The 56,805-nt window shown below is 54.5% G+C and carries 55 protein-coding genes (1 of these 55 only partly in view); 22 read left to right on the top strand and 33 right to left on the bottom strand.

What is annotated here, in order from left to right; translation table 11 throughout:
- The 7 genes from C8N36_RS02610 to C8N36_RS02580 all read right to left on the bottom strand — a co-directional run.
- Window positions 1–125 carry the 5' portion of a mannitol dehydrogenase family protein gene (locus C8N36_RS02610; protein WP_097803074.1) on the bottom strand. The gene continues 1,312 nt to the left of window position 1, outside the view, so the window shows 125 of its 1,437 coding nt (coding positions 1–125); the start codon lies at window positions 123–125; the stop codon falls past the left edge of the window.
- 51 nt (window positions 126–176) lie between these two features.
- Window positions 177–1,583 (bottom strand): glucuronate isomerase, encoded by a 1,407-nt coding sequence (gene uxaC / locus C8N36_RS02605; RefSeq protein WP_097803073.1) that lies wholly within the window; start codon window positions 1,581–1,583, stop codon window positions 177–179.
- Between the two features lie 90 nt (window positions 1,584–1,673).
- Window positions 1,674–1,973 carry a DUF4387 family protein gene (locus C8N36_RS02600; protein ID WP_097803072.1) on the bottom strand — a complete coding sequence of 100 codons (300 nt, stop codon included), beginning with the start codon at window positions 1,971–1,973 and terminating at the stop codon, window positions 1,674–1,676.
- Window positions 1,970–3,319 carry an acyclic terpene utilization AtuA family protein gene (locus C8N36_RS02595; RefSeq protein WP_097803071.1) on the bottom strand — a complete coding sequence of 450 codons (1,350 nt, stop codon included), beginning with the start codon at window positions 3,317–3,319 and terminating at the stop codon, window positions 1,970–1,972. The genes C8N36_RS02600 and C8N36_RS02595 overlap by 4 nt, the downstream gene beginning before the upstream one ends.
- The gene (locus C8N36_RS02590) at window positions 3,319–4,824 is read right to left on the bottom strand and encodes a tripartite tricarboxylate transporter permease (RefSeq protein ID WP_097803070.1); all 1,506 of its coding nucleotides are present in this window, start codon (window positions 4,822–4,824) and stop codon (window positions 3,319–3,321) included. Before C8N36_RS02590 ends, C8N36_RS02595 begins: the two co-directional genes overlap by 1 nt.
- An 11-nt stretch (window positions 4,825–4,835) precedes the next feature.
- Window positions 4,836–5,276: a tripartite tricarboxylate transporter TctB family protein gene (locus C8N36_RS02585; RefSeq protein ID WP_097803069.1), complete on the bottom strand. Its 441-nt coding sequence runs from the start codon at window positions 5,274–5,276 to the stop codon at window positions 4,836–4,838.
- Window positions 5,276–6,241 (bottom strand): Bug family tripartite tricarboxylate transporter substrate binding protein, encoded by a 966-nt coding sequence (locus C8N36_RS02580; RefSeq protein ID WP_097803390.1) that lies wholly within the window; start codon window positions 6,239–6,241, stop codon window positions 5,276–5,278. Before C8N36_RS02580 ends, C8N36_RS02585 begins: the two co-directional genes overlap by 1 nt.
- Window positions 6,242–6,340: 99 nt before the next feature.
- Here C8N36_RS02580 and C8N36_RS02575 point away from each other — a divergent pair, with 99 nt between their 5' ends.
- Genes C8N36_RS02575 through C8N36_RS02565 form a run of 3 tightly spaced genes read left to right on the top strand, consistent with a single transcriptional unit; the run spans window position 6,341 to window position 9,368 of the window.
- Complete coding sequence (locus C8N36_RS02575) at window positions 6,341–7,006, top strand: response regulator transcription factor (protein ID WP_097803068.1); 666 nt, start codon at window positions 6,341–6,343, stop codon at window positions 7,004–7,006.
- Window positions 7,003–8,367 carry a sensor histidine kinase gene (locus tag C8N36_RS02570; protein WP_097803067.1) on the top strand — a complete coding sequence of 455 codons (1,365 nt, stop codon included), beginning with the start codon at window positions 7,003–7,005 and terminating at the stop codon, window positions 8,365–8,367. Before C8N36_RS02575 ends, C8N36_RS02570 begins: the two co-directional genes overlap by 4 nt.
- On the top strand, window positions 8,346–9,368 hold the full coding sequence (locus C8N36_RS02565; RefSeq protein ID WP_097803066.1) for an ABC transporter substrate-binding protein: 1,023 nt from the start codon (window positions 8,346–8,348) through the stop codon (window positions 9,366–9,368). Before C8N36_RS02570 ends, C8N36_RS02565 begins: the two co-directional genes overlap by 22 nt.
- Here C8N36_RS02565 and speD read toward each other — a convergent pair.
- The 3 genes from speD to C8N36_RS02550 form a co-directional block, all read right to left on the bottom strand.
- Window positions 9,365–9,745 carry an adenosylmethionine decarboxylase gene (gene speD, locus C8N36_RS02560; protein WP_097803065.1) on the bottom strand — a complete coding sequence of 127 codons (381 nt, stop codon included), beginning with the start codon at window positions 9,743–9,745 and terminating at the stop codon, window positions 9,365–9,367. The two genes, C8N36_RS02565 and speD, sit on opposite strands and share 4 nt — an antisense overlap.
- An 86-nt stretch (window positions 9,746–9,831) precedes the next feature.
- Window positions 9,832–10,767 carry a pirin family protein gene (locus C8N36_RS02555; protein WP_097803064.1) on the bottom strand — a complete coding sequence of 312 codons (936 nt, stop codon included), beginning with the start codon at window positions 10,765–10,767 and terminating at the stop codon, window positions 9,832–9,834.
- 9 nt (window positions 10,768–10,776) lie between these two features.
- Window positions 10,777–11,472, bottom strand: a complete 696-nt coding sequence (locus C8N36_RS02550) for a pirin family protein (protein ID WP_097803063.1) — start codon at window positions 11,470–11,472, stop codon at window positions 10,777–10,779.
- A 120-nt stretch (window positions 11,473–11,592) separates the two neighbouring features.
- Between C8N36_RS02550 and C8N36_RS02545 the strand changes: the two genes are divergently transcribed.
- From C8N36_RS02545 to C8N36_RS02520, 6 genes are all read left to right on the top strand, one after another.
- Window positions 11,593–12,036: a MarR family winged helix-turn-helix transcriptional regulator gene (locus tag C8N36_RS02545; protein ID WP_097803062.1), complete on the top strand. Its 444-nt coding sequence runs from the start codon at window positions 11,593–11,595 to the stop codon at window positions 12,034–12,036.
- A gap of 39 nt (window positions 12,037–12,075) precedes the next feature.
- Complete coding sequence (locus C8N36_RS02540) at window positions 12,076–12,660, top strand: 3'-5' exonuclease (protein WP_245910705.1); 585 nt, start codon at window positions 12,076–12,078, stop codon at window positions 12,658–12,660.
- Window positions 12,661–12,858: 198 nt separating this feature from the next.
- On the top strand, window positions 12,859–13,911 hold the full coding sequence (locus C8N36_RS02535) for an extracellular solute-binding protein (protein WP_245910720.1): 1,053 nt from the start codon (window positions 12,859–12,861) through the stop codon (window positions 13,909–13,911).
- A 67-nt stretch (window positions 13,912–13,978) separates the two neighbouring features.
- A complete protein-coding gene (locus tag C8N36_RS02530) occupies window positions 13,979–15,076 on the top strand; it encodes an ABC transporter ATP-binding protein (RefSeq protein WP_097803060.1) in 1,098 nt (365 codons plus the stop codon).
- Entirely contained in the window at window positions 15,077–15,934 is an 858-nt protein-coding gene (locus C8N36_RS02525; protein ID WP_097803059.1) for an ABC transporter permease, read from the top strand.
- Window positions 15,935–15,945: 11 nt separating this feature from the next.
- On the top strand, window positions 15,946–16,794 hold the full coding sequence (locus C8N36_RS02520; RefSeq protein WP_097803058.1) for an ABC transporter permease: 849 nt from the start codon (window positions 15,946–15,948) through the stop codon (window positions 16,792–16,794).
- Between the two features lie 69 nt (window positions 16,795–16,863).
- On the opposite strand, the gene C8N36_RS02515 is transcribed toward C8N36_RS02520, so the two are convergent.
- From C8N36_RS02515 to C8N36_RS02485, 7 genes are read right to left on the bottom strand one after another with little or no spacing between them, the layout of a single operon-like run.
- The gene (locus C8N36_RS02515; RefSeq protein WP_097803057.1) at window positions 16,864–17,736 is read right to left on the bottom strand and encodes a dioxygenase family protein; all 873 of its coding nucleotides are present in this window, start codon (window positions 17,734–17,736) and stop codon (window positions 16,864–16,866) included.
- Window positions 17,737–17,747: 11 nt separating this feature from the next.
- A complete protein-coding gene (locus C8N36_RS02510; protein WP_097803056.1) occupies window positions 17,748–19,055 on the bottom strand; it encodes a TRAP transporter large permease in 1,308 nt (435 codons plus the stop codon).
- Window positions 19,052–19,603 carry a TRAP transporter small permease subunit gene (locus C8N36_RS02505; RefSeq protein WP_097803055.1) on the bottom strand — a complete coding sequence of 184 codons (552 nt, stop codon included), beginning with the start codon at window positions 19,601–19,603 and terminating at the stop codon, window positions 19,052–19,054. Before C8N36_RS02505 ends, C8N36_RS02510 begins: the two co-directional genes overlap by 4 nt.
- A 25-nt stretch (window positions 19,604–19,628) precedes the next feature.
- A complete protein-coding gene (locus tag C8N36_RS02500; protein ID WP_097803054.1) occupies window positions 19,629–20,699 on the bottom strand; it encodes a C4-dicarboxylate TRAP transporter substrate-binding protein in 1,071 nt (356 codons plus the stop codon).
- A 40-nt stretch (window positions 20,700–20,739) separates the two neighbouring features.
- Window positions 20,740–21,198 (bottom strand): OsmC family protein, encoded by a 459-nt coding sequence (locus tag C8N36_RS02495; RefSeq protein ID WP_097803053.1) that lies wholly within the window; start codon window positions 21,196–21,198, stop codon window positions 20,740–20,742.
- A 10-nt stretch (window positions 21,199–21,208) separates the two neighbouring features.
- Window positions 21,209–21,874, bottom strand: coding sequence for a malonic semialdehyde reductase (locus C8N36_RS02490; RefSeq protein WP_097803052.1), 666 nt, complete (start codon window positions 21,872–21,874; stop codon window positions 21,209–21,211).
- Complete coding sequence (locus C8N36_RS02485; RefSeq protein ID WP_097803051.1) at window positions 21,871–22,752, bottom strand: fumarylacetoacetate hydrolase family protein; 882 nt, start codon at window positions 22,750–22,752, stop codon at window positions 21,871–21,873. Before C8N36_RS02485 ends, C8N36_RS02490 begins: the two co-directional genes overlap by 4 nt.
- A gap of 93 nt (window positions 22,753–22,845) precedes the next feature.
- On the opposite strand from C8N36_RS02485, the gene C8N36_RS02480 reads away from it, so the two are divergent.
- The 6 genes from C8N36_RS02480 (at window position 22,846) to C8N36_RS02455 (ending at window position 27,718) form a co-directional block, all read left to right on the top strand.
- Entirely contained in the window at window positions 22,846–23,232 is a 387-nt protein-coding gene (locus tag C8N36_RS02480; RefSeq protein ID WP_097803050.1) for a YciI family protein, read from the top strand.
- A gap of 18 nt (window positions 23,233–23,250) precedes the next feature.
- Window positions 23,251–23,919 carry a GntR family transcriptional regulator gene (locus C8N36_RS02475; RefSeq protein ID WP_097803049.1) on the top strand — a complete coding sequence of 223 codons (669 nt, stop codon included), beginning with the start codon at window positions 23,251–23,253 and terminating at the stop codon, window positions 23,917–23,919.
- Between the two features lie 178 nt (window positions 23,920–24,097).
- Window positions 24,098–25,138, top strand: coding sequence for a type 2 periplasmic-binding domain-containing protein (locus C8N36_RS02470; RefSeq protein ID WP_097803048.1), 1,041 nt, complete (start codon window positions 24,098–24,100; stop codon window positions 25,136–25,138).
- 90 nt (window positions 25,139–25,228) lie between these two features.
- Entirely contained in the window at window positions 25,229–25,855 is a 627-nt protein-coding gene (locus C8N36_RS02465; RefSeq protein ID WP_097803047.1) for a TRAP transporter small permease subunit, read from the top strand.
- Complete coding sequence (locus C8N36_RS02460; protein ID WP_176527062.1) at window positions 25,852–27,207, top strand: TRAP transporter large permease; 1,356 nt, start codon at window positions 25,852–25,854, stop codon at window positions 27,205–27,207. The genes C8N36_RS02465 and C8N36_RS02460 overlap by 4 nt, the downstream gene beginning before the upstream one ends.
- Window positions 27,208–27,220: 13 nt before the next feature.
- Entirely contained in the window at window positions 27,221–27,718 is a 498-nt protein-coding gene (locus C8N36_RS02455; RefSeq protein ID WP_097803046.1) for a GlcG/HbpS family heme-binding protein, read from the top strand.
- Here C8N36_RS02455 and C8N36_RS02450 read toward each other — a convergent pair.
- A complete protein-coding gene (locus C8N36_RS02450; RefSeq protein WP_097803045.1) occupies window positions 27,700–28,284 on the bottom strand; it encodes a cupin domain-containing protein in 585 nt (194 codons plus the stop codon). The two genes, C8N36_RS02455 and C8N36_RS02450, sit on opposite strands and share 19 nt — an antisense overlap.
- 68 nt (window positions 28,285–28,352) lie before the next feature.
- On the opposite strand from C8N36_RS02450, the gene C8N36_RS02445 reads away from it, so the two are divergent.
- Complete coding sequence (locus C8N36_RS02445) at window positions 28,353–29,747, top strand: hypothetical protein (protein WP_097803044.1); 1,395 nt, start codon at window positions 28,353–28,355, stop codon at window positions 29,745–29,747.
- Between the two features lie 24 nt (window positions 29,748–29,771).
- Here the strand turns inward: C8N36_RS02445 and C8N36_RS02440 are convergent, their stop codons facing one another.
- Entirely contained in the window at window positions 29,772–31,286 is a 1,515-nt protein-coding gene (locus C8N36_RS02440; RefSeq protein WP_097803387.1) for a malonate--CoA ligase, read from the bottom strand.
- Window positions 31,287–31,295: 9 nt separating this feature from the next.
- A complete protein-coding gene (locus C8N36_RS02435; RefSeq protein ID WP_097803043.1) occupies window positions 31,296–32,537 on the bottom strand; it encodes a malonyl-CoA decarboxylase in 1,242 nt (413 codons plus the stop codon).
- Between the two features lie 257 nt (window positions 32,538–32,794).
- Between C8N36_RS02435 and C8N36_RS02430 the strand changes: the two genes are divergently transcribed.
- Window positions 32,795–33,757: a zinc transporter ZntB gene (locus C8N36_RS02430; protein WP_097803042.1), complete on the top strand. Its 963-nt coding sequence runs from the start codon at window positions 32,795–32,797 to the stop codon at window positions 33,755–33,757.
- Window positions 33,758–34,130: 373 nt separating this feature from the next.
- Here the strand turns inward: C8N36_RS02430 and C8N36_RS02425 are convergent, their stop codons facing one another.
- Window positions 34,131–34,568, bottom strand: a complete 438-nt coding sequence (locus C8N36_RS02425; protein ID WP_097803041.1) for a YqaA family protein — start codon at window positions 34,566–34,568, stop codon at window positions 34,131–34,133.
- A gap of 8 nt (window positions 34,569–34,576) precedes the next feature.
- Window positions 34,577–34,702, bottom strand: a complete 126-nt coding sequence (locus C8N36_RS24655; RefSeq protein WP_255253599.1) for a hypothetical protein — start codon at window positions 34,700–34,702, stop codon at window positions 34,577–34,579.
- Window positions 34,703–34,736: 34 nt separating this feature from the next.
- Here C8N36_RS24655 and C8N36_RS02420 point away from each other — a divergent pair, with 34 nt between their 5' ends.
- A complete protein-coding gene (locus C8N36_RS02420; RefSeq protein ID WP_097803386.1) occupies window positions 34,737–35,519 on the top strand; it encodes a transglutaminase-like domain-containing protein in 783 nt (260 codons plus the stop codon).
- Between the two features lie 122 nt (window positions 35,520–35,641).
- Entirely contained in the window at window positions 35,642–36,376 is a 735-nt protein-coding gene (locus C8N36_RS02415; protein WP_097803385.1) for a proteasome-type protease, read from the top strand.
- A gap of 21 nt (window positions 36,377–36,397) precedes the next feature.
- On the opposite strand, the gene C8N36_RS02410 is transcribed toward C8N36_RS02415, so the two are convergent.
- From C8N36_RS02410 to C8N36_RS02400, 3 genes are read right to left on the bottom strand one after another with little or no spacing between them, the layout of a single operon-like run.
- Window positions 36,398–37,273: a transglutaminase family protein gene (locus tag C8N36_RS02410; protein ID WP_097803040.1), complete on the bottom strand. Its 876-nt coding sequence runs from the start codon at window positions 37,271–37,273 to the stop codon at window positions 36,398–36,400.
- A 3-nt stretch (window positions 37,274–37,276) separates the two neighbouring features.
- Complete coding sequence (locus tag C8N36_RS02405) at window positions 37,277–39,646, bottom strand: circularly permuted type 2 ATP-grasp protein (RefSeq protein ID WP_245910704.1); 2,370 nt, start codon at window positions 39,644–39,646, stop codon at window positions 37,277–37,279.
- Between the two features lie 58 nt (window positions 39,647–39,704).
- Window positions 39,705–43,028: a transglutaminase family protein gene (locus tag C8N36_RS02400; RefSeq protein ID WP_097803383.1), complete on the bottom strand. Its 3,324-nt coding sequence runs from the start codon at window positions 43,026–43,028 to the stop codon at window positions 39,705–39,707.
- Between the two features lie 310 nt (window positions 43,029–43,338).
- On the opposite strand from C8N36_RS02400, the gene C8N36_RS02395 reads away from it, so the two are divergent.
- From C8N36_RS02395 to C8N36_RS02385, 3 genes are read left to right on the top strand one after another with little or no spacing between them, the layout of a single operon-like run.
- Window positions 43,339–44,766, top strand: coding sequence for a circularly permuted type 2 ATP-grasp protein (locus C8N36_RS02395; protein WP_097803039.1), 1,428 nt, complete (start codon window positions 43,339–43,341; stop codon window positions 44,764–44,766).
- Between the two features lie 3 nt (window positions 44,767–44,769).
- Window positions 44,770–45,711 carry an alpha-E domain-containing protein gene (locus tag C8N36_RS02390; RefSeq protein ID WP_097803038.1) on the top strand — a complete coding sequence of 314 codons (942 nt, stop codon included), beginning with the start codon at window positions 44,770–44,772 and terminating at the stop codon, window positions 45,709–45,711.
- Between the two features lie 8 nt (window positions 45,712–45,719).
- Window positions 45,720–46,517, top strand: a complete 798-nt coding sequence (locus tag C8N36_RS02385; RefSeq protein WP_097803037.1) for a transglutaminase family protein — start codon at window positions 45,720–45,722, stop codon at window positions 46,515–46,517.
- 39 nt (window positions 46,518–46,556) lie between these two features.
- Here the strand turns inward: C8N36_RS02385 and C8N36_RS02380 are convergent, their stop codons facing one another.
- From C8N36_RS02380 to C8N36_RS02340, 8 genes are all read right to left on the bottom strand, one after another.
- Window positions 46,557–48,086, bottom strand: a complete 1,530-nt coding sequence (locus C8N36_RS02380; protein WP_097803036.1) for a trimethylamine methyltransferase family protein — start codon at window positions 48,084–48,086, stop codon at window positions 46,557–46,559.
- Window positions 48,087–48,182: 96 nt separating this feature from the next.
- A complete protein-coding gene (locus C8N36_RS02375; protein ID WP_097803382.1) occupies window positions 48,183–50,618 on the bottom strand; it encodes a GcvT family protein in 2,436 nt (811 codons plus the stop codon).
- A gap of 156 nt (window positions 50,619–50,774) precedes the next feature.
- Window positions 50,775–51,737 carry a LysR family transcriptional regulator gene (locus C8N36_RS02370; RefSeq protein WP_097803035.1) on the bottom strand — a complete coding sequence of 321 codons (963 nt, stop codon included), beginning with the start codon at window positions 51,735–51,737 and terminating at the stop codon, window positions 50,775–50,777.
- 278 nt (window positions 51,738–52,015) lie between these two features.
- Entirely contained in the window at window positions 52,016–52,366 is a 351-nt protein-coding gene (locus tag C8N36_RS02365; protein ID WP_110767768.1) for an efflux RND transporter permease subunit, read from the bottom strand.
- Between the two features lie 46 nt (window positions 52,367–52,412).
- Entirely contained in the window at window positions 52,413–52,622 is a 210-nt protein-coding gene (locus C8N36_RS02360) for a hypothetical protein (protein WP_110767766.1), read from the bottom strand.
- A 552-nt stretch (window positions 52,623–53,174) separates the two neighbouring features.
- On the bottom strand, window positions 53,175–53,504 hold the full coding sequence (locus C8N36_RS02350) for an efflux RND transporter permease subunit (protein ID WP_141467939.1): 330 nt from the start codon (window positions 53,502–53,504) through the stop codon (window positions 53,175–53,177).
- A gap of 462 nt (window positions 53,505–53,966) precedes the next feature.
- Window positions 53,967–54,983: a Stealth CR1 domain-containing protein gene (locus C8N36_RS02345; protein ID WP_097803381.1), complete on the bottom strand. Its 1,017-nt coding sequence runs from the start codon at window positions 54,981–54,983 to the stop codon at window positions 53,967–53,969.
- Between the two features lie 291 nt (window positions 54,984–55,274).
- A complete protein-coding gene (locus C8N36_RS02340; protein ID WP_097803030.1) occupies window positions 55,275–55,727 on the bottom strand; it encodes a hypothetical protein in 453 nt (150 codons plus the stop codon).
- Window positions 55,728–56,805 lie beyond the last annotated feature (1,078 nt).

Raw genomic sequence — 56,805 nt, 5'->3', positions numbered from 1 at the left:
GAATGGTCCATCGCGTCTTGGCTATAGATCGCATTGAACGCCCGGAAAAAAGCGCCCGGCCCAAGGTGAACAATCCCCGCCTTAGGAGCGGTGGTTTTGCGGGTCAAACGGGGGGCATTGGTCATTGATCAGTCCTGAAAGCGAATTCGTTCAGGCTTTGGTATACCAAATGACGATCAAAGCTTATAGGCGGATTTCACTAAATCGGTGGTCAAACTTTGTGCCACTTCAAAGGCGTCGTTTTCCTCCAACCTTCCGGTGGCAACCAATTCCGACAAATAGGCAGCATCCGTACGCCGCGCCACATCATGCCGCGCGGGGATCGAACAAAATGCCCGCGTGTCATCATTGAAACCGGCGGTATTATAGAAACCGCATGTTTCAGTTGTCAGCTGGCGGAAACGGCGCATGCCTTCGGGGCTGTCAAAGAACCACCATGCCGGGCCAAGTTTCAACGCCGGATAAGCACCGGCCAAAGGGGCCAGTTCGCGGCCATATGTTGTTTCATCCAGTGTAAACAACAAGATGTTCAGGTCACGCTCCATCCCAACGGCATCCAGCATCGGCTTGAGCGCATCCACAAAGTCAGTACGGCGCGGGATATCAAACCCTTTGTCGCGCCCATGGCTGGCAAATACCTGCGCCGAATGATTGCGGGTCGAACCTGCGTGGATTTGCATGGTCATGCCGTCTTCGACGCTCATCCGTGCCATTTCGGTCAACATTTGCCCGCGAAAGGCATCCGCCTCAGACGCGGTGATCTGACCCGAAATCGCTTTGGCATAGAGCGCGGCGGCCTCTGTGTGTGGCAAATCTTCGGTGCGCGCGGTCGGATGGCCGTGATCGGTGGCCGTGGCCCCGTGACTGCGGAAAAAAGCGCGGCGGGCGCGGTGCGCATTCAGATAGCCGTCATAGCTGGCAATATCTTCGCCAGTCAATTCCCCGAACTGCGCGATGTTTTGAACAAACCCTTCGAATTCAGGGTCAACGACGGCATCTGAGCGATAGGTGGTGATCACCCTGCCCTGCCAGTCGCTGTCATGGATCATTTTATGCCATTGCAGATTATCCAAGGCCCCTTCGGTGGTGGCCAGACAATCGATCTTGAAACGGTCAAACATTGCCCGTGGACGGAACTGATCCATCGCCAAAGTCTGGTCGATATGGTCGTAGTATTCGTCCGCATTATCCGGCGTCAGCGGTTCCAAAAACCCAAAGACATGCTCGAACGAATGGTTCAACCACAGGCCTGAAGGCGTCCCGCGAAACAGATTGAAATGCTTTGCAAACAAGTGCCAGATCTTGCGCGGGTCTTGTTCAACAGCCCCGCCATCAATACGTGGAATCCCCAGATCATCCATAGGCACGCCCTGACTGACCAACATGCGAAACACATAATGGTCGGGGATCACAAATAGCTCAGCCGGGTTGGGAAAGCGTTCATTCTTCGCAAACCATTGAGGATCACAATGCCCGTGCGGGCTTAGGATCGGCAGGTCTTTGATGGTGTCATAAATGGCGCGGGAAAGGCCGCGCAGCGCGTCATCTATTGGAAAGAGACGGTCGGGATCTGTCAAAGACATGGTCAGTTAGTCCTGTCGCGTTTAAGGGCGCAAAAGGACTGTTATGGCAGTCTGCCAGTATTGTCAAAGCGCAGCGGCAGGTTGATCAGATTAGACCACGAGTTCCGCTAAAAGGTTCGCAAATGACGCCCCGTGCATATCGCGATCCGCCCGAACGCCCTGTATCTGCGGACGCGGCAGGCTGAATTTCACCACATAGAGATCCGCAATATCAAACCGTTTGAGGTTTTCCGTTTGCATTTGAAACAGTTTGGCAACCTCGTCGCTTTTGAGCGCAGCGCTGACCCGATCGAATACCTCGGCCGATCCGCAAAAAATATCGACCGTCAGCCAAAAGGGGCCCGCGTTTTTGGATCTGATTTTGACGGCGACATCAACAAGGCGGGTCATGGTTTGATTTCCTCGACGCTGAGGCGGAAAGCCTGCATGGGATCATCCAGCTCCAGTACGTGATTGAGACAAAATTCGTAAATTGCACCGCGCGGCATTTCAGGCGGTGAAAAAGGAAAGGCAAAGGTCGGCATTTCCTCTTGTTCGGTCAGCGGATGGTGCAACAAATATGGATTGAGCATCTTGGCAACTTCGCGGCTCAGCGCCTCGGTTTCGGCAGTGACAATGCCCATAACGCCAAGTTCCGTGCCTGCAACCGCCTGAGAATCCAGCTCCCCCAGCGTCGCATTCTGACCAATGATCCGCAGTTCAATACCGAACTGGCCGTCCACGCGGGCCTGCGCTTTGGCGGCGCATTTCTCGACAATGTCCGCACACCACGCGTTGATGTGTTCGACATACCGCGCGTCGCGAACAAGTGCGAGCGAGACAGTTTGAAATCCGGCTTGGCGCGCACCTTCGAGCTTGACGGTATAGCGGTCCGAAACCACCCATTTGCTACCTTCGACGCGAACCGTGCGATCATCAAGGGCCGTATAAGTGGCCCCTCGCACATCCAAATGTCCGCCCGGTTCATACAAAATATAGGGATCAGAGTTTTCATACAGCATATGCGCCGAAACCGTATGCGGCGTCGCACGGGCATCGGCCCCCATCGGGGTCATGGTAAAGCCGGTTTCATCAAATTCGATCAAAATGGTGCCCGAATTGGGGCTGGTTGTCGCCAAAGCCCCACATTCCCCGATCTTGGCCCCATGCCAAACACCGCCCGCATGACAGCCACGTGCCAAGGGCAGCGCCGACAAGATCGCAGTATCCGTCGTGCGGCCCGCAATCACAATATCTGCTCCGGTGTCCAAAGCCGCTTGGATTTGCTCTGCCCCGGCAAGGGCCACAACATTGGTGCAATCGCGCAAAACGGAGGCACTGATTTCAGGCGCCGCTGGCAAATCAGTGATCCGCCCCGCGCCAAGCGCATGGACAAGCGCTTCGATGTCCTGACCGCTTTTCAACACCGCCAGCTTTAGGCTCTCGCCGCGCTCGGCAGCGATTTCACGGGTGATTTCGACCAGCCAATCCACGGCAGTATCTGCGCCGCAGGTGCCTGCGGTGCCAATGATCAACGGCACACCGGCCTGCGCACGCGCCTCCATCAATTCGGCCCATTCGGCCTTGGTTGAATTGCGGGAATACTTGGACGTACCTGTGCCGAGGTAGTGGGGTCCACTGTCTGTGGACCCCCCATCGATGGCGATAATGTCAGGCTTGGCTGCAATTCCGCGCGCCAACGCCGCCCTGTCATATCCGAGACCAAGCGCCCCGGACGGGATAAGAACCTTAACCATCAGTCAGTTATCCTTTGTGGTTTGGTCAAGTAGCGGCGCAGGAACATTGGCGCAACAAAGCCAAGCACAGCGACAGTCCACAACCCGATCGAAATGCCGGAGCTGAACAAATAGGTCCAATCCCCGTCCGACAACACCATGGCGCGGCGCAGCGCGTCTTCCATGTTGCCGCCCAGCAAAATGCCGAGAATGATCGGTACGGTCGGCACATCCAGTTTACGAAGCACCCAGCCCAGCATCCCGAAAGCAACCATCAGCACCAGATCGAAATAGCTGCCCGACAGGGAGTAAATCCCGACGAAGGACACCATTGTAACCCCCGGAAGCAAGATCCAAGGCGGGACCATCAAGATCTTTACAAAAACCTTGACCATGGGGACGTTCATCACCAGCAGCACAAAGTTGGCAATCAACAGTGAGGCAATCAGGCCCCAGACCACTTCGGGCCGGTCCGTGAAAAGTGTGGGACCAGGGGTGATGTTGAGCGTCATCAACAGCGCCAGCAAAACGGCAGTTGTGCCGGAACCGGGCACACCCAGCGTCAGCATCGGCACCAGCGCTCCGCCAGCGGCCGCGTTGTTGCCAGCCTCGGGCGCAGCGACGCCTTTGGCAACACCCGTTCCAAATCCGCCTTTTTTACCGGCGATGGATTTTTCGGTCATATAGGCCAAGAAAGACCCAAGCGAAGCCCCGGCACCCGGCAAAATACCTGCGACGAACCCAACCGCAGACGAGCGCACCATGGTCACCATTGATCCCATTATTTCTCTGACCGGGATGGTAACTTTATCAAGTTTGACCCCAATCGACGTGTCTTTGCCGTGGCTTTCAATAAAGAAGAACACTTCGGCAATCGCGAACAGGCCAACAATGGCAACAAGGAAGTCGATGCCGTCAAACAAGTGCATATTGCCGCCCGTCAGGCGCGGCAAACCGGAGTTATTGTCGACGCCAATCATTGCAATGCCAAGGCCGATGCAAGATGCAATCGCCGCTTTGGCCTGGTTGTTTGATCCGATTCCGCCCAGTGTGGCAAAAGCCAGCAAATAAAGCGCGAAATATTCCGCCGGACCAAACAAGAACGCAACACCGGCCAGCAACGGGGCCAGCAACATCAACCCAATGGTCGACAAAAACGCCCCCACAAAGGATGCAACACCCGAGATCACCAGCGCATCTCCTGCGCGGCCTTGCTTGGCCATTGGATAACCATCCAGCGTTGTCATCAGAGCAGGTTCATCACCGGGGATGTTCAACAAGATCGAGCTGATCCGCCCGCCATACATCGCGCCGTAATAAACCGCAGTCATAAGAACAAGCGCCGAGGTCGCATCGAGGCCCATCGAGAAGGTCAGCGGGATCAAAATGGCAACGCCGTTCGACGGGCCAAGACCCGGAAGCGCACCGATAATGGTGCCGATAAAACAGCCAAACACCGCCAACATCAGGGTGAACGGAGACAGGGCGATGTCGAACCCCATCGCCAGGTTAGATAGCAAATCCATGATTTTGGCCCCTAGCCAGTCACAAACTTGGGCAGCCCGAACAGGCTTAGTCCAAGTGCGAATTTAAAGATCACAAACAGGCCAATTGACAGGCCCACACCGGCAGCAGCCGCCTTGGCGGGTTGCGGGTTGATCTGGTAACTCAGGATTGCGGCGGTCACCGCAGTCGGAAGGATAAATCCAAGAGGTTTAAGCGCGTAGGCATAGCCCACCAGAACCACAACGGCGATCAACAGCGACCCCATCGTTTTGAGTTCGGGCCATTCGGGTTCTTCGTCGGGTTTGAGGGTCATGATGATCCCGCAAATCGCGGCCACAGCACCGATGATGATGGGAAATGTTTTCGGGCCAACCGGGTCGGCCATGAAGCTGGTCTGGATCTGTGTTGCACTGGCGATATACGCCAGTGCAATCAGAGTCACGACCGCGCCAAAGATGCGGTCAGATGCCATTACTGGATCACCCCGATCTCTTTTGACAACGTGCGAATTTCTTCGACAACACCGTCAACATAGGCTTGGAAATCACCGCCAACTTTGGTGAAGGGCGCAAGGCCGTTCGCTGTCATGGCTTCTTGCCACTCAGCAGAATCCGCAACCTTTTGCAGACGCTCGGCCCACATGTTGAAGTCGTCATCGCTGATGTCTTTGGGCACATAAAGACCGCGCCAGTTGACCGCGACCACATCCAGGCCTTGTTCTTTGGCTGTCGGAATGTCGTCAAAACCGGGAACACGCTCTTCGGTCAGAACCGCGATTGCGCGCACGTCACCGGACTTGAGGAAACCAACAACTTCAGACATGTCGCCTGTCATCGCTTGGGTAAATCCGCCAACGGTTTGGGTGATCGCATCCGCGCCGCCATCAACACCGATGTATTTGATCGCTTTGACATCCATGACGCCTGCACGCTGCAAGATCATCAAGGGCTTGATATGGTCAAAACCGCCAACGGCAGAACCGCCCGCAAAGGCCAGTTTGCCCGGCTCGGCCTTGATCGCGTCAACCAGATCGGTGAGGGACTGATAAGGGCTGTCAGCCGCCACAACAATCACGCCGGGATCAGCACCGATCGCACCAACGAAACGCACCTGATCAGCGGTCATGCCAGCATAGGCGTTTTGCGCCAGACGAGTCGAGGTGGCAGACGAAGCCGCAATGATCAGATCCGCGTCATCGCCGCGTTCCGAAACAACGTGGTTGAACGCAAGACCGCCACCGGCACCAGCCATATTGGTGACCTGCACGGGCTTATCGACAGCGCCGATATCATACATGATTTTGCCGATCTGGCGGCATGTGAAATCCCAGCCACCACCGGGGTTTGCGGGTGCGATGCACTCAGCGGCAAAAGCTGTGGTAGCGGTTACACTGAGAACGGCACTCGTCATCAGCGCCTTAAAAAGACGTTTTGTCATGGTTTCCTCCCATTTGACATGGCGGTTTGATCCGCCCATGCTTGCAAACAACCCGCTGAACCTGACAAGAACCTGTCACCCGACGAAAAAGGCTCCGCCATGCGGTTTTTGCTGATCGAAGACAACATGCAGCTGGCGGCCAATATCGTGGAGCGTTTGCAGCTCGATGGCCACGCGGTCGATCACGCCGACACGCTTGAAGCGGCGGACGACCTGATTGCTGTGGCTTCTTTTGATTTGATATTGCTGGATATTATGCTGCCAGACGGCGATGGTCGCAGCTTTTTGGAAAAACACCGTCAGGCCCGTGAACGCACGCCAGTTATCGTGGTCACAGCCCGTTCAGCCGTGTCGGATCGGGTTGGATTGCTCGACCTTGGCGCGGATGATTACATCACCAAGCCTTTCGATTTCTCCGAATTGGAGGCCCGATGCCGGGCGGTGCTGCGCCGCCAAGGCGGGGCTGCGGACAACCAAAAGAGCTTTGCAAACACCACCCTTGATTCGGCCAGTGCCGAGCTGCGTTTCGGGGGGCAGGCCATTGCACTACGCAACCGTGAATTGCGTGTCTTGGAGGTTTTCTTTAACGCCCCCGGTCAGGTTTTTTCCAAGTCGCACTTGATGGACCGGTTGTTTTCCCTCTCGGATGAGGCCAGCGAAAACGCCATCGAAGTCTATGTTGGACGCTTGCGTAAACGGCTGGAAGGTTCCGGAGCAAAAATCGAAACCGTGCGCGGTTTGGGATACCGGATGGTCGCCGTATGAAGCCGCACGGCTCGATCCGCAGACGGTTGTTTTTCCAGTTGGCGGGCGTCGCGGCGATTTTGTCGCTGGTCTTCATTCTGGTGGTGCGCGGTGTTGCCGAACGCGCCGCCGAAGGCACCCAAGATGACATTTTGACCGCGTCCGCCACAGCGATTGCCGACAGCCTGCGCAGTGAAGGCGGTGGCGTCACACTGGACCTACCCTATTCAGCCCTGTCCATGCTTGGCACCATAAACCAAGACAGGGTTTTCTATCACGTCTCCGTCGCAGGGCAGACCTTGACCGGCTATTCTGACCTGCCCTTGCCAACCGCAGTGCCCTTGGTTGGCGCACGCCAGCTGGAGACCTTGACCTATCGCGGCGAAGAAGTGCGCGCCGTGTCGGTGAGCCGTCGGGTTGGCCCCGCTATCAATGCCGCCACGGCTGTGATCACTGTCGCGCAAACGCGGCTGGGGCTAGAGGCGATTTCACGGCAAATCACGCTGACAGCCACCGGCGTCGGCTTGGCCTTTTTGCTTTTGGCGACCGCGCTCAGCCTTTGGGCCGCCAATTCAGCACTGGCACCGATCAGCCGCATGACCGGATCCATGACTCGGCGCGGTCCCGGTGACCTGCGCCCTGTACGGGCCCAAACACCCGAAGAACTGGTGCCTTTGGTCGAAGCATTGAATTCCTTTATGGGCCGCCTGCGTGCATCGCTTTCGCGCACCGAAGATTTCATCACCGAAGCCGCGCACCGCGTCCGCACGCCGCTTGCCACCGTGCGGGCCAAGGCCGAAATCACCCACCGCAAGCTAAACAAACCCGAGCACAAGCAAGCTATCCGCGAAATGATCCGCGCAATCGACGAAAGCTCTCGCTCAGCAGGGCAAATGCTGGATCATGCCATGGTGACCTTTCGGGCTGACAGTCTGGCGCGCGATGTGTTGGACCTGCGCGCCTTGGTGAACGAGACCTGCGACAGGCTGGATCCCACCGCAGAACTGAAGGATATTGCCGTGGACCGGCACCTGCCGGATCAGCCGGTTACCATTCAAGGCGACGGGATTTTGTTGCAAGCCGCCATGCAGAACATCCTTGATAACGCGATCAAATATTCCCCTGCCGAAAGCGATATAACCGTGCGTTTGACCGGCGGCGATACCATCCGCCTGAGCATCACAGACCAAGGACGCGGTTTTGGCGGGGCCGATCCCGCGTCAGTTACCAAGCGCTACACACGCGGCAGCAACGTCGGCGACGTGGTCGGATCAGGCCTTGGGCTGACCATCGCGGATGAAGTTGCCCGTGTGCACGGCGGACGCTTGGAAATCAGCGAAAACACGGACGGGGGCGGCGCATGCGTATCATTGGTTTTCTGATAGCGGTGCTGATGGCCGGCGCGGCCCACGGGTTCGAAGTCGAAGACCACCGGCACTATCCCGCGCAAGACGAACAAACTGTGCTACGGGTCATTTCGACAGCAGACCTCGGGGTGTTTGAGCCGGTTTTACTGGCTTTTCAAACCGCCCATCCCGACATCAGCATCGACTACACCGTTACCGGCACGTCGGATTTGATGGCTGCGATTTATGATGAAGGGGCATCCTTTGATGTGGCCATTTCTTCGGCCATGGATTTGCAAACAAAATTGGCGAATGACGGTTACGCCGTGCGCTATGAGCCCACCGCGATCGATCTGCCTGAATGGGCCAATTGGCGGGATCAGCTGTTTGCATTTACCCAAGAGCCTGCGGTTCTGGTTGTCTCGGACGCTTTTTTTGCGCTGGATGAAACACCTCGCAACCGCGATGAGTTGATTGCGCTGCTGCGCGAAAGCCCCCAGCGGTTTGATGGGAAAATTGGCACCTATGATGTGCGCCGGTCCGGATTTGGCTACCTGATGGCCACCCAAGACAGCCGAAACTCCGAAGCCTTCTGGCGGTTGATGGAGGTGATGGGGCGATTGAACGCGCGGCTGTATTGCTGCTCAAGCGATATGATCCGCGATGTGGCCGAGGGGCGTTTGGCACTGGCTTACAATGTACTGGGCAGCTACGCGGCAGCCCAGGCCGCAGACACACCGGGGTTTCAAATCGTTGAGATGAGCGATTTCACCAATGTTATGTCGCGCACTGCCCTAATCCCTGCCACCGTTCAAAACGAACAAGGCGCGCAGGCTATGATTGACTTTTTACTGGCCTACAATCAGCGGCCCGATCTCATCGACGCAACCGGATTGCCTGCAATCGACAGCGCTTTGTTTCAATCCAACACAGCCCTGCGGCCCATTCGCTTTGGACCGGGGTTACTTGTGTTTCTGGACCAGCTTAAACGGGCCAGCTTCTTGAAGAACTGGGAAAGCTCGCTGGAGCAACGTTAGGGTTTTGAAGTGATCAGGGTGCCGCGTTTCAATTCCTGAAGGTCTTCGTGTCGGGGGGCAAAATACCGGCGCAGCACATTGATACTGGCCATCGGATCGCAATCCCCGCACATAAAAACGTCAATCGCGGCATAGCCATGTTCGGGCCAAGTGTGGATTGAAATATGCGATTCCGCCAAAAGCGCCACACCGGTAAACCCCGCCCGATCGCCAAAATCATGCAACTTCACCTCTAGCACCACCGCGCCTGCGGATTGTGCCGCCTGCTCCAACACCGGCCTTAGCGGAGCCGGATCGACCAATTGACCCGCTTCCCAGAAATCGACAAGCAGATGACGGCCAAGTGCGGGCGGTGGTACTGAAAACGCTTTGTTCAAAACATGTCCCTACTAAAGGGCACCAAAGGCCCTCCTCACACTACAAAGCACGGCCGCTCAAAACAAGACTGGCACAACTGGCAACATCACTTGGGCAGCGGAATAAACTCTTGGTCATCACCGGGCGGTAAGTGAAAGCGGCCGTTTTCCCAATCCCCAGCCGCCCAGGATTCCTTGGCCGCGTCTATCCTCTCCTTAGAGGAGGCCACAAAGTTCCACCAGATGTGACGCGGACCGTTCAATGTCGCGCCGCCCAAAAGCATCAAACGAGCGCCAGCCTCTCCAGCCGCAACCGTGATTGCGTCACCGGGGCGAAACACCATCATTTGACCCGCCGCAAAGCTTTGCCCTGCGACCTCGATCGTCCCTTGCACGACATATATGCCGCGATCCTCATGGTCGTCAGGCAGCGGGATTTTTGCCCCCGCCGCAAGCACTGCATCGGCGTAGAACATCTCGGAATAGGTGTTCGCGGGGGCTTTTTCACCCCATGCGGTGCCAAGGATCAAACGCACCTCTTTGCCTTCCCCTTGCAAAAACGGTAGCGCGTCTTGACCGTGGTGTTCAAAGGCGGCTTCGGTTTCCTCATGCTCATCCGGCAAGGCAATCCATGTTTGCACGCCAAACAATGCGTTGCGTCCCGCGCGGGTTTTTTCACTGGTGCGTTCGGAATGGGTGACGCCCTGCCCTGCGGTCATCAGATTCACCTCACCCGGGTAGATCAGCTGATGCGCACCTGTGCTGTCACGATGTTCAAATTCACCTTGATACAGGTATGTCACCGTCGAGATGCCGATATGAGGATGCGGGCGTACGTCGATGCCCCCGTCAGTCAAAAACTCGGCCGGCCCCATTTGATCAAAGAAGATAAACGGCCCCACCATCTGCCGCTTGGCAGACGGTAAAGCGCGGCGCACTTCAAATCCACCCAAATCGCGGGCACGTGGAATGATCAATGTTTCAATGGCATCGACATCCGCAGTCTGCGGGCAATGCGGCTCAATCGCAGGGTTCCAACTCATCATGCTCTCCTATAGGGCCAAATCAAACAGTAGAAATTCAGCGTCCTGGGTGGCACTGATGGCGACGTGGGTTTCTTCGGCCAGGGCAAGGCCATCCCCCGGTTGCATTACCTGATCATTGACCACCAAAGCCCCTTTGACCAGCTGCACCCAAACCCCACGCCCTTCGCGAAGCGGTAGGTTGGCGGTCTCGTTTGCCTCCAGATGGCTGGCATAGAGGTCAATATCTTGATGCACGGTCAGGGACCCGCCCCGCCCCCCGCGCGAAGCCAGTAGGCGCAATTTCCCGCCCAAATCGTCAAAGTGCCTTTGATCGTAACTGGGCTTTAAACCCTGCGTTTCTGGCACCACCCAGATTTGCAGGAAATGCACCGGATCGGTTTGCGACGCATTGAATTCGCTATGACTAACCCCTGTGCCTGCGCTCATCACTTGCAGATCTCCGGGCTTGATGATTGATGCTTTGCCCATGGAATCGCGATGCTCTAGCGCACCTTTGGTCACATAAGTCATGATTTCCATATTGGCATGAGGGTGAGTGTCAAATCCCCGGCCTGCGGTAACTTGATCATCATTTATCACCCGCAAACTGCCGAACCCCATATGCGCCGGGTCATGGTATTGACCAAAGGAAAAGCTGTGTTTGCTATTGAGCCAACCAAAGTTGGCGTGGCCGCGGGATCGGGCTGATCTCAGGTATTTCATTGTGGGCTCCTTGGGCGGGACTAAACCACCCTAACAATCAGGTTGAACTGTGATGCCACTCAAAATACTGTCATTTGATATTATATCAATTAATCACATCCCAAGGGGAACGGTGCGCAAATGAAGACATCAAAAATCGCACAGCCCATGCCTTTGCCGATCGGCAGTTTGTTGCATCACCTTGCCCGCCGGATCGAGACCGAGACCAGCGAAGCACTTTGCGACATAAATCTGCCGCTGCGGGAATTTTCGTTGCTGATCCGCCTGTCCGTTCACCCGGGCTTGTGCCAGCGCGACTACGCCGAGCAACTGGCGGTGGATGTCAGCACCTTTGGCCGCATGGTGGACCGGCTGGTGCACCAAGGTTTATTGGAACGTCGCAATATGCCAGTCGACCGGCGCAGCAAATCCCTGCGCTTGTTACCAGCAGGGCAAGATCGCCTTGCAGCAGGATATGTGCACGTTGCAGCGGTCGAAAAGCGTGTTCTTGCACCACTGCCACCTGACCAGCAGCAAACCTTTCGCACCATGCTAGGGTTGCTGTCACCGCCCCAAGACGGGTAACAAAGACGCAACGCAAACCCACCCCAACCTATGAGATATATGCACCAACACCTGCCCAAAGGCCCTTTTCGCTTTATCGCGCTGGACGTTGAAACGGCCAGCGGATCCAGCGCAAGCATCTGCCAAATAGGCTTGGCCTGTGTTGATCACAGCAACTCCATCCACAGCTACACAACCTATGTGAACCCCGAAACAGCCTTTGCACCCTTCAACGTGCAACTGCATGGCATTGGGCCCGAAACCGTCGCACAGGCCCCGAGCTTCCCCGAAGTCTGGTCCGCGTTGTTGCCCTTTTTAACGCCTTACCATTTAGTCCAGCATAGCAATTTCGACAAAAACGCCATCGGCGCGGCTTGCAAGGCCTATCGCTTGCCCTCACCTGACCTGAGTTGGAGCGACAGCGTCAAAATCGCCCGGCAAGCTTGGCCAGAGTTTAAGGGCAATGGCGGCCACGGGCTTGGACATTTGAAAACGGCGTTAAACCTGAGCTTCAAACACCACGACGCCGGCGAAGATGCGCGCGCCTCGGCCCAAGTTGTGATGTTGGCTGAAGAGCGGCTCCGCCAAAGCTTTGAACAGATTGCCCAGACACGGATCAAGGCGCAGATGTCTTTACCGATATGAATTTTGGCTCTTAAATCACACGATGGCCAAAAATGCAGGCGTCCCGCAGGGTTTTCCCCGATAAGTCGGCGGTGAACCTTGAAACTTCTGTGACAGGGCCGGTTTTTATTTGACCAAATGATAAAAGGCATCCACACTTCGGCGATGCATCTTCCGATGTGCCTCAACAGGGACAAGATTATGAAAAAACAATCACTTATGCTTTCTAGCGCTGTTGCTTTTGCCGTTATTGCCGGTGCAACCGCTGCGTCTGCGGATACCCTTCGCTTGCTGACTTGGGGCGGATATGCGCCTGAAGATGTCGTTGCGAAATTCGAAGACATGACTGGCCACACCGTTGAAGTGACCAAATCCAACAACGAAGAAATGATTGCCAAGCTGCGCGCCACCGGCGGCGGCGGCTTTGATTTGGCCCAGCCCAGCCAAGACCGCATTGCCGGTCCACAGGCCGAATTCGGCATCTACAAGCCGATGGACATGTCCAAAATCGATACATCTTTGTTCATCCCGTCGATGCTTGAGGCCACCAAAGGCAACACCATGGTCGGTGACGCGGTTTATGGCGTCCCCCATGTTTGGGGCACCAGCGGTCTGGTTGTCGACACAGCGATGGCCGGTATGGTCAAAGACTACACCGATCTTTGCAGCCCCGACGTTGCGGGCAAAGTGTCCTATCGCCTGAAGCGCCCGACCCTGATCGGTTTCGCTTTCTCGATGGGTCTTGACCCGTTTGCAGCCTATGGCGACGAAGCGGCCTATACAGACATCATGGGTCAGGTTGAGGCAAAACTGATCGAATGTAAGCCCGGTGTGAAAACCTACTGGGGCGGCGGCGATGAGCTGATGGGCCTTCTGCGCTCTGGCGAAGTTGTGGCCTCGATGGCGTGGGATACTGGCGGCTGGAAGCTGAATGCAGACAAGCCTGACATCACCTTTGTGGCTCCTGCCGCTGGCGCTTTGGGCTGGGTCGATACATTTGTTCTGCCCGCCAAAGGCAAAGCAGATGATGCGGCCTATGCATGGATCAACTTTGTGATGCAGCCCGAAGTGGCCGCAATGATCACAGCCGCAGCGGGCAACTTCACCGCGTCCCAAGGTGCGGATGAATTTGCGTCTGCCGATCTTAAAGCACGCTATCAGGCCAGCTTCCCTGCCGAAGCGATCGACAACATCAAGTGGTATCCACCGGTTCCAGCCGGTCTTGAAGCCATCGAAGGCGGTGTTCTGGATCGTGTAAAAGCGGCCAAGTAAACCCTGTTTTGGTACAAAACGCGCCCGCCCCTCGTTGGCGGGCGCATCTTTATTTCAAGGACCCTGTATGACACCCGACCTGCATTGCACCGATTTGACCAAACGGTTTGACGATACCACCGCCGTTGACAATGTTTCCTTTTCGGTACCGCCGGGGTCTTTCTTTTCGATTTTGGGGCCGTCAGGCTGCGGTAAAACCACGATCATGCGGATGATTGCCGGATTCTTGGAACCCACAAGCGGCGACATCCAGATCAAAGGGAAATCGGTGCTGAATGTGCCGCCGAACAAACGCCCTGTGAACATGGTGTTCCAGCATCTGGCGCTGTTCCCGATGATGAATATCGAAGCGAACATTGGCTATGGGTTGCGCCGCGCTGGCCTGCCCAAAGAGGAGATCACCCGCAAAGTTGGCGAAGCCTTGGAGCGCATCGGCCTTCCGGGCATTGGGCACCGCAAAGTCGATGAACTGTCAGGCGGACAAAAACAGCGCGTGGCCATTGCCCGCTGTATGGTGTTGGAACCGGATGTTTTGCTGCTGGACGAACCGCTTGGCGCGCTGGATCTGAAACTGCGCGAACGGATGAAGGTTGAGCTGAAATCGCTGCAAGCCGCCTTTGACACCACCTTTGTGTATATCACCCATGACCAATCCGAGGCCTTGGTGATGTCCGACAATATTGCGGTAATGAATGAAGGCCGGTTTGAACAGATGGGCAGTGCCCGCGATTTGTATTACCGACCCGACACCGCTTTTGTGGCTGGCTTTGTGGGTGACAGCAATCGCTGGAACGGCCGCGTCACCAAGCAAAACGGAGACCATGTTGAGGTGCAAACCAGCAGCGGGTTGACCCTGCGCGGTGCCACGCATCAACGGGCCTTGAGCATTGGCGATCAAGCAGATGCCTTTGTACGCCCCGAAGCCATTCGCATCGCGCACAACGCGACCGAACTGGCCAGTTTCGACAACCGGATATCGGGTCATGTGACGTCCCTACTCTTCAACGGTGCCGCCAGCCGCGTGCTGGTTCAAGGTGCTGAGGGCGGTGAGGAAGTCGAGGTCAATCTGCCCCAGTCTGGCGAATTCGCCTCCCTGACCAAAGGGGCCGAAGTCCACATCGGCTGGTCCAGCGATCAGGCCAATTGCTTTGCGGGGGGCGTGTAAATGCGCCGCGATGCCAAGTTTGGATTGGCCCTACTTTTGACGCCGTTATTGTTGTGGCTTTCGCTATTGATTTTCATCCCCCATATCGATCTGTTTTTGGTGTCGTTGCGCGAACGGGTTGGGGTTGGAAAATATGACATCAGTCTGGCCAACTATCTGACGTTTATCAACGAACCGCTCTATATGTGGACCTTTTTGCGCACCGCCGTGATGTCTGTAGTGGCGACAGTTATTACACTGCTCATCGCGTTTCCCGTGTCCTATTACATCGCTAAAATGGTCAAAGGCCGCACACAATCCGCGTTGTTTTTGCTATGTCTTGTGCCCTTTTGGGTGTCAGAGCTGGTACGCACCTTCGGCTGGATGATCTTGCTGCGTGAAACCGGCATTATCTCGAACCTTTTGCAATCCGTCGGCCTTGCCTCAGGACCGGTTGAGATGCTGTACAACGATGCTGCAATCATGGTTGGGCTTGTCTATACGTCGATGCTGTTCATGGTGGTGCCACTGGTCACAACACTTGAAAGTCTTGCGGATGAGGTGGTCGAAGCAGGCTATGATCTGGGCGGCAACGGGCTAAGCGTTTTGCGCGAAATCATCATTCCACATGCCATGCCCGGTATCGTATCGGGTTGCATCGTGGTTTTCATGCTGTGCCTTGGCAACTACCTGACCCCGACCATGCTGGGCGGCAAAGAGAGCCTTTGGTTTACCGAACTGATCTATTCGCAATTCATCGTCCGGTTCAACTGGGAGCTGGGCGCGGCCTTTGGCTTCTTGTTGCTGATCCTTTCCTCTGTGATCGTCTGGGGCATGCTTCGGCTGACCGGACAATCGCTTGAAAAGACAATGGGGTAAGGAGAAGCACTATGATCCCTTCAATCCCTCAATCCAAATTTTTGACCGTCAGCTACGCAGCCTATGTCACTCTATTTTTTGTGTTTCTCGCGCTACCGCTGATCGTCGTCGCCGGTTTTGCCTTTAACGACAGCCAGTTCCCGTCCCTGCCTTGGGAAGGCTTTACATGGAACTGGTTTTTCGGGTCCGAACGTCCGATGATCGGTGTTTTTCACGAGCGTTCAATCCTGCGCGCAATTGGCACGTCAGTGTTTGTGGCGCTTTGTGTATCCGCCCTGTCGATCTGTGTCGGCTTGTCGAATGCATTCTTGTTCAACCGGTACAAATTCCGCGGTCAAAGCATTTTATATGTGCTGATGTTGCTGCCTTTGGTCATTCCCGGCATCGTATTGGGCATTTCTATCCTTGTCTCAACCAGCCGCGTTGCCAACGGCCTTTGGGATGGGTTTGGCTGGGATGTAGAGGCATTGCGCCCCGGTCTTTGGCTGGTTGTCTTGGGGCAGTTTTCTTTCATCACCACCATCGCAACATTGGTGATCGGGGCCCGTCTGCAAAAGTTTGACCGTACGCTAGAGGAAGCCGCGCTGAACCTTGGGGCAAGCCGTATGGCTGCTATCGGCACGATCACCCTGCCCTATTTGGCACCCGCGATGATCGGGGCCTTTGTTGTGGCCTTCCTTATGAGCTTTGAGAACTTCAACACCACGCTCATGCTGGTGGGATCAGATGCACCACTGACCATTGCCATGTTCGACCGCCTCAAAGAGGGGTCCACCCCTTTGTTGAATGCCGTGTCGCTTTTGCTGATGGTTGGATCGTCCTGTTTGGCACTGCTTATGATCGCCTTTCAGAAACGCTGATACGAAAACGGGCCCCCATCGCCTGAGATGGGGGCCCGCCGAATCTGAACCAAGTCCTGTGTGCGCCTATCAAAGGCTGCCTTTGGCTAAAATCAGATCAAATTTCACATACAAAAACGGATCGTTGACCGTGCCAGACAGCGCTAAACCGTCAGGAAATTCTTCTGGTTTGCGTGTCTCATAGGTCATGACCAGATCCTTGCGCACACCAAACACGGTGTCTTCGTCCAGATAGGGATCATCATCGGGGAACACCTCAGTCACCAAGCTGTTATAGCCCGGTGCGGTGACTATATAATGCAGATGCGACGGGCGCCAAGGATGGCGGCCAGCCGCGTCCAGCAATTCACCAACCGGACCATCAGACGGTACGGTGTAGCTGACCGGACGCACAGTGGTGAAAGAGAAATCGCCGTTTCCATCCGCCGTCATCAATCCGTGGAACGAATGAATGTCCTGACCGGGGTCTTGGCTGGAATACATGCCGTTGGGGGCCGTTTGCCAAATGTCGATCTGCGCGTTTGCAATCGGGGTTCCATCAACGTCGCGCACCTGACCTTCGACCAGCAAAACCGGTCCTTCGAAGTCACGCTTCATGTCGCCGCCAATCGCCAATGGCGGAGGGTTGGACACATGGAAAGGCCCAAGCACCGACGAACTGGTCGCTTCGGGATTGCTGTGAATCATATCGACCAGCGACGACAGGCCCAACACATCAGAGAACAGCACAAATTCGTTGCGTTCAGGCGTTGTGATCCGCCCCGCATGTTCCAGCATCGCCAGACCTTTGCGCCATTCATCATGGGTCAAGTTCACTTCGCGGGTGAAGTCATGCAAATGCTGGGCAAGCGAGATCATGATTTCACGGGTACGCGGATCGGTGTCTTCGCCAAAGTATCCGGTGAAGACTTCGGTGATGTTTTCGGCAGTTACATCGCGCATGGCAACGTCTCCTAGTTCAGTATTGCAAGGCTGAGTGACGGGAAGCGGATCAGGATGATCAGAACGATCAGCATGACAAAGGCAAAGGGCAGCGCCCCCATAAACACATCTTTGAGCGAGATCCGGTCATCGTTCAGGGTCGATTTGATCACAAAGCAAGATATTCCAAGCGGCGGTGTCAGTAGTCCGATTTCCGCGCCAACAACGGTGATGATGCCAAACCAGATTAGCGACAAATCCATCGCTTCGACCAAAGGCAGGAACAGCGGAACCACGATCAGAATGATCGATGCGGTGTCCAACAATGTGCCAAGGAACAGCATCATGACGACATAGATGACCATGATCATAAAGAAGGATGACTGATTGCCCGCCAACATGTCTTGTAGCTGGTTGGGCAGGCCAGCAAGGCCCAGCATCCGGCTATAGATCGAGGCTGCAGTGATCAGGAACAAGATCGCGGCCGTGATATGACCGGTCTCAAGCAGTGCCTCCCAGAACCCTTTGAGCGACATGGATCTCCGGACCAGTGCAATAACCAAGGCAACCAAGGCTCCGGTGGCACCGGCTTCAACCGCTGTGAGCCAGCCGGTATAGATCCCGCCAAGAACAACGGTGATCAATCCAAGGGTCGGCAAGGTTTTGGAGGCGATTTCACGGCCCGACATCAATTCATAGTCTTCGGCAGGACGCCCGCCGACAAAACCGGGGGTAAAGCGGCCCATGAACCAGATCGCGCCGACATAGGCAACGGCCAGCATCATGCCGGGAATGACACCAGCAAGGAACATATCCCCGACCGACTGTTCGGCGACAAAAGAGTAGATGATCAACATCGCCGAGGGCGGAATAATCATTCCCAGAACTGAGCTGCCTGCCACAACGCCAACCGCAAAGCGCGGGTTGTAATCTTGGGCGATCATCTGCGGAACCGACACTTTGGTAAAGACTGATGCCGAAGCGATCGACGATCCAGTCACAGCGGCGAACACTGCGTTGGCACCAACCGTGGCCATACCAATGCCGCCTTTGACCTTACGGAACCGCATGGTCATGACTTCGTAGATATCGCGCCCAAGTCCCGCCTTCGAGACTATGAGCCCCATAAAGGTAAATAACGGGATAGTGGCAAAGCTGTATTCCATGGCGCTGTCGCCCACGGCAACCTTGAGCAGGTTCAGGGCCAAGGTAAAATTGTCGCGCATCAACCAGATCGATATGAAGGACACTGTGCCCAACGCAATCGGGATATAGACACCCGCATAGATCAAAAAGACGATGGCAATGACCGAAATCAGGCCAATTTCAATGGGAGTCATGTCTTGGGCTCGTCATGTTCAGGGGCTCGGATAAGGTGCGGGCGGTCTTGGGCAGAGATGACTTTGAGAGCGAACATAAGGCTACACAAAGTAGCACTGGCCGCGATCACCAGCTTGATCGGCCACCAAGGCGCGGTAAAGATGCCCGGCACGCCAAAGTAGTCTTTGGTGTGATACATTTCGATGAACTCGGGCCAGACGATATAGGCAATGAGTGCCATAAAGATCGCCGAGATCGCATTGATGATCCGGCGTATACTGGCGGTTAATCCAGGACGGCGGTGATGCAGGACGTTGAGGAACCCGTCAGAGCGGGTCAAGCGATCAACGCGCACAACATCAGGAAGCTGCAAAAAGACGATCAACACGACCGAAAACTGCACCACTTCATAAGCACCGCGGAATGGGGCGCTGAACACGCCCCGCGCCACGACATCGTAATTTACAACCAGAACCAAGGCCAGAACAACAAGTGTTCCCAAGGCATTGGCGGCGATTGCCGCGGCGTTCGCGACCTTTGAAAGGCCAGCAACAGCGGTCTTGAACATGATACTGACCTCCCTTTAGGTGCGGTTACTCTTGTGTCCAGTCACGCACGCCAGTGTGGCCTGCAGCTTCTAGTTTGCCCAAGTATGCGGCCAGCATTTCTGTGCCTTGCTCACCTGCGTCATTCAGGGTTTTGGCCCATTCTTGCGCAATATTTGGCATGGCGTTGGCCCAAGCCGCGCGATCCTCGGCCGAGACTTCGACGATTGTTCCGCCAGCGGCGACATAGGCGTCGGCTGCAGCGGCAGCGCGGTCCATTGCCATTCCGGCAAGATGATCACGGTAGTCCAAAGCGACAGCCTGCAGGGTCTCTTTGACTTCGTCAGGCAACTTCTTCCAGTAGTCCGCATTCACGGTGATTGTCTTGGAGTTCACAGCGCCCAGATCGGCTCGCAACATGTAGGGAGCAACTTCAGAGATTTTGAACGTTGCAGCCGCTTCTGGCCAAAGTTGGGCCGCATCAACCAGTCCGGTTTGCAACATGTTGTAGAAGTCTGTCAGGCCGCCGCGCACGCCTGCAGCACCATCGATGCCTTCAAGATAGCGCAGGTTCATACCCGCACCAGCGATTTTGAAGCCTTCGAGATCAGATACGGAAGCGACTTCTTTGGTCGAGAAGACCTGATAAGTATCAAGCACCACGCCAGTGGCCAGATAGACCTGATTTTGCTTGGCAAATTCATTTTGCATGGCAGGGAATTCGCGGGCGATTTCGTCAACCGCTTTTGCGACAGCGCGCGCATCGGTGGACACGAAAGGTGTCACTGCCGCGATGCCCTGACTCGGAAGCTTGGACGAATGGAAGATCGTCGTCACAATGCCAATGTCGCCAAGTCCCAGTTGAACCCCTTCAAGAACGCCTTTGGGTTTGACGATAGATCCGCCATAGCTTTCTTGCCAATCCATGGCGTAGTTGCCGGTTTCGGCAAGGCGCTTGTCGACTTCGGGGATAAAGAAGTTTGTAAACTCTTTCACCCAAAGCGCACGCGCCGGATAACCATCAATCACCACCGCCGAGATCGTCTCGGTCGCCATGGCCGGAACCGCTGTGCAGGCCATAAGCGCGCTCAGGGCAAGTCCTTTTGTCCAATGTGTCATCTGTTTCCTCCCTTAGATGTCTATTTGTTGTCTGCTTGTATTATTCGACCTTGATCCAGTTGACCGTCAGATCGCTACCGGCGGCCTTGAACAGCTTTGCTATCGCGCAATATTTGGCGGTCTCCTCACCGACCAAAGCAATATCTTCAGCTGTTGCAGGCCCATCCGAACGCACCGTCAGCGTGATGCTTGGGAACGGTAGGTCGATTTCTTCTTCCATAAGCACGCCGCGGCGATCGAACTGTGCGGCAGTATCGATTGTCAGTGTTCCGACATCGATTCCCAAACGTTTCGCGCATTTGTGCCCGATAACGTTTGTGCATGCGATTAACGATGCAATCGCCGTTTCAGTCGGCGAAGCCCCTAAGTTGGTGCCGCCGCGTTCAACCGGTTCGTCAACGATGCAGGTCAGATCCCGAATGGCGACTTCTGTCCGCGCATGGCTCGGGCAGTCTGCCTTCATCCGATAGGTAACGACGGTTTTCATTTTGACTGCCATCAGAATGCCCTCACGCGAAACTGCAAACTTGGTCAAAGGCAAAACGTGGCAGCTTTTGGAACAAAGCTGTCTCGTCTGCATAACCGATGTTGCACAAGAAGTTGGATTTCAGGCTGGTGCCCGCGAAAAATTCCGCATCCGCGATTTCATTTGAAAAGCCGGAAATTGGACCGACGTCCAACCCCAAAGCACGGGCGGCAATCATGAAATAGCCCCCCTGCAAAGTGCCGTTCCGAAAGGCAGTAACCTCTGCATGTTCGGCTTTGCCTTCAAAATGCGGACGGCGGTCTTCGTGCGGGAACAAGAACGGCAGTTCTGTCCAAAAGTTCAGATCATGCGCAATGATCACGCTGACTGGTGCGCCCATAACTTTGGGAACATTGGCCGGTTTAAGCGATTTGGCCAGCCGTTCTTTGCCCTCTTGCGAGCGGACAAACACAAATCGCGCCGGGCAAGTGTTCATGCTGGTCGGTCCACCGGCGGTAATCTCATACAACTCGTGGATAATCTCGTCTGTGACGGGCTTGTCCGTCCACGCATAATGGGACCGCGCCTGACGCAAAATCAGATCAATGGCATCATTGTCCAAATGATCAACGCGTTTCCGAAGCGCCCGCACATCGGCCTGAGCCTTTGCGCGAACCTCTTCCAAAGCTTTGCCGGTTGGTGCGCTCATTGTGCGGCCACCTTGGCATCAAAATCCTTTTCATCAACGATCGGGCTGGAGCAGATGCCGATTCCTTCGACTTCGACATCAACAGTTTCGCCCGGACGCAGCCAACGTGGTGGCGTTTTCGCATGACCAACACCGGGGGGGGTTCCCATCGCGATGTAATCACCTGGCTCAAGTGTGGTGTAGACCGAAATCAATGCGATTGTTTTGGCAACCGACCACATCATGTCGTCTGTGTTTGCGCTTTGAAGAATCTCGTCGCCAACACGAGATTCGATTTTGAGGCCAACAGCACCAACCGGCAATTCGTCCGGTGTCACTGAGATCGGGCCAATCGCTCCGGTGTTGTCAAAGTTCTTGCCGGGGGTCCACTGGTGGGTTTTACGCTGATAATCCCGCACCGACCCGTCGTTCAAAACAGTGTAAGCGAACACGTGGTCCAAGGCGTCTTCTTCGGCAATATGGCGGCCCCCTTTGCCAACAATCACCATCAGTTCGACCTCGTAATCGAGCTTTTCCGAAACAGTGGGGCGCACCATTGGGGCACCGGCCGCCATAATCGACTTCTTGCTGCGCATGAACAACGCCGGATACTCTGGAACTTCGTAGCCGCCCTCTTTGATGTGATCGATATAATTAAGACCAAGACAAATAATCGTCCCGGGATTTGCAACAGGCAGGGCAGGCACGATGGAGGCAACCGGTACCGACGGAGCGCCCGCGATTGCATCAGACATCGACGCTGCAAGATCGGGTGTATTGATCAAACCCATCAAATCATTGCCGACACGGGCATCAAGGGCCGTCAAATTTACCGCCGCATCGCCATTGATCGCAAAGACCGCTGTGCCGGCTTCCGTCTCACCCACCAGATATTTCATTTTCACATTCCTTGTTCGTTTGACAAAAAAAATGACTACTATACCCTCTGGTGTCAAGAAATATCGATATTTTTAATTTTGAAGGGAAAATCCATGGTGGCTTGGACAGACTATAAGTCAGAGGCAAAATCCCGCGGGGCATTGGCGCTGGAACTGTATGTTGCGCACAGCACGCCTGCAAAAAAACCAGAAGACGTTAAGGATTCGCTGCCCGATCATCTGGCCTATCAGGCTGACCTCGAAAAGCGGGGCCAACTGGCGTTTGCAGGTCCAATGTCGGATGAAACCGGTGCGCACATGCAAGGCGTTGGAATGATCGTTTACCGTGCCGACAGTCTTGAGGATGCCCGCGCGCTCGCCGAATCAGACCCGATGCACGCTAGCGGAGCCCGGACTTATACGTTACGCCGCTGGATGATTAACGAAGGTTCTTTTTCGGTGTCTGTTGGGCTGTCCACAAAATCAGTGGACCTTAGATAATTTTGGGAAACTGGTTTTATGAACATTCAAAACGATAGGGGTCAAAAAGAAACGTCGGCCACACAAGGGGCCTACCTTTCTATTCGGGACATGATCTTGACCGGCCAACTTCCTGCCGGCGACAAGCTTAAGATCGAAAAACTGCGCATGATGTTGAACACCGGCGCATCCCCCGTACGCGAGGCGCTGAGCCTGCTGACCTCGGATATGCTGGTCGAACGTATTGATCAGCGCGGATTTCGCGCCGCGCCCGCAAGTCAGTCCAATTTCGAAGAAATCTTGATGCTGCGATGCTCGCTTGAGGACATGGCGGTTCGCATGTCCGTGGACAAGGCCGATTCCGATTGGGAAGATGCACTGGTCCTAAGCCACCATAGAATGAAGAAACTGGCTGCGAACGGCGATGCAACCTTTGAAGATGCTCATAAATCCTTTCACATGGCGCTTCTGGACAATTGCGGATCGCCTATGCTGCTTAAATATTGCAGCCAGCTGTATGATCTGAACATCCGCTACCGGTATTTGGCTGCGGGCAGCGAATCCTACCAATCGCGCAACATTCCTGCTGAACACGAAGAGATTCTCTCTGCCGCAGTTCAACGCGACAGCGCTCTGGCTGCGGACCGGCTGATCACTCATTACCGATTGACTGGCGAATACCTGACAGCACAACTGGCCGACATCTAAGATTTTCCCACATTCAAAAAGGGTTGCGTTTCGGCGCATCCTTTTTGCGCCCCACCTCCATAAAACCGATTTTGAGTGTCATAAATTATTTTTATCGATATTTCTTGAAATTTGTGCCAGTTTATCTAGGCTGAAGACATAAGCGCCCCAACACGCGCACATCATCTGGGAGGATGGGATGAAATTTTCGACGATCAAAAAGCAATCTATACTGGCAACGTTGCTCTTGGCCTCGACTGCGATCAACGCGGCCGAAGTGGACGGGCCCGAAGTAAACTGGAGCTTGTCGATGTGGGGCAACCCCCGCGCGCTTTCAGCTGGTATCGAAGCGATTTCTGACCGTGTCGAAGAGGCGACAGGCGGAAACTTCAAGATCAATGTATTCTACGGTGGTCAACTTTCCGGAGCCCGCGAAAATCTGGATGGTCTGCAACTGAACGCCTTTGAAGGCGCGGCCATTTGCAACTTTTACCACCCCGGCAAAAACCCGGCCTGGATGGTGTTCTCGCTTCCATTCCTGCCTCTTGGCGATCCGGCGATCGACAAAGTGGTCCGTTCGCGGATGTTCGAGCATCCTGCAATTGTTGCCGACATGGAACGCTGGAATGCTCTTCCCTACCTGTCCGGACTTTTGCCGCAGTATGAAATCCTAGGCAAAGGCGATGCGCCTACCGAACTGTCGGATTGGTCCGGCATGCGCGTTCGCGCCGGTGGCGGTCTTGGCAGCGCAATGGAAGTTCTGGGCGCTGTTAAACAAACCTTGCCCGCAGGCGAAACATCTACCGCGTTCCAACGCGGCGCAGTTGATGCAGCGGCCTTTCCGTTCACCTATGCGCATGTGTCCTTTGGCATCGCAGACGAAGCAGACTGGTTCACAGGCAACCTTGCACCGGGCACCTCTGAATGTGGCTGGGTCTTGAACAAAACCGCCTACGAAGCCCTGCCCGAGCAGTATCAAACCCTGCTGATGGATTTGCGCGACATGGGCATGGACGTCGAACAGGCGGCCTATGCAACGCAAGACGAAAAGAACATGCCGGTTTTCCGCGAAACAATGACCGAAATCACCTACTCCGACGAACAGCTTGCTGAATTCCGCAAGATTGCCGGCCAGCCGGTGTGGGATGCATGGATCGCTGCAAACGCCGACAAATTTGATGCACAAGGCGTGTTTGACGCGGTCTTCCAATATGCAGAAGACGCGAAAGCAAGCCAGTAAGCCGGCCCTTTTCAAACAAATAAAAATGCGACTCCAAAGGGCAGCTTTGCCCTTTGGATTTTGCCCACTTGCTTCACCTAAGGACGTGTGATGGCCCAGACTGATGCACCCTCTGATGGCCTTATTGGCCGATTTGACCGACTGTTGATCCCGCTCGAAGACATGGCCAACCTGATCGCAGCTTTTGCCATTATGGCCTTGATGATACTGGGCGTCTTGCAGATCGTACTTCGCACCGTCTTCAACACCCCGATCACCGGTTATATCGATTTGGTCGAACTCTCGATGGCCAGCATGGCCTTTTTAGGGGCCGCTTATTGCCAAAGACTGGGCAGTCACATCCGTATGGAAATGCTGGTCGGAAGGCTCAGAGGCAGGTCACTTTGGCTGGTTGAAGCGTTCGGCGCGGCGGTAGCACTCTTTATTATCGGAGTATTGGTTTACTATAGCTGGGGCCACTTTATGCGCGCCTACACCCTTGGGGATACCACAATTGACGCCGAGTTTCCGGTTTGGCCATCCAAACTTCTGGTTCCGGCAGCCTTTTCCATCTGGTTTTGCCGCCTGGCCATTCAGCTCGCAGGAACACTGCGATTGTTGATCAATCCAGACCGTTCCAAAGCTGGCGTTGTCGTCGTCAAAGACGTGGCAGAACAAGCGCAGGACGAAATCCACGAAGTTATGGGCGACACCCCCAAATCCGGAGACGCATCATGATTTTGGGTATTGGAATGTCCGATCCGTTTTTGGTCGGCATAATCACACTGGGCCTGCTGTTGCTGCTGATTGTCCTCGGCGTTCGGGTTGTTTTCGCTGCTGCCTTTGTTGGCCTGCTTGGGCTGGTCGAGCTGCGGGGCTGGGGTCCTGCTGCAGGCATCGTCGGGACGATCCCGCATTCAAAGTCATCGACCTACGCACTGAGCGTCTTGCCGATGTTCATTTTTATAGGTTTTTTGGCATTCCACGCTGGAATGACACAGCAATTGTTTGACGCAGCGCGCAAATGGTTGGGCTGGTTGCCGGGTGGTTTGGCTGTGGCAACGGTCTTTGCGACGGCAGGGTTTGCGGCCGTATCAGGTGCATCGACCGCAACAGCGGCGGTGTTTTCACGTGTCGCAATCCCTGAAATGCTAAAATATGGCTACGATCGCAAAATGGCGGCAGGTGTCGTGGCATCGGCAGGCACACTTGCAACCTTGATCCCACCGTCTGCGATCTTGGTGATCTACGCCATTATCGTTGAGCAATCCGTTGGAAAACTGCTCTTGGCCGGCTTTTTGCCAGGGATCGTGTCTGCACTGGTTTACGCTGGGATCATCATCGTTTGGGCCATGATCAAACCCGAAGCAGCGCCGCGCGTTCGGGCCTATTCCATGCGTGAGCGTATGGAAACCTTACCCGGAATTTCGCCGATTTTCCTTGTTGTTCTGATTATCATGACCTCGATCTACGGCGGTTGGGCCACCCCGACCGAGGCGGGCGCGCTCGGTGCGTCTGTGGTTTTTGTTCTGGCCTTGATCCGCGGCACACCGTTGTCATCAATCAAAGACTCCTTGATGGAATCGGCCAAACTGACGGTGATGATCTTTTCGTTGATCTGGGGCGTTTTGGTCTTTGTGCGTTTCTTGGGCTTTTCCGGTATCCCCGGCAGCTTTACCGAGTGGATCGTCGGGCTCGATGTAGAACCCATGACAATCATGATTTGCATTTTGCTGGGCTATGCCGTCTTGGGTATGTTCATGGACGCAATTGGCATGCTGTTGCTGACCTTGCCCGTGGTTTACCCAGCGGTCATGGCCCTTGGCTTTGATCCGATCTGGTTTGGCATCATCGCTGTTAAAATGGCCGAGATTTGCTTGATCACCCCGCCAATCGGATTGAACTGTTTTGTGGTTAACGGAGTGCGACCGGACATTCCTCTTGGGCAGGTCTTTCGCGGGGTCGCGCTGTTTTTTATCGCCGATGTGATCACCATTGCCATGCTTTTGGCATTCCCCGATATCGTGACATGGTTGCCGAATTTCGACTTCGAAGCATGGTGGTCCGGTCTTTGGGCTGTGGCAAACTAAGTTAGGAAATAACATGCGCCTTCAAACCTCTTTGTCGCTGGAAATGGCCAATGCAATCGTCACCAAAGCCCTGTCCTTGGGCCGGGAGGCGGGCTTACTGCCGCTCACTGTTGTGGCGCTGGACGCGGGCGGGCGGCTGGTTGCCATGCAGTCCGAAGACGGGTCGGGCATCATGCGTTACGACGTCGCCTTTGGAAAAGCTTGGGGCGCGTTGGGAATGGGAATTTCCAGCCGCCTGATCCGCGACCGCTTGTCAGAGCGCCCAGTGTTTCAAACCTCCCTTGCGGCAGCATCGGATGGCCGGCTTATCCCCGTTCCGGGTGGTGTTTTGGTCGAAACAAAGGACGGGATAACCATAGGCGCAGTGGGGATCAGCGGCGATACGTCTGACAAAGACGAATACTGCGCAATCGAAGCGATCAAACAAGCAGGGGCCTTTCCCGAACCGGCAGAGCCAAACCCGGAATGGAAGACCTCTTCGCTTTCGGATCACTATCCCGCGTCGAGTTGAAGAATGTGATCAATGTGGCGGTGGGTCACTTGAAGACGCGGCAACTGGCCGTCCTTGGCGTCCATCAAAGCGAACGTAGACTTGCCCTGCCAGTCAACCGGCAAAACCATGCAACGGACAAAACTGGTGACACCTTGGCGTTGCATGGCCACTGCCCTAACCGGCGATTGCGCCGCTTCGAACCAACTGTCACCGGCCTGCATGACTTGAGTATGATCATCCGCCTCGATCCGCAGCGACCCACGTACCAGATGCCGAATTCCAGGTCCGCAATGGGTATGCCGATGGGCAACCGCCCCGACGGGAAAACAGACCTCGTCAAGCCGGACCAAGACCTGGCTGGCGTTTGCAGGCATGTCCAAACGATGGCTGGCCATCACCACGTCGCCGACCAAAGGGACATCCGACAAGACAAAGCCCAAACTGCCCACAGGCATATTGGCATCCTCACCAATGGTCCCCTGCCCCGCAGGGTGAGCGTCCGCTGTGCTTGCCAACTTCGTCCACTGCGCGGTGCAATATATGGCGGCATCTTGCGAAAAAATGCCCCCTTGAATCAAGCTCATGTGCATTGTTTTTCCCCGCTTAGTACCATAGCAGATCATAGCATATTCTCATCATATGGCCTATCCAAATGAGCGCAAAGCCGCCGCCAAAATGGCTCAATTCCAGCTTGACGCTTCTCTTGGTAGCGCTCTCCACATGTGTCTTAATTTCAAAGACATATGACGCCCCAACTGCTTCGGCTGCGGCGCGGGGGTTGTTTGTGACGCTGTGCCTGTTTGGCCTGCGGTATGGCAGCATTCGCGAATGGTTGCTTGCAGCTGTCGCCGCGACTCTGGCCTTGATTTTGACCATGTCAAATCCAGGATCGGCAGATCTCAATGCCGCTGCCGATCTTGCGGCCTTTTTTGCGGCCTTTATTGTATTGCTGACGGTGCTCAAGGTTGCTGCTGAACGGTCACGGTCAATCTTGGCTGTGGGCCGCTTCTTGACATCTCAGCCACCAGGGCGGCGCTTTTACGCAACAGCTCTGGGCGGTCATGTTCTTGGGGTATTTTTAAATTTCGGAGCCGTCAGCCTGATGGCTCCGCTTATTCAAAAAGGGGCCATCATAACTGGGACCAAGCCTGATCCGGACCTTGAACGCCGCCAACTCTCAGCCTTGCTGCGCGGGTTTTCGTGGATACTACTTTGGGCACCAACGACCCTCAGTCAGGCCGTTTTGCTGACACTGTTTACGGATGTGAACATGAGCCAGATCTTTGGCATGGGATTGGCCACCGCCTTTTTGATGATGTTGCTTGGCCGGATGTATGATCGCTATGAATGGCGCAACGCCCCCCGCCGGACTGCTGCAAAGCAAGCGCCAATTCCGCCTTGGCGCGCGATAGGCATTGTGGGGTGTGTTTGCTTCGGACTGATCACATCAACAGTTCTGCTGCAACTTTCTGCGGGATATAGCACAGCACTGGCTTTGATGTTTGTGGCCCCGGCCATCACAATCTTTTGGTTCGGGCTACAAACACCCAAGGTCAGTGAAATTTGTCAGCATCTTTGGAAGCTCGGACCATTGCTGGCTGCCAATGCAGCCGGGTTGACCCGCAGCGCTATGGCCTTGGGCCTATCGGGGTTTATCGGCCGCGCATTGGCCGAGGTTCTGCCCATTGAAGAGATTTCCAACCATATTGACCTAAGCGCCCTGCCCGGCTGGGTGTTCTTGGCTTGCCTACCACTGCTCATCACACTGGGCGGACAGGTTGCAATCAGCCCCATCATGCTTGTGGTGTTTTTGGGGCAAGTTATCCAAACACTGCCGGTGCTTCCAGCCGAGCCAACCCACATTGTTTTTGCCCTTAGCGCGGGTTGGGCGATCAGCATGTTGGCCTCGCCCAATGCCACAGCGACGCTCTTGATCGCGGCCACTTCGGGGATCGCCCCAACGACACTCACATGGCGCTGGAACTTGCGTTACGCAGTATTATGCTATGCGGTTTTTGTCGGCATTTTCGTTGTTCTGGCTTGGTAGCCAACGCCGCCAAGCCAGTCCCACCTAGCTGGTGAACAGATCTGCGTATTGATCCCGCAGGGCTTTCTTTTGGACTTTGCCCATCGTGTTGCGCGGCAGTTCCGGCAATACGATTAAACGCTGCGGATGTTTGAACCGTGCCAAGGACTTGCCGATATTGGCCTTGATCGCCACCAAATCAGGGTCTTGATCGCCACTTGCCACCAAGATGCCAACAACAGTTTCGCCAAAGTCTGGATGCGGGACACCGATGACCGCGCTTTCAAGAACGCCATCCTCGTCATCCAGCAACAGTTCGATTTCCTTGGGGTAAATATTGTAGCCCCCAGAAATAATCAGATCCTTGTTGCGGCCTACAATCGTAAGATACCCGTCCGAATCAAATTGCCCAAGATCACCAGTGATAAAAAACCCGTCCTCGCGCAGCTCTTCTGCGGTTTTTTCGGGCATTTGCCAGTAACCTTTGAAAACATTTGGCCCGCGCACTTCGATCTCGCCGATCTCGCCTTGGGGCAATGTTTCGCCTGTGTTGCTATCCGTGATTTTCACCTCTGTCCCCGGCAGTGCAAAACCAACTGTGCCAGCCCGCCGTTCGCCCGAATAAGGGTTGGAGGTGTTCATATTGGTTTCTGTCATTCCATAGCGCTCAAGAATGCGGTGCCCTGTGCGCTCTTCGAACTGGATATGGGTTTCCGACAACAATGGTGCACTGCCCGACACAAACAACCGCATGTGCTGGGCAAGATCCTTGGTGAACCGCGCATCCCCCAGCAGACGGGTGTAAAAGGTCGGCACACCCATCATTGCAGTCGCCGATGGCAACTGGGCAATCACCTGATCCAAATCGAATTTGGGCAGAAAGATCATCTGCCCGCCTGCCAACAACGTGATGTTAGACGCCACAAAAAGCCCATGCGTGTGAAAGATCGGCAACGCGTGCAGCAAGACATCCTTGTCGGTGAACTGCCATTCTTCCGTCAGAGTTTTCGCATTCGAAAGCAGGTTGCCTTGTGTCAGCATCGCACCTTTGGACCGCCCGGTTGTCCCTGACGTGTAGAGGAAGGCCGCCAGATCGTCTTCGCCGCGGGACACCGTTTCAAATCGGTTTGGCAAGGCCTGCGCCTTGACGTGAAAGCTGCCTGTGCCGTCGCTGTTCAAAGTTTCCAGCACAGCGCCGCAACTGTCCGCGACGGATTGCAGCTCATCAGCATTGGAATGGTCGCATAGCAGTAGACGCGCGCCACTATTTTCAACGAAATAGCGGACTTCGCCCGCAGTATAGGCGGTGTTAAGCGGTAAAAACACGACGCCCGCCTGTGCACAGGCGGCATAAACAGCCAACGCCTGAGGGGATTTTCCGATCTGAACCGCAAGGCGATCCCCCGCCACGAGCCCCAGTTCGGTCATGAGCCCTGCGTATTGTGCTGCCATTCCCAAAAAGTCGGCGTAGCTGATCGACGATCCGTCAGGCAGGTGTAAAAAGGGCGATGTTTTGGCGTGATGCTGCCCAAACAGGGTGTCATATAACGGGTTGGTCATCATCATCTCCTAGCTGTCGTTATCGGCCAAAGCACTGAGCGCCCGGACTTCCGAGGACGCGACGACGGTTTTTTCAGTTGCGAATTTTTCATGATTTTTGGTGATTTGGGACGGATCATAGAGATAGTTTACCATGGCTCCGTTCGATTGGGCCATTCCGTTTTCTGAAATATCCGCACCGGCATGAACTGCGTGGACTTGCGCCCCGTTGCCCAAATGAAAGCGCGCCACCGGATCAACGGGCAAGCCGTCCGCACGCTTTGCCTCCAGCAAATACCGTGCTGCGACCGCCTGTTCGCCTTCTGGCGTGTCCGGTTTGGCCTGCGCATTTGCATCTAGCCATCGGTTCAGCCCCGGAATCGGAGACAATGTCACAAAGTTGGACAAAGCAGGCAGGTCGCGCGACAAATCAGACACAACCTGTTTGATCAATGAATTCCCAAAGGAAATCCCTGCCAACCCCGCCTGACAGTTTGAAATTGAATAGAAAACTGCCGTATCTGCCTCTTGTGCGGTGATGGAATCTCGCCCGTCTGCAAGCAACACTTGAACCGAATTCGGAACCCCGCGCGTCAAGGCAACCTCGACAAAGATAAGTGGTTCATCCGCCATGGCAGGATGAAAAAGCCCATAGCATCGCCGGTCGGCGGGCTGTAAACGCCGGCGCAAATCATCCCAGCTGTCGATGGCATGCACAGCTTCATAAGCAATGATCTTGTCTAAAATTTCGGCTGGGCTGGACCAGTTAATGGGCCGCAAAACCAAAAAGCCACGATTGAACCAAGATGAAAACAGATGTTTGAAATCGACATCTAGCGGAGCAAGGTCCGGGTGGTCACGCAACAGCCCAAGCAAATCCTTACGCATTGCCACCAACTGACCGGTTGCGCCCGGCACTTGATTCAACCGCCGTGCCAACTCTTGACGACGCGGCTCACAAGCTGCGGCAAATGCCAGATAACTGCCTTTCGATGGCATTTCTTTATAGGCTTCAAGCGTTGCAATGACCTGCTCGGGGTCAATTTCCAACTCATGGGTCATGAACTCAAAAAACGCTCGTTTTTGGTCGATATCCATTGCTGCATAACGGTCCAGTATCAATGTCGCCAGCGTGCCACCAGACACCTCTCCGTGGTTGCCCAGCAGATCAATCGCCAGCTCCTGTGGAGGGCGTTTATCAGACTGCCCTGACAAAGAACTTAGATATCGACGCTCAAAAACGGTTGAGATCAGATCCCCAAACAAGCTCATGTTGCGGTCTCCTTGATTGGACTTAAGCCAGCTCACATTGCCACAAACTGCACTCTAGGTCAACTATATTGTATACAAGAATTCCTTTCTTGCATCCCAATCCAACGCGAAACAGTATTAGACTCAGGGTTTGACACGTCGCCACCACAGTCTGTTTCTGACGGGTCCGATCATCAAGTGATGCAGCCCCTGAGCACTTGTACAACCGGGTAAAAAGGCGTTGTTTTAGTCTATTGCTCGCTGCAAAGGCTGGATCCATGACATCGCACAAACTTAGCCCTATCGCTGCTTTTGACATTCAAGGCGGGAATGTCACACAAACCGTGCAAAGCTGGCCTCATTTGGACTTGGCTGCCGGATACCGCTGGCTGCATCTTGACTTAATCAACCCCGAAACCGTGCCTTGGATCACCGAAAATCTGCCAGAGATTGCGGCAAAGGCATTGTGGCAAGAAGAAACCCGCCCAAGGTGCGAACGTCATGACAACGGGCTGATCCTGAATCTGCGGGCCGTCAACCTGAACCCGGGTTCCGACCCGGAAGACATGGTTTCCTTGCGTATGTGGGTGACAAAGTCCGCAGTTGTCACTGCCCGAACCCGCAAGGTCTGGGCCGCCGACGCTATCCGACAATCCGCCGACAAAGGTGTTGCACCAGCGACTGTCGGACTATTTCTGGCCGAATTAACCCATGGTCTTGCCCACCGGATCGAGGCGATTTCACTCGGGCTCGAAGATCAGACAGACCTGCTGGAGGAAACCGTTCTAGGAGGCGATGCCTTGGCCCTTGGTCAACTGGGAAACCTAAGGCAAACCGTCATCAAGATGCGCCGGTTCATCAATCCACAACGCGAAGCCGTCGCCACGCTCGCAGCCCAAGAGAACTGGATTTTCTCGGCTGACGAATTGGCTCAGTTGCGTGAAACAAGCAATAAGACACGCCGAATTGTTGAAGAACTGGATGCAACGCGGGACAGACTGGCCGCATTGCAGGAATTCATTGATGCAGAGCGTACCCATGCCCTAAGCCGGAACAGCTATATTCTGTCAGTTGTGGCCGCGATTTTCTTGCCCTTGGGGTTTTTGACCGGCTTGTTCGGGATCAATGTCGCTGGCATGCCCGGAACGGCCGAACCGCTGGCATTTTGGTTTGTAACGGGAGGGTCTGCGATCGCAGGGATTGCGCTGTTTTTAATCTTCAAACTGTCCAAGTGGCTATAAGACGAAATGAATTTAAAACGGCATTTTTTTCTGAAATGCATCCAATTGGTGCCGCGAACACCCAAAAATGCAAAGTGCAGCACATTTTGATGTGCTGCACTTAACCAAATTGGCCGCTTATCCCGATTTATTTTGGGCTTTCTTGCCAGTTTTGACCGGACGATCACTGTGCTGTCCGCCATTTCCGTTTAGCGCTTGGTACCAAGCGGGCTTTTGGACAGGGTTTGCACCAGGACGTTTTGCCTTCGGCTTTTTAGATTTAGGCATGGAATATCCTTTCCAGATGTCTTGCTTACATAGAAGGTCTGATGCTGGATGGAAACAGCCCACTTCTGCACGGGCTTTGCTTTCCAGCCAGCTGCGCCCCTATAGTCTAGCTCTGATCAAGCCAGGCCAGAGTGACTGCCGCAAGCAATATGTACCGGGTGGCTTTTGCCAAGGTAACAAGGATTACGAAAGACCAAAGCGGTTCGCGCAAAATTCCGGCGACAACCGTCAATGGGTCCCCGACAACCGGAAGCCAGCTTCCTAGCAGCGACCAGCGACCATACCGGTGATACCAGTTTTCTGCCTGTTTTAGTTGTTGATCCGAGGCCGGAAACCATGATTTCCCCCGAAAGCGCAATGCAAAGCCACCAAGATACCAATTGATCACTGATCCCAGCACATTTCCAACCGTCGCGACAACAAGAAGGACACCGACTGATCGGCTGCCCTCAAGCAACAAACCAACCAGCACTGCTTCGGATTGCATGGGCAATATCGTTGCAGCAATCAAGGCCGAGGCAAAAAGCCCCATATATCCAATCATCTTGTATCCTAGCGATTGGCATGGCCGGGCACGTAGCTGCCCAAACGTTCATCACGAAGTGCAGCTGCCATCAGAAACCCATGCGCTGCTTGCGTATTGTATCGACAGAACCGTGACCGGCTGCGATAGCTCATGTTTGGCTCTCCTTCCACTTGTTTGGATCACGTCGTGCTTTTGTCAATTCAGACCCACCTTTTGTATGCTACGTCCCAGCCTTGCGATTTGTTACTACAGGTCGAAGCGTTTTCGGACGGTGCCCAGCAGTGTCACGAGGCACAGCTTACCTTGGACTATGTGTCTGTGCATCGTGAAATCTCTGGAGAAGAGGGCATGGGTACGCGCCGGTGGATCAAAGCCGGACCCCGGTTTGAATGTCGCTACACCGCGTTGGTTGAAGTCACCCGCCCTGCCATTGCACTGAACGGCCTCGGCCAGACCCCATGGGTGGAGATCCCCAGCGAGGTGGTCAAATATCTAATGCCTTCCCGCTATTGCCAATCAGAACTGTTTTTGGACTTTGTCTCCTCTCAGTTCCGCGACATGTCCGGCGGTGACTTGATTGAAAACATGAGCCACTGGATCTACACAAACTTCACCTATGACAATGGCATAAGCCATGCTGGAACCAGCGCAACCGACAGTTTTGGCAGCCAAGCAGGGGTTTGCCGCGACTACGCCCATGTTCTGATATCGTTGGCACGGGCGGCCGGCATTCCCGCCCGCTTTGTCAGTGTGTATGCACCCGATGTGGTGCCGCAGGATTTCCACGCTGTGGTTGAGGTCTATCTGGAGGACGCGTGGTATATTGTGGACCCGACTGGTATGGCCATCCCCACCGAAATCATTCGTATTTGTGTCGGGCGCGATGCCTCGGATGCATCCTTTTTGACCTCCTATGGATGGATGGACCTGATAGAGCAATCCGTTGATGTGCGCCGCGCAGACGCGTGACACCGCCCCCCCTAGGGCTAATATTCAAAAGCCGCCCATTCCTTGATTGAATATAACTGCATTCGATCCTAGACAGCTTGCGTGCATATCGCACGGTGTCTTATCTGATCTGGATCTCTGAAATGACCTATTGTGTTGGCCTTCGCTTGAACAGTGGCCTTGTTTTCATGTCGGACACGCGCACCAACGCCGGGGTTGACAACTTTTCGACCACCAAAAAGATGTTCACGTGGAATGTCCCCGGCGAGCGGACCATAACACTGATGACCGCGGGCAATCTTGCCACGACCCAAGCCTTGATCAGTTTGCTTGAAGAACGGTCCAAAACGGTTTCGGAACGCAACCCCACGATCCTTGAGCAACCCACTATGTTTCAGGTCGCAAGATTGGTTGGCGCGACGCTAAAGGAAGTGATCCAGAACAGCGCCACGGGCGGTCAAACCGGATCGTCGAAATTCACGGCATCCGTGATTGTCGGCGGTCAGATTGCGGGCGGTAATCCGACGTTGTTTTTGATCTACCCAGAAGGCAACTTTATCGAAGTGACCGACGACACGCCGTTTTTCCAGATTGGCGAGGCCAAATACGGGAAACCGATCCTGGTCCGCGCCTATGAGCCCGATATGAGCTTTGAGGATGCGATCAAGCTCTTGGTGGTTTCATTTGATTCAACCATCAAGGCGAACCTGTCCGTTGGCTTGCCGCTGGATCTGCAAGTCTATGAAACAGACAGCTTTGCGGTTAGTGATCAGCCACGCATTGAAACGGACGACGCGTATTATCAGTCTATTTCCCAAGGCTGGGGCGATGCATTGCGCACGGCCTTAATGCACTTGCCAAGTTATAAACGCAGCTAACACCCGTAATGATGGGTGTCTCTAGAGGAGCGTGACATCAACCGCTTGTGTATTGCGCTGGCTGCCCGACGATCGCAAATGACCACTGACTGGTGAAATATCTGAATAGTCTCGCCCATAGCCGACAACGATATGGTCGGTGCTGACAAGGGTGGCATTGGTCGGGTCATATTCGATCCAGCCCATCTCGGTTCCGCACCACGCCCGAACCCATGCATGCATCGCATCTGCACCGGCAAGTTTGACACCGCCTTCGGGCGGCAAGGTGCGCAGGTAGCCACTAACATAGGCTGCCGGAATGCCCAAAGCCTGCAAAGCCGAAATCATAATGTGGCTAAAGTCCTGACATACACCACGTTTTATCTTGAACGCCTCAGCGGCGCTGGTGTCTACAGTGGTCGCGGAGGCATCAAACGCCATCTTCTCATACAGAGCCTGACCGATCGTAATCACAGTGCTGGCGGCGCTGGCGCTGGGATCATGTAGATCGCGCGCAAATGCGGCGATGTCCGCATTCGGCGGCAAACGCAAAGTCGGGCCCAGGAAATGCACTGGCGATTCCGGACCGAGATCCCTGCTTGCTTGCCATTGTTGGCACACAGTTTCCGCGTCCGGTGATACGTCACGCCAAGGCGGAGGGGGATGCATCTCAACATGGCAGGCCAGCCGAATGGACATATCATCATGCGGTGTAATGTGCGTGCAGGTGGTCGTTCGGTTGCCAAAGAAATCAACGGAATCGGTCCGGGTCTCAGCCTCGGGAAACACCTCCAAAAGGTGGTTCGAAAGCTGCTGTCTGCCAGCAATTGATTTTGGCAAAACACGGATCAGATGACGGCCATTTGCGGCGGGCCGCTCGTAGGAGTGGGTGATAGTGAGGCGAATGTTGTAGTTCATGGTCTAAACCAAATAATACTCATTCAGGGCGTTTGAAATATCCCAGATATCTTGTCTCATTTGGATCAGCCCCTCGGGTGTGATTTCATCAGGCTGGCTTGTCGCCAATTGCGTTTCAACCATCAAAGTCTGGCGCGCCACTTCGGACAAAAGATGGCCGGTATCTTGGCGCGGTAAATGGGCAATATGATCTTTTGTCCGCGATATATGATACCGGATAGAGCGCGGGTTTTGCAGATCAAGCCCAAGCAGATCAACCACAGAAGCAGTGTTCGCCAGAACAACAAAACGCGACCGGTGTGATCCCACGCTGTCCGCAATTTCAAGCGATAAATCCAGCGCACCGGTTGGTGCATCCTTGCCGATACAGGCCGCCAGAACAGAACACATGTTGGCCGCACGTTCCAACGACACCCCAATGCTCAAAAATCGCCAGCCGTCCGACCGGTACATATTTTCATGCACCAGTCCCGAAAAACCGGTGGTCTGACGCAAAAGGCTGCTGATCTCGACCGGGATTTCGTCGATCAGAGATGATCGACCTTGAAACGCTTGAATTTGCCCTGCAAGACCGCGCAAAGCCATCATCCCATCCGGTGAAAACCGGTCGTTTATCCGTGACGCCGATTGCAGGCCAAGGGTAAGCGGTTCAGCAAAGCGCTGCGTGATATCGCGCGCCTTCGGGGCGACATTGTCCATGAGGTGGGCGCGCATATAGGCCGGAATGGCATCATTGTGGTCCGCGCCATCAGAAATGCGCGCATAATACGCACGGCACTGGCGCATGTTCTGCTCCGACCTTTCGACATAGCGGCCAAGCCAGAACAGGTTATCCGCAGCACGGCTTGGCAAAATGGCATGGGTCGACCGGCGCGTGATCGCCTGCGTTTCTTGTGACAAAAGGGTGCTGGCAGGAAGCTTTGTTTTGCTAGCGATCCAGACGTCAGCAACTTTGCCCCCCTGTTGCATGGCCATCGCTTTGGCATCCGCGCCAGCACTGATACGGGCGTAGCCCCCTGGCATGACCTCCCAACCATCCGCCGTGCGGCCCAGTGAAATCCGAATACACATCGGCCGCGCAACCATTTCACCATTCTCAAAGGACGGAGTGGTCGACAAGGTGACCGCCTCTTGCCCAACATAGTCCCGGCCAGCGGTGCGCAGCATTTTCTCCAGACTGTCAGCGCTAGTATTGTCTGGGCCATTGCCAATCGTCAGTGTGGCGGGATCAGCCATCAAGGGGCGCGTTGAAAAAGCATTGCCCACCATCATTTGCTCACTATGGGCCAACACATGATCGCGCTGCGCCTCCTGACCGCACCACCATGTTGCGATATTAGGAAGCGCCAAGCCGCGCCCAAGATGCGCCCTCGCAATTTTTGGCAAAAAGGCCATCAAGGCGCGGGTTTCCAACACCCCTGCCCCAACCATATTCACGGTTTTCAGCGCGCCATCGCGCACCGCCTGCACCAAACCGGCAGCCCCCAACATCGAGGTAGGGTCCAGTTCTAGCGGATCGAACATCGTACTTGGCAACCGGTTCCAGAGCAGGCTGATAGGTTTGGCAGCATCAACCGTGCGAACCATGGCTTTGCCGTCTTGGACGATCAGATCTTCGCCTTCGACCAAAAGCAAACCAAGGTAGCGGGCAATATATGTGTGCTCAGGATAGTTCTGGTTCATCGGACCGGGCGACAAAAGGGCAATTTCACCTTTTGTCCGCCCCTTTACCGCGAACAATGTTTGCTGGAAGTTGCGAAAAAATCCGGCAAGCCGGTGAATGTTGCTGTGGTTCAAAAATCCCGGGAAAACCCGGCTCATTGCGATGCGGTTTTCGATCGCAAAACCCGCAGTTGACGGCGCTTCGACAAGATCGCTGATCACCCACCATCTTCCATCCGGTCCCCGCCCGATTTCGAACGACAAGGTATTGAGCAGATGCGCGCTCCCCCCGCCCAAGCCAACCATTGGTCGCAACCAAGCGGGGTTTTGGCTCAGCAAGGTTGCAGGCAATTGCCCCGAGCTGACAAGCGTATTGTCGCCATAGAAATCACGCAGTACAAATTCCAAAAACTCGGCGCGTTCAATCAAACCTGCAGAAATGCTTTTCCACTCATCCTCATCCAGGATGACCGGAATATGGCTCAGCGGCCATTCGCGTTCTGTCGACAGGGTTTCATCATATTGGCGGAAAAGAACCCCAGCATCGCGCAGGTATTGATCGCCTCGGGCGAACCGAAAGGACAAGTCTTCGGGCGTCAGGCGACTAAGGTGGTCAAAAAACGAAGCCCAGACAGGTTTTACCAGCCCGTCTGTGCCCAGCATTTCATCCGAATGCGCGCCCCCCGCAGCAACATAATTGGCATATGCCAACAACAAGTCGTCTGGGCGCGATTGATCGCTCGTTTGGGGGGCGGTTTTTTGCACAGGGTTACAATCCGGGTCTGCGGCGCAGATCAAGGGTCATCGGAAACTCCGGATGAGGCCTCTCTGGCGCAGGCTGATAAGCCCCTGCCGTGTGGCCCAGTTTTTCAAATCTGCTCAAACGCCGCGCCTCTGCCTCGTTGCCGTTGACCGGGAAGGTATCAAAATTGCGCCCCCCTGGGTGCGCGACATGGTATCGGCAACCGCCTAGTGATTTTCCGGTCCATGTATCGTAGATATCAAACGTCAACGGCGCGTCGACTTCAAGCACAGGATGCAACGACATCGGAGGTTTCCACGCCTTGAAACGCACGCCTCCCACCAACGTGCCATTGGCTTGCGTCGCAGTCAGCGGCACCACACGGCTGTTGGCTGTCACCGTATATCGATCTGGATTGGCCCCTTTCAGCGTCACCTGCAACCGCTCGGACGAACTGTCGGTATAGCGGACCGTGCCGCCAATCGCACCAGTCTCGCCCATCACATGCCACGGCTCCAAGGCTTGGCGCAGCTCAAGTGTCGCCCCTTCATAAGTGACCTCTCCGCAGAACGGAAAGCGGAACTCGGCCTGCGCCTCGAACCATGCAGGGTCAAGCACCAGATCATGGGCCTTCAAATCCCCCAAGACCTCTAGGAAATCCTCCCACAAAAACGCGGGTAGCATGAAACGGTCATGCAAAGTGGTGCCCCAACGGGTCAGGTTGCCACTGATCGGGTTTTCCCAACAGCGCGCAATGATCGCCCGCAACAATACCTGTTGCGCCAAGCTCATGCGCGGATTTGGCGGCATCTCAAATCCGCGAAATTCAACCAAGCCCAAGCGCCCTGTTGGGCCATCGGGCGAAAACAGTTTGTCGATGCAGATCTCGGTACGGTGGGTGTTGCCGGTCACATCAATCAACGCATTGCGTAGCAACCGGTCAGTCAGCCAAGGCGGTGGCACCGCGCCATCCGTTGGGGGCCAGATCTGATCAAGCGCGATTTCAAGCTCATAAAGCACATCATGACGGGCTTCATCGATGCGCGGAGCCTGCGATGTGGGGCCGACAAATGTGCCGGAAAACAGATAGGACAGGCTGGGGTGGCGTTGCCAAAACAAGATCAAGCTTTTGAGCAGATCCGGACGGCGCAAGAACGGGCTGTCAATAGGCGTCGCGCCCCCGACGACAACATGGTTGCCGCCGCCTGTACCTGTGTGGCGCCCGTCGACCATGAATTTATCCGCGCCCAAACGGCACTGGCGGGCCTCCTCGTAGACAGCTTGCGTGGTGGCAACACAATCAGACCAATTGGACGCAGGATGAATATTGACCTCAATCACTCCGGGATCTGGGGCTATGCGCATCACTTCAACGCGCGGATCATGCGGCGGGGCATATCCTTCGATCAAGACCTTGCGGCCGGTTTCCCGCGCGGCGGCTTCGACAGCTGCAATCAGCTCCAAATAGTCCTCAAGCGTTTCAACCGGCGGCAGGAAAACACAAAGCCGCCCGTCCCGTGCCTCGACCGAGATGGCGGTGCGCACACGGCCATCCAAATCGCTTAGGGTTTGCGCAACCTGTTCCTGACCGACGCTTGCGCCCGTTTGGTGCGCAATTGCCTGTTTGGGTTCCTGACGCTCCGCTTTGGGCGGGTCTTTAGGCAAAGGGGCGCGCGCCTCGGTCGGATCTTGAGGCGTGATAAACGGATAATCGCTTTCGGGAACATGCGGCAAGGTGCCTAGCGGCAGGCGGTACCCTACAGGGCTATCGCCCGCGACAAGGAACACCTTGCCACGACGCATGTTCCAGACTTCCGACATCCAACGACTTGAGGCGCGGGCCTGCCAGCGCTGCACCGGCAACACGTAGCCCGCCGGCGTGTTCAACCCGCGCTCAAACACTTTAGCGATGCGCGCCCGTTCTTCTGGGTCGGCAAGTTTGGAGTTTTCGGGCGTGACGTTGGCGGGCAAATTGCCCTCTTTGATGATCCAATCGGCAGGGTCTTCAAACGCAGGCACCACATTTTCCGCGGGCACCGACAGGCTGGCCGCAATCCCGGATAGCAAGGCTTGGGCATCTTGCGGGCCGACTGCCTCGCTGGTGTCTTCGCGGGCCAACAGGTCAGGGTCATGCCAAATCGGCACCCCGTCTTTGCGCCAATACAGCGAGAAGGTCCAACGTGGAAGCGTTTCGCCGGGATACCATTTCCCTTGACCGTAATGCAGCAAACCACCCTTGGAAAAATGCCCCTGCAAACGGCGCATCAAGGTGTCGGCCAGCGCCCTTTTGGTTGGGCCAACAGCATCGGAGTTCCATTCCGGACTTTCGAAATCATCAATCGACACAAACGTCGGTTCGCCGCCCATGGTCAGGCGGACATCGCCTGCTTCAAGACGTTTATCAACCGCATGCCCCAATGAATTCAAAGCATCCCAAGCGGTGTCAGAAAACGGTTTGGTGATGCGTGGGTGTTCGGCGGTGCGTGTCACCTTCATGTCGAAGGAAAACTCGACATCTGCCGCGCTTGCCACACCGGAAATGGGGGCCGCGTGGCGGTAGTCAGGGGTTGCAGCCAATGGGATATGGCTTTCACCCGCCAAAAGCCCCGATGTCGGATCAAGACCAACCCAGCCTGCGCCGGGCAAATACACTTCGACCCACGCGTGCAAATCAGTGAAATCAGTATCGGTGCCTGCGGGGCCATCAATCGCGATCAGGTCCGGTTTCAGCTGGATCAAATAGCCCGACACAAACCGCGCCGCGAGGCCAAGGTTGCGCAATACCTGCACCAAAAGCCAGCTGGTGTCGCGGCAAGATCCTGCAACGCGACCCAAAGTTTCCTCGGCGGTTTGCACACCGGGCTCCATACGGATTTCGTAGTTGATCTCATTGGCCAAACGGCTGTTGAGCATCACCAGAAAGTCGATTGTCACCATCGGTGAACGCGGAACCGACGCCAAAAACCTTTGCAAAAGCGGGCCCACAGGGGCCGTCCGCAGATAAATACTCAGGTCCGGCGCGATGTCATCATCATAGCGTAGTGGAAAGGTCTTGGCGCTGTCCTCAACAAAGAAATCAAAGGGGTTATAGACGGACATGTCAGCGACCAAATCAACTTCGATCTTGAATTCACGCACCGGTTCAGGAAACACAAACCGCGCCAGCCAATTCCCGTAGGGGTCTTGTTGGTGGTTCACAAAATGGGCCGAGGGCGAAACCGTCAAACTGTGCGAAATAACCCGTGTGCGTGAATGCGGAGCGGGCCGGAGCCGAATAGATTGTGGGCCAAGCGTTACCGGTCGATCGTACTTATAATGCGTCAGGTGGTAGATGCTTGCTGTGATTGACATGTTGGCTGTCTCCTTGCGCCCATCATGGACATTGCTTTGCATAGCACCAGAACCGGTGTCCGACAGATCGAAACGGTCAAAGATGCGGCACCTTACCCGGCTCTGATGTCCCCACCAGATGAAGTTCGGCCTTGTGACGGTAGACATTTAAGTCAGGAAAAATGCAACAAAGGCAGGAATTTCAGCCGATCCAGCCCCGCACTTGCCCATTTTTTAACCTGTCGATTAATTTTTGCCCGCTCGTTTTGGCCGCGCGTCTGTGATCTCGGTCGCCCATTGCAGTCCTCTACTTTTTGGATACGATCAAACCATGAAATCAAAAACAAACCACTTCGACGAAATGCTGCTGGCAACAGATGGCGTACGTGACCCTTATAATAAGTATCAGAGGTGGTTTTCCAACGAAGACCCTTCCCGGCTCGCGAAAAAATCTAAAGAAGCAGAGGCCTTCTTTAGGCGAACGGGTATCACCTTCAATGTCTACGGCCAAGAAGCAGCGCAGGAACGGCTGATCCCGTTTGATTTGATCCCGCGTATCATTTCGAACCGTGAATGGACCAAGCTGTCCAAAGGTATTGAACAACGCGTGCGCGCAATCAATATGTTTTTGCACGATATATATAACCGTCAAGAAATCTTGCGCGCCGGAATAATTCCGATTGATCTGATCGCCAAGAACGACGCTTTCTTGCCGCAAATGATGGGCTTTACCCCGCCGGGCAATGTCTACACACACATCGTAGGCACGGATATCGTGCGCACCGGAGAAGATGATTTTTTCGTGCTTGAGGATAATGCACGCACTCCTTCCGGCGTGTCCTACATGCTGGAAAACCGCGAAACGATGTTGCAAATGTTTCCCGAACTGTTCAGCCAGAACAAAGTCCAGCCGGTCAGCGACTATCCTAAAAACCTGCGCAGATCGTTAGCCGCCTGTGCACCCGTGAATTGCAGCGACGACTGCACCGTGGCGATTTTGACGCCGGGCATCCACAATTCGGCCTATTTTGAACACTCGTTTTTAGCCGACCAGATGGGTGTCGAACTGGTTGAAGGGCATGATCTAAAGGTAATCGATGGCCATATCGCCATGCGCACGACCCAAGGCTATCAAGTGATTGATGTCTTATACCGCCGTGTGGACGACGACTATCTGGACCCGCTCAATTTCCGCCCCGAATCCATGCTGGGCGTACCCGGTATTATGGATGTCTACCGCGCCGGAAACATCACGATCGCAAATGCCCCCGGAACAGGGATTGCGGACGACAAGGCGATCTATTCCTATATGCCCGATATTGTTGAGTTCTACACCGGCGAAAAGCCCATCTTGAAGAACGTGCAGACATTTCGCTGTTCCGAGCCGGACACGTTAAAATATGTTCTCGAAAACCTCGCGGAACTGGTGGTCAAAGAGGTTCATGGGTCAGGCGGATACGGCATGCTCGTCGGGCCCGCGGCCAGCAAAGCCGAAGTGGCCGAATTCGCGGAAAAGCTGAAACAGAACCCGGGCAACTATATTGCGCAACCGACTTTGTCGCTGTCGACCGTGCCCATTTTCAAGAAAAAGGGTCTTGCCCCCCGACATGTCGATCTGCGCCCGTTTGTGCTCGTTTCGCCGGGCGGAATTGACATCACCCCCGGAGGATTGACCCGCGTCGCATTAAAAGAAGGCTCTCTTGTGGTGAATTCCAGCCAAGGCGGCGGCACCAAAGACACTTGGGTTTTGGAGGACTAGGGAATGCTAGGTAAAACCGCAGGTGGCCTTTATTGGATGTTCCGCTTTTTGGAGCGCAGCGAAAACACAGCCCGTCTGATCGAAGCCGGGTTTCGGATTGCGTTGACCCGTTCACGCGATTCCGATTCTGAATGGAAATCGGTTGTCACCACCGCAGGGGTTCGGGCCGGTTATGATGCAAAATACGACACTTACACAGCGCAACATGTCGTCGACTATCTGCTCCGCGACACCAGCAACCCCTCAAGCGTTATGTGCGCGATTGAAAACGCCCGTACCAATGCCCGTATGGTCCGCACGGCCCTTACCACCGAGGTTTGGGAAGCCGTCAACGAAAACTGGATGGCGATGAAGGCCGCGCTCAAGAAGCCAATTCCAGAAACCGATCTTCCGGCCTTGCTGGGTGAAATCCGCCGCCACAGTGCTTTGGTGCGCGGTGCCCTGCACGGAACCATGCTGCGCAATGATGCCTATGATTTCGCCCAAATCGGAACAGCACTGGAACGGGCCGACAACACAGCCCGCATCATCGACGTCAAGTATTATACGCTTTTGCCCTCGGCCAGCTTTATTGGCTCTGCGATGGACAATGTGCAGTGGGAAACAATTTTACGGTCCGTTTCCGCACACCGGTCGTTCCGCTGGCTCAACGCAAATGAAATGACATCTTCAGGCATCGCCGAGTTTGTCATTCTTGACAGCCGCTTCCCACGGTCGCTGTATTTCGCAAGCCGGACGATCAGAGCCAACCTAGGCTATCTAGAAAAAGACTATGGTGCCACAATGCCATGTCATGCATTGATCGACCAACAGGTGACCAAAATGCGCCAGCACACAATCGCGTCGATTTTCGAAGGCGGGCTACACCAGTTCATTGGTGATTTTTTGCGCAGTAACAATGCAATAGGCGCACAAATCCAACTCGACTACCGGTTTGATGGATAAGCAATCGAATGAAACTCAAGATCTCGCACACGACGAAATACACCTATGACGCGCCGGTGCTCTACGGGTTACAGCAAGTTCGGCTCATACCCGCTTCTGATCGGCATCAAACGGTGCTCAACTGGAAAGTTGATGTCATCGGCGGAGACGAAGAGCTGACATTTTTCGATCAATACCGGAACAAGTGCATGCTGATCAAAGCGCATGATGGCGCGACGGAGATGGAGTTGACAGTCTCTGGTGATATTGAAACGCGCTCTTCGGACGGTATCTACGGCATGGTTTATGGTGCCGCGCCGTTGTGGCACTTTGTCCAGGCGACCGAACGGACAAGGGCCGGACCGGGTATCCAGGCCCTTTCAAAGCTGATCACAAATACAGCCGGTTCCCTAGAAGAATTGCATAGGCTGTCCGCCGCGATTTTGGCGGCCACCCCATACATCCAAACCGCGACAACCGTCGCTACAACTGCCGAAGACGCCCTGAGCGCTGGTGGTGGTGTGTGTCAGGACCACGCGCAAATCTTTATCGCAACCTTGCGGTGCGCCGGTATCCCCGCGCGCTATGTCAGCGGCTATCTGATGATGGATGATAGAATAGATCAAGATGCCAGCCATGCTTGGGCCGAGGCCCATGTAGACGGCTTGGGATGGGTCGCTTTCGACGTGTCCAACGGTATCTCGCCGGATGAACGCTATGTGCGATTGGCAACTGGACGCGATTCAAAGGATGCCGCGCCTGTATCGGGGATGACGCTGGGCAATGCCCTTGAGACAATGCATGTCTCCTTGCAGGTTCAGCAATAAGAGACCAAACCTGCGCAGCCAACCCAAGAAGGCTGGTTTCTAAAGGATTTTGAACTGGCGCCTGATCTCAGCATCCTGATCTGTCGATAGATATTCGGGATGGTGGGTTGTCAAAATCTCGCGCGCACGCGCCCGTGCCAAAGTCCAAGCATCCTTCGCTCCGTTTTCAGCCCATGTTCTGGGCTCTGATCGATCCGCAAGCGTTGGATAGAAATAGTCCCGCTCCATCGCTGTGATTGTATGATCCCCGCCTAAAAAGTGACCGGCCCCTAGAACCGCTTCCTTGATCGCCTCAAACCCAAGATTGTCTTCACTCACCTCTATTCCTCGCAGGGCGCGATAGGTGTTGGAATGCATTTCGTCATCCAGCACAAAGGCTTCGAAACTGGCTCCGAGCAAAGACGCGGTCATGCCCGAGCTTTCGTAAATCAAATTGCCGCCCGCCAGCGCTGCCGCGAGCGAGCTCATGCCCTTTTCAGCGCCATATTGCGCGTCAATCGCCTTGGCATCGGTCATTGAGCAGGCGACACCGGAAGGCAACCCCAGCCAATTCGACAATTGCGCAGAGGCCGCATTCAAAACGGTGCTTTCACCGCTACCGCCAGAAAACGCGCCGGTGCGCAGATCAACAACCAATGGCCAGTTCGAAAAGACCATAGGATAGCCCGGCGCAATGGCGTGAACCATCACCAAACTGGCCAATGTTTCCGCCAAAGACTGCGCCAAAAAACCAGCCATTGTTGCAGGGGCTGTAGCACCGGCCTGCGCTGCTGTGATGCAAGACATCGGGATGTTGTGCCGGATACAGTCATAAACCACATCAACCGCATCTTCGCCGTAGCGCATGGGGGAAATCACCGGGCTGATATGGGCCTTCATGAAGGGGCGTTTTGAAAACGCTCCGTCGCCGCCCGCAGCGATATCCAGCATTTTCACAATGGGATCTATATGTTCAGCGAGCGTGAATGAGGTCGCCGTTGGTTTGGTCGTATTGCGCAGCAAAGCATAGGCGGTGTTTACATCCAGATCGAAGTTATCCGGAACATCGGTTGCAACGCAGCAGCGGGTGTACCAGCTGACATTCGCCAGTGTGTCTTGCAGTCTGGTAAAGTCATGCAGGTCCGCAAGGGTGGATGGCCGATACAGCCCATTGTCCATGTCCAGGGTTTGAACCGCCGCGCCGCCAGTGCCAAAATAGACCTTATTGCCGCCCACCTCGATTGACCGGTTGTCATCACGACCATGTAAGATGAACGTCTTGGCAGCCTTTGCGCTGGCATCCTCAACCAAAGAGCGCGGAAAGGTCAAACGCCCCTGCCCGTCGTCTTCGGCCCCTGCTTTTAACAGATCTTGCGCCAGCCTGTCGGGGACTTCACCCATGCCCAGCTCGGACAAAAGGCGCAAGGCCGTGTCGTAAATTCTGTGCAGATCGCTTTCCGAAAGCGGCCTGTATGCCCCACCGATCTGGCCGGGGGGGCAAGGGTCAATAACCGGTTTAGACGCCCGTTTAACCAAACGTGTCGCACGGCCACCACTGCGCCGAGACGGCTTGCCAATGGTGTCGGTCATATGCGTAATTGTCCTGACGGGCATCGCTTCATCCTTGGTCGCTCCTGAGTTTAACGGTTGTCTCCAAAATCATTCGATGCCCACAGGCTGTCTGTTTTAGGCCCTCATCCGCGCATAAGTTGGATCATACGGCCCAGCCGGGATGACACGGGCTGGAACCGGGCTTCCGATCACGTCGATAGTGACTTCTGTATCAGGCGCTGAAAAATCCGGCTCGACAAAGGCATAGGCAAGGTTCAGGCCCGTGCGGTGCCCCCAATCGCCTGAAGTCACTGTCCCGACAATGCGGCCATCAATGCGCACCGATGCTCCGCCATGGGCTGGCGCATCTTTTGTATCAACCACCAGCGTCACCAACTTGCGCTGCGGGCCTGCACTCACCCGTTTTTCAAGGGCCGCCTTGCCAACAAAATCGCCCTTGTCCATTTTGATAAACCGCTCGAGGCTGGTCTCGAATGGATCGAATTCGGTCAGAATGTCCGCTTTCCAATGCAAGAACCCTTTTTCGATCCGCATGGAATCGACTGCACGCGCGCCGAACAACCTCAGACCATGCTCGGCCCCCGCTTTGCGAAGCGCAGCATAAGCCGCGTGCAGGCTTTCGTTTGGAACGTGGATTTCATAGGCCAATTCGCCTGAGAAACTAATACCCAAAACCGTGGCCGGTGCGATACCGATATGAGTTTCGCGAACCGAAAGCCAGGGAAAGGCTTCGCGTGACCAATCACCGCGCGCGGCGGCAGCCAGAACATCACGGGATTTGGGCCCGGCCAAAATCAGGATCGTCTGGGAATTGGTCAACGACCGGATCGTTACGTCCTCATCTTCGCGCAGATGCGTTTGCAACCAGTCCATGTCGTGGAATTCGGATGCTGCGGCGGACCCGTACCAAACGCGGTTTTCTCCACGATCAGAGGCAGGAATGTTGGCAATTGTGGCTTCGCCCTTAACCATCCCATGTTCGTTCAGCAGGTATCCAAGACCTACACGTCCCCAGCGTTTTGTAACCGTGCCGCACATCATACGATCAAGGAAGCTGTGCACATCCGCGCCCGTCATTTCAAACCGGTTGAACCCTGACACTTCGGTCATGGCGACGCCGGTCGCGACAGCATTTACCTCTTCGGCGATCACATCGTGCAGCTCATTAAAGCGAAAACCCAATGTTTCGGTGAAATCCGGCGAGGGTTTGATATAATCAATCCGTTCCCAGCCGTTCACAATGCCCATTTCCGCACCATCAGCTTCGAATACAGCGGTTAGCGGCGTTGTCTTCATAGGGCGACCGGCAGGACGGTGTTCGTGCGGGAAATGGAACCGGAATTCGTTTTGATAGTCTTCGACAGCCTTCAGCGCTGTCAGCTCAACCGTACAATGTCCGACAAAGCGGCGCGGATCGATTACCCAAGTGTCATATTGCGCCTCACCATGCACAATTTGCTGAGCCAGCAGCCAGCCATGTCCGCCGCCTTCGCCAAGGCCCGCGCGCAAACCGATGATGCAAAACGCATTGCGTTTGCCCGGAATAGGGCCAACCAAGGGCGCACCATCAATGGTGTAAGTGATCGGGCCATTCACGACCTCGCGGATACCGGTTTCCATCAAGGCCGGCATCCGTTCGAACGCACCTTCAAGAACGTCGGTCACGCGGTCCAAATCGTCAGGGCACAGCGCATTTGTGAATTTGGGGTCAATGCCATCCATGCCCCATGTCCGGCAATCTTGTTCGTAAAAACCGATCAGCAAGCCGTTCTTTTCCTGACGCGAATAGTAATCGCTGATCGGGCAACGCAGCAGCGGGATACGGTGGCCTGCCTCTTTGATCGCGGGAATGTCTTCGGTCAAAAAATACTGATGCTCCATCGACGCGACAGGATGCTGTACACCCATCATCGCGCCGATTTCATTGCAACGATACCCGCCGGCATTCACGACGATTTCGCATTTCACGTCGCCCTTTTCCGTATGCACGGTCCAAGTGCTGTCGGCATGTTGGGTCAGCCCGGTGACCGGCGTGTGACGGTTGACCTCGGCACCGGCCAAACGCGCGCGGCGCGCCAGCGCTTGGCACAGCTGCGCTGGGTCAATATGGCCATCGGTAGGATCCCAAAGGCCACCAAGCAGGTTTTCGGTCGAAATTAGCGGATGGCGACGCGCGCATTCCGCCGCATCGATCACTTCGAATTCAACGTCCATTGCAGCGGCCATCGAGGTAAAGTGTTTGTAGCCATCCATTTGGGCTTGCGTATTGGCAAGGCGAATTCCGCCATCTCCAAAGTTATATCCAACAGGGTATTCGGGATCATCACGCAGTTCTTTATACAGGTTGATAGAGTGGGTTTTCAAACCAACCATCGTTTGCGTCATTCCGAAATTCGTCACCTGTGCCGCAGAGTGCCAAGTTGTCCCGGATGTCAGCTCGTCACGCTCAATCAGCATGACGTCCGTCCATCCCTCTTGGGTCAAGTGGTACAATGCCGAGCACCCCGCAATGCCCCCACCAATAACGACTACCCGTGCTTGATCTCTCATGTTTTTCGAATCCGTGCTATGAACCTTTGTTGCGCTCATCAAAGCAGGAATGGCGAAGTCGTCAATTCCACAGACACAGTTTCGATAATTTCGAAACTGTTTTTGACAAAAATCCGTGTTAGTTTTTGCGTAATGACCCGCAAGGCATGAGCAGTTTCACTCTTTGAGTGTCAGCTGGCTGGTGAGCCACGGGTAGGCTTTGCACGCTGGCCCGACAACTTCGCGATTCATAATCTGACGCAAAAGACCCGCGAGGGCCTGCCGGGTCGGGCTGTCAAAATCGCCTCGTGACAAAAGAGTTATGTCGCGTGAAAACGCAGACATTGGCACAGGATACAAACGCACGTTTGCTGCAAACCGCTGGGCCCGCATAAACCCGAGCGGCGTAATAATCGACCAGCCAGCGCCGCTGGCAATAATCGCCATAATCGACTGAACGCTGTCAAAAACAAACCTGTTGGGAAGCTCGACATTATTGCGGGCCAAATGCGCTTCGATATGTTTGCCGATCAAGTGACCTTGGTTGAACCTTAAAAATGGTAGAACCTCTGCATCAGCGAGCAAATCTGCCGGAGCCACGCGCAGACCTTCCGGCATCGCAAAGACATACGGGTCGCGCAACAGTGGCACGCTCGCCAATTCGGAATTGGCGCTTCCAGCATCTGATACAACGGCAAGATCGACCTCGCCTTTTTGCAATAAGTCGGCTGCTTGGTGGCTCAGGATATTGCAAATCGATAGCGTCGCCTGAGGCATCTGTTTCGTTAAAAACGCCGCGAGTTCGGGTGTGACGGTACTCTCGAACTCTTCGACAATCCCAATGCGCAAAGAGCGGGTCGTGAGCAAGCCGGAGATCGCCGTTTCATTCGTTGCACGCCGGATATGCAGCAAGCCTTTGGACAGATGTTGCAGCGCTTGATGGCCTTCGCGGGTCAAAGCGAAGGGCCGTGAGGACCTGTCAAACAAGACCACCCCAAGTTGGTCTTCCAGTCGCGCGATGTGATGCGACACGGAAGAAATCGACAGTTTCATCTCTGCAGCCGTGGTTTGCACAGAACCAGAGCGGGCAACGCGTTCAAAGGCATCCAGTGCCTGAAGGGAAATTCGGGGGAGCGGCACAGACTGATATCCCTTAGTTTCGAAACTATGAGAACAGTGGGGCAGACCACCCCGCGTGTCAAATGCGCAAGCATGTCAACGCGGGACGGCATAGTTTCAGTCTTCGCAGGTCTAAACCTCGTTCGGATTTACCGTAAACAACACGACATAAAGTGTCGGAACAATAATCAGGGCAAGAGCGGTTGCGAAACTCAGGCGACAAATGATGACCACCGCTAGCGACTTGAAGAAAAGGTCCCAGATCAATTCACCCCAAGAACCGTGGTCAACACCCCCAGCTATACCGGCCTGACACGGTTGACAGCGGCATCAACCACCGCTTGCATACCCTCCTTGCCATCAGCAATCTGTGAATCCGTCTCGTCAATCAAAACCATCGCGTTTTTGATCCACATCCCTGTCAGTCGCAAAACCCCCAAGATTGCAATGAATTCGAGCGCTGTTCGTGTCAGGAACGGCCCCCAAACCACGCCAATCAGACACAAAGGCACAGTGTGCCAAATGATCAATGGTTGCCGAACCGCGTTGAACAATAAGATCACCATATGTTCATGGCACCAAAGCCAAGCGGCATCGTCAACCCCAAACCAGCGTTGGCTTCTGCCGAATTCCCGAATTCGCCCTTCCATTCAAAACTGTAGCCGCGCAGTAGTGCGATAGCTTCGACTTCCTCTTTCACTGTGTGGAACAAATCGCCTGACAAGACCCCGGGGCGTTGTCCGCCTGTGCCGTTATGGCAAGCGCACGGTCGATCCGGCGCAAGTTCCCAGATTCAAAGACCTGTTCAAAATCATCTACGACCTGCCCGATTGGGGTGTAGTCGCCAATTGCCTCGCTAAACACCTGTACCTGCTGCAAAGAAGCCGCATCACTGCCCAAGGACAAACTTCCACACCTTGGATGCGTGGGTTTGGATAGTTTTCCTGAATGTAGGATTCTATCGGGCCTTGGAGCCCTTCAATTTGAGTGTCGTCTGCAACGTCGACAAAGATTTGGCCATAGCTTGAGCTGCTGTTTTCGGAATCATAAATCAACATGAAACGGATGTGGTGCTTCCAACCATTGTATGAGTTCCCAACACCCAAACCAATGGCTGGTTTTCCGTCAATATGATGCAAGCTGCGCGCAGTGTCTTGTAACCCGCGAGACAAGGTCGCGATTTCGGATAACCGAAAAGAAGCACCGGTCTGTGCGTTTGAGATAACAAGCCTCAATCGCCTTGATGGAGTCGAATGCGCCTTCCGGCCTGATCTCAAAACGGGTTGACCCTCCAAGCACTGTGCCGCCCGGCGTCACCAAGTTTTGACCTTTCCAAGACGTGGCCGATCTGGGGCGGTGACAAATCAAATTCAATCAGCCGTGCCAATGTGTATTCGACACAGATCACTTCAGGTTGAACGCCTTTCAGGACGACTTTTGACACCCCTTCCACCAAGATCAACCCGCGCTGCAACTGTTTGGCATAATCATACGGCTCAGTGATCGAATAGCCTGCTCCGGTGATGCCAAAGAAACGCGCTTGAACGTCGCCGAAGTCATCATAAACTTGGCTTTTAAGGCGGTGGGCGGCAAGCTTGATTGAACGTCATCTATTTTTGCCCGCATTTGTGCGAACCGGTGATACAGCTCTGCACGGTTCTTGACGGATGCGATCGTGAATTCGACGATGACTTCACTGACATCTGGCGACGAAAGGGGCCCGACCTTTTTCACGCCAAGCAATTGCTGCAGGCCATTTTCAATAACATCAGTGACTTCGCGCGCCACTTCATCGGAACCGGGCTCAGGACAGGGTGAGATAATTTGGGCCTGACGATTGATAAATTCAGGATCTTCAAAGCGTGGCAATCTGGGTTCGTTTCCGGTTGCCGAGGATTTAACGATATTGCCAACCATACCCGCGAGGATCGGCGCACCATGAGGAACCGAAACCCGAACGCGCCCGCTTGGGAAAAAGGTTCAACAAGTTCCGCGTCAAAAACCTGCCCCTTGAGGCTTTCTAGTTCAACAACGGATGAAGAATCTGACTGTGCAAGACGCACAACATCCGGGCCGGACACATCAAAAACCAAGTCCAAATCCGAAAGCTGCTTGAGCACTCCAAACGCAATTCATTCCGTTCAAATTATCAACAACTGAACCTGTTAGAACATGCAGCATTGCAAGGCCTGCGCTGTGGGTCCCGCTCCTGAACTTCGCGGGGGTGGCAGCATCAATTTGGCTTATTCTTTAACCGCTTGGGTCTTCGCAGGTCCCACCGCGCGACCAACCGCCAATTGCCTGACCAATCAATTCCCGAGCCTCGGGAACAACCTGTTCCAGCTGCGGCAAATCATTGACGCATAAAAATTTGATTTCAGCATCCGTGGCACCTGTTAGCACTGCACGCGTTTCATCAGATGGCTGCCCAATCCCTTGGCCACTATAAATATGCAGATGATCCTTGGACGTTTGGATCAAAGCATTCTGCGCTGCAATACAAGCGTGGTTGTGCAGACCTTGTGGTAAAAACTGGCTCAAATCCCGGAACCGGTGGCTGATATTCGTTAGAAAAGCTGCGCGGTGGTGATCAAATAGGCCTGCCATGACCGACCGGCGAACCGGATGAATCACATGCGCGGATGCAAATAGATTATCTGCACCAAATCCCATCATTTGCGCTGCTTTGAGCTGCATGAAATGATTGAATTTCGCAGGATCACTGCGCACGTCCGATCCATATAACGCGCGACTGTAGTCCACCCATTTTCCGCGTAAAACCGGCCTGCCGCCGTCAAAAACATCCACCTCTTCCAATGGTGCGGCAAGGAAAACATCGTCGTTGAAATAAACAAACCGCTCACTCAGCCCCTCGATCCGCCAAAGCATGCTTTCAATTGCGAGCGAATTGAATGTCGGCAGCACTTGGGTAAACCCGTCGAATATTTCCGTGTGATCGACAAATCGTATCTTCGCCCTCAAGTCCGCTGAAAGGCATGTTAAATCCGGCGTTTCGATGTCGACCACAATCCAGATTGTTCTGACCCATGGGGCGAAATTTTCAATCGACTGCAGGCAGAACAAGATTTCATCACTGCAAACCCAACGATGGGGATTGATGGCATTTTCATGAAGCGGCAGAGGTGATTGCGCCATATATTTATTGCGTTTCTGGCTGTGTGTTCTCGAACTTCCATCAACCCACGTAATGACGGCATCTATCAGCTCATCCGGATTTTTCTTGGTTTCGAAAACGTCTCGTTGCATGCCCGATCCTTTATTTTTTGGGACGTTGTCCATGTCACATGTAGGTCTGTGGAACCATGGATCTCTTGTTTGGATTTAGACAATTCGGTGGCAGAGACGTTTTTTCACTGGATAGCTTTTTAAGATGTATCCAAAATTGACGACAAGTTACAGAAATGACGAAGAGACGGGGTGTTTCGGACAAGTTTTAAGCCGTGGTAGCGCTTGACCCGCGGCGGGTTGACAAGACGGTGCAAGAGATTTCAGCCAGATTACATCTTGCCTAAACTGCAAAACTGTCCAGATTGACGCTTAGCTTTCCTGTCGGCCGGACGCCCAATCCCTAAGCGTGACGTTTGCAAGGCTGTTGCTGCTAACTGCGAACTGCATAGTGCTGATTTTCCAGCGATCATCTTTACGTTTAAGAATGACAAATCCGACATAGGGCTCTTCGGGCAGAAAGTTTCCGTTTTGAACATAGCGCGTCTCATATGTAGCCCAGATTGTATCCTCATCCTTGAAAATGGCCTCTTGAACCTTTCGGACCATGTGCGTAAAGCGGTTCCCCTTCAGGCCATTGATAAAACTCAAACAAATTGCACGCATTTCGGTTTCATTCTTGGCAACAGCACGGCCTTCCATACTTTCAAGCGTGCAAGGAATATCGCACCATTCCAAGGTTGCATCGACATCACCTGCAATTGTCGCCTCGCCCTGCCGATCCAGAAAATCCTGCGCGATTGGCTGCGCATCTTCATGCTTCATTTTGTCTGTCCGATCACCGGGCTACATACCCCTCAGAAATAAAAGAAAGAAGCTCACGTCAAAGATGTCAATGCTTGGTCTGTTTGAATTGCTTTGACAGGTCGAACGTTTGGCCTTCTACGGCTCCGCATAAGCATCTGCCCTTTTCCCTGCTGCAATTTTGGGGGCGAGTCGCGAAGCCTGCGCAACTTCAAGAAAAAAAGAGCTGCAATAGGATGTTTTCTTGGTAACGATCCGTAAGCCGGCCGCGATTGAGGTCAGTGCATCCAAAGAAGCAGTCGCCCCTGCCCCCTCTCTTCTCTTCTGCCCGCCCGTGCATAAGCTCCTGCACGGGTGTACCCGTGGCAACCAATAGCTCGCCAATCGATTGAACAATTGCACACATAGCCAATCGGCAAACCATGCAACACTTGCAAGAGAACGCAAATCCATCGGCCACCTGCCTCTCTTTGCTTGACCGGAAATATGTGGAGTGGCGGCCCCCGGCCAGATCCGCAAAGTATAATGTAGCATTCGATTCGGCAGCTTTTGGCCTGGATGTTGGGCACTCCACGAAGATGATTGTTTTGATTTTACTGCGCGACCGTCCAAACCAAGACAATAGTTCACGCCTAGTCCTTCAACGCACCACTTGAGTCCCATCTGCTTCGGTCGATCTTTCTATCAAATTCAAAGACATAGTCCAATGGGCCGGACTTGCCCGCCTTGCCAATGAGGCCGGTCGAAGTCCGACAGGCAAGGACAGATCAACCATCAAAATAATTCATAAATCCCGATGGGAAAATCGATTTCCTTGCCAATAACAACACAGAACCGCATCCAAACTCTGCAAAAATTCTGCAAAACAGAATTCACTCATCCAATTGTTTTTACTACGTTTATTTACTCTTATTTGACGCGTGTAAAGTTTTTCTTGACACATGCGTGTATCGCCGCATAACTTTTGAAGTGTCTAAGGGAGGACAACCATGTCTATTAAGAGAACACTACTAACGACAGTTGTTGGATTGGGATTGAGCGCGGGTATAGCATCTGCGGAGACGATCACGATTGCGACGGTTAACAACGGTGACATGAT

Origin of the sequence: Pelagimonas varians, assembly GCF_003208435.1 — a bacterium.
Lineage (GTDB): Bacteria > Pseudomonadota > Alphaproteobacteria > Rhodobacterales > Rhodobacteraceae > Pelagimonas > Pelagimonas varians.
This window is presented reverse-complemented; position numbering and strand designations above follow the sequence as displayed.

What these genes read in the sequence shown, in the direction of transcription:
- uxaC (WP_097803073.1), bottom strand. Translation starts at nt 1,583, where the DNA reads ATGTCTTTGACAGATCCCGACCGTCTCTTTCCAATAGATGACGCGCTG.
- C8N36_RS02600 (WP_097803072.1), bottom strand. Translation starts at nt 1,973, where the DNA reads ATGACCCGCCTTGTTGATGTCGCCGTCAAAATCAGATCCAAAAACGCG.
- C8N36_RS02595 (WP_097803071.1), bottom strand. Translation starts at nt 3,319, where the DNA reads ATGGTTAAGGTTCTTATCCCGTCCGGGGCGCTTGGTCTCGGATATGAC.
- C8N36_RS02590 (WP_097803070.1), bottom strand. Translation starts at nt 4,824, where the DNA reads ATGGATTTGCTATCTAACCTGGCGATGGGGTTCGACATCGCCCTGTCT.
- C8N36_RS02585 (WP_097803069.1), bottom strand. Translation starts at nt 5,276, where the DNA reads ATGGCATCTGACCGCATCTTTGGCGCGGTCGTGACTCTGATTGCACTG.
- C8N36_RS02580 (WP_097803390.1), bottom strand. Translation starts at nt 6,241, where the DNA reads ATGACAAAACGTCTTTTTAAGGCGCTGATGACGAGTGCCGTTCTCAGT.
- C8N36_RS02575 (WP_097803068.1), top strand. Translation starts at nt 6,341, where the DNA reads ATGCGGTTTTTGCTGATCGAAGACAACATGCAGCTGGCGGCCAATATC.
- C8N36_RS02570 (WP_097803067.1), top strand. Translation starts at nt 7,003, where the DNA reads ATGAAGCCGCACGGCTCGATCCGCAGACGGTTGTTTTTCCAGTTGGCG.
- C8N36_RS02565 (WP_097803066.1), top strand. Translation starts at nt 8,346, where the DNA reads ATGCGTATCATTGGTTTTCTGATAGCGGTGCTGATGGCCGGCGCGGCC.
- C8N36_RS02555 (WP_097803064.1), bottom strand. Translation starts at nt 10,767, where the DNA reads ATGAGTTGGAACCCTGCGATTGAGCCGCATTGCCCGCAGACTGCGGAT.
- C8N36_RS02550 (WP_097803063.1), bottom strand. Translation starts at nt 11,472, where the DNA reads ATGAAATACCTGAGATCAGCCCGATCCCGCGGCCACGCCAACTTTGGT.
- C8N36_RS02545 (WP_097803062.1), top strand. Translation starts at nt 11,593, where the DNA reads ATGAAGACATCAAAAATCGCACAGCCCATGCCTTTGCCGATCGGCAGT.
- C8N36_RS02540 (WP_245910705.1), top strand. Translation starts at nt 12,076, where the DNA reads ATGCACCAACACCTGCCCAAAGGCCCTTTTCGCTTTATCGCGCTGGAC.
- C8N36_RS02535 (WP_245910720.1), top strand. Translation starts at nt 12,859, where the DNA reads ATGCTTTCTAGCGCTGTTGCTTTTGCCGTTATTGCCGGTGCAACCGCT.
- C8N36_RS02530 (WP_097803060.1), top strand. Translation starts at nt 13,979, where the DNA reads ATGACACCCGACCTGCATTGCACCGATTTGACCAAACGGTTTGACGAT.
- C8N36_RS02525 (WP_097803059.1), top strand. Translation starts at nt 15,077, where the DNA reads ATGCGCCGCGATGCCAAGTTTGGATTGGCCCTACTTTTGACGCCGTTA.
- C8N36_RS02520 (WP_097803058.1), top strand. Translation starts at nt 15,946, where the DNA reads ATGATCCCTTCAATCCCTCAATCCAAATTTTTGACCGTCAGCTACGCA.
- C8N36_RS02515 (WP_097803057.1), bottom strand. Translation starts at nt 17,736, where the DNA reads ATGCGCGATGTAACTGCCGAAAACATCACCGAAGTCTTCACCGGATAC.
- C8N36_RS02510 (WP_097803056.1), bottom strand. Translation starts at nt 19,055, where the DNA reads ATGACTCCCATTGAAATTGGCCTGATTTCGGTCATTGCCATCGTCTTT.
- C8N36_RS02505 (WP_097803055.1), bottom strand. Translation starts at nt 19,603, where the DNA reads ATGTTCAAGACCGCTGTTGCTGGCCTTTCAAAGGTCGCGAACGCCGCG.
- C8N36_RS02500 (WP_097803054.1), bottom strand. Translation starts at nt 20,699, where the DNA reads ATGACACATTGGACAAAAGGACTTGCCCTGAGCGCGCTTATGGCCTGC.
- C8N36_RS02495 (WP_097803053.1), bottom strand. Translation starts at nt 21,198, where the DNA reads ATGGCAGTCAAAATGAAAACCGTCGTTACCTATCGGATGAAGGCAGAC.
- C8N36_RS02490 (WP_097803052.1), bottom strand. Translation starts at nt 21,874, where the DNA reads ATGAGCGCACCAACCGGCAAAGCTTTGGAAGAGGTTCGCGCAAAGGCT.
- C8N36_RS02485 (WP_097803051.1), bottom strand. Translation starts at nt 22,752, where the DNA reads ATGAAATATCTGGTGGGTGAGACGGAAGCCGGCACAGCGGTCTTTGCG.
- C8N36_RS02480 (WP_097803050.1), top strand. Translation starts at nt 22,846, where the DNA reads ATGGTGGCTTGGACAGACTATAAGTCAGAGGCAAAATCCCGCGGGGCA.
- C8N36_RS02475 (WP_097803049.1), top strand. Translation starts at nt 23,251, where the DNA reads ATGAACATTCAAAACGATAGGGGTCAAAAAGAAACGTCGGCCACACAA.
- C8N36_RS02470 (WP_097803048.1), top strand. Translation starts at nt 24,098, where the DNA reads ATGAAATTTTCGACGATCAAAAAGCAATCTATACTGGCAACGTTGCTC.
- C8N36_RS02465 (WP_097803047.1), top strand. Translation starts at nt 25,229, where the DNA reads ATGGCCCAGACTGATGCACCCTCTGATGGCCTTATTGGCCGATTTGAC.
- C8N36_RS02460 (WP_176527062.1), top strand. Translation starts at nt 25,852, where the DNA reads ATGATTTTGGGTATTGGAATGTCCGATCCGTTTTTGGTCGGCATAATC.
- C8N36_RS02455 (WP_097803046.1), top strand. Translation starts at nt 27,221, where the DNA reads ATGCGCCTTCAAACCTCTTTGTCGCTGGAAATGGCCAATGCAATCGTC.
- C8N36_RS02450 (WP_097803045.1), bottom strand. Translation starts at nt 28,284, where the DNA reads ATGAGCTTGATTCAAGGGGGCATTTTTTCGCAAGATGCCGCCATATAT.
- C8N36_RS02445 (WP_097803044.1), top strand. Translation starts at nt 28,353, where the DNA reads ATGAGCGCAAAGCCGCCGCCAAAATGGCTCAATTCCAGCTTGACGCTT.
- C8N36_RS02440 (WP_097803387.1), bottom strand. Translation starts at nt 31,286, where the DNA reads ATGACCAACCCGTTATATGACACCCTGTTTGGGCAGCATCACGCCAAA.
- C8N36_RS02435 (WP_097803043.1), bottom strand. Translation starts at nt 32,537, where the DNA reads ATGAGCTTGTTTGGGGATCTGATCTCAACCGTTTTTGAGCGTCGATAT.
- C8N36_RS02430 (WP_097803042.1), top strand. Translation starts at nt 32,795, where the DNA reads ATGACATCGCACAAACTTAGCCCTATCGCTGCTTTTGACATTCAAGGC.
- C8N36_RS02425 (WP_097803041.1), bottom strand. Translation starts at nt 34,568, where the DNA reads ATGATTGGATATATGGGGCTTTTTGCCTCGGCCTTGATTGCTGCAACG.
- C8N36_RS24655 (WP_255253599.1), bottom strand. Translation starts at nt 34,702, where the DNA reads ATGAGCTATCGCAGCCGGTCACGGTTCTGTCGATACAATACGCAAGCA.
- C8N36_RS02415 (WP_097803385.1), top strand. Translation starts at nt 35,642, where the DNA reads ATGACCTATTGTGTTGGCCTTCGCTTGAACAGTGGCCTTGTTTTCATG.
- C8N36_RS02410 (WP_097803040.1), bottom strand. Translation starts at nt 37,273, where the DNA reads ATGAACTACAACATTCGCCTCACTATCACCCACTCCTACGAGCGGCCC.
- C8N36_RS02400 (WP_097803383.1), bottom strand. Translation starts at nt 43,028, where the DNA reads ATGTCAATCACAGCAAGCATCTACCACCTGACGCATTATAAGTACGAT.
- C8N36_RS02395 (WP_097803039.1), top strand. Translation starts at nt 43,339, where the DNA reads ATGAAATCAAAAACAAACCACTTCGACGAAATGCTGCTGGCAACAGAT.
- C8N36_RS02390 (WP_097803038.1), top strand. Translation starts at nt 44,770, where the DNA reads ATGCTAGGTAAAACCGCAGGTGGCCTTTATTGGATGTTCCGCTTTTTG.
- C8N36_RS02385 (WP_097803037.1), top strand. Translation starts at nt 45,720, where the DNA reads ATGAAACTCAAGATCTCGCACACGACGAAATACACCTATGACGCGCCG.
- C8N36_RS02380 (WP_097803036.1), bottom strand. Translation starts at nt 48,086, where the DNA reads ATGACCGACACCATTGGCAAGCCGTCTCGGCGCAGTGGTGGCCGTGCG.
- C8N36_RS02375 (WP_097803382.1), bottom strand. Translation starts at nt 50,618, where the DNA reads ATGAGAGATCAAGCACGGGTAGTCGTTATTGGTGGGGGCATTGCGGGG.
- C8N36_RS02365 (WP_110767768.1), bottom strand. Translation starts at nt 52,366, where the DNA reads ATGGAAGGGCGAATTCGGGAATTCGGCAGAAGCCAACGCTGGTTTGGG.
- C8N36_RS02345 (WP_097803381.1), bottom strand. Translation starts at nt 54,983, where the DNA reads ATGCAACGAGACGTTTTCGAAACCAAGAAAAATCCGGATGAGCTGATA.
- C8N36_RS02340 (WP_097803030.1), bottom strand. Translation starts at nt 55,727, where the DNA reads ATGAAGCATGAAGATGCGCAGCCAATCGCGCAGGATTTTCTGGATCGG.